The organism is Lichenicoccus roseus, from assembly GCF_005844085.1.
GTDB lineage: Bacteria > Pseudomonadota > Alphaproteobacteria > Acetobacterales > Acetobacteraceae > Lichenicoccus > Lichenicoccus roseus.
Genome location: NZ_VCDI01000003.1, coordinates 334,374 through 392,044, shown reverse-complemented (window position 1 = coordinate 392,044; position 57,671 = coordinate 334,374). Strand labels below are relative to the sequence as shown.

The 57,671-nt window shown below is 69.2% G+C and carries 52 protein-coding genes (1 of these 52 only partly in view); 23 read left to right on the top strand and 29 right to left on the bottom strand.

What is annotated here, in order from left to right; genetic code table 11:
* On the top strand, positions 1–328 hold the 3' portion of the coding sequence (locus tag FE263_RS11090; protein ID WP_138326051.1) for a PAS domain-containing protein. It extends 260 nt beyond the left edge of the window; only the last 328 of its 588 coding nucleotides appear in the window; its start codon lies beyond the left edge, outside the window; its stop codon occupies positions 326–328.
* Between the two features lie 189 nt (positions 329–517).
* Here FE263_RS11090 and FE263_RS11085 read toward each other — a convergent pair whose 3' ends face one another.
* Both FE263_RS11085 and FE263_RS11080 read right to left on the bottom strand, forming a co-directional pair.
* Complete coding sequence (locus tag FE263_RS11085; protein ID WP_138326050.1) at positions 518–964, bottom strand: type II toxin-antitoxin system VapC family toxin; 447 nt, start codon at positions 962–964, stop codon at positions 518–520.
* Between the two features lie 3 nt (positions 965–967).
* Positions 968–1,207 (bottom strand): type II toxin-antitoxin system Phd/YefM family antitoxin, encoded by a 240-nt coding sequence (locus tag FE263_RS11080; protein ID WP_138326049.1) that lies wholly within the window; start codon positions 1,205–1,207, stop codon positions 968–970.
* 158 nt (positions 1,208–1,365) lie between these two features.
* On the opposite strand from FE263_RS11080, the gene hemB reads away from it, so the two are divergent.
* The 3 genes from hemB to FE263_RS11065 all read left to right on the top strand — a co-directional run bounded on the left by hemB (position 1,366) and on the right by FE263_RS11065 (position 5,531).
* Positions 1,366–2,370, top strand: coding sequence for a porphobilinogen synthase (gene hemB / locus FE263_RS11075; RefSeq protein WP_138326048.1), 1,005 nt, complete (start codon positions 1,366–1,368; stop codon positions 2,368–2,370).
* Complete coding sequence (locus tag FE263_RS11070; RefSeq protein WP_138326047.1) at positions 2,363–4,732, top strand: penicillin acylase family protein; 2,370 nt, start codon at positions 2,363–2,365, stop codon at positions 4,730–4,732. The genes hemB and FE263_RS11070 overlap by 8 nt, the downstream gene beginning before the upstream one ends.
* 64 nt (positions 4,733–4,796) lie before the next feature.
* Complete coding sequence (locus tag FE263_RS11065) at positions 4,797–5,531, top strand: arginyltransferase (protein ID WP_138326046.1); 735 nt, start codon at positions 4,797–4,799, stop codon at positions 5,529–5,531.
* Here the strand turns inward: FE263_RS11065 and FE263_RS11060 are convergent.
* Both FE263_RS11060 and parC read right to left on the bottom strand, forming a co-directional pair.
* On the bottom strand, positions 5,528–6,964 hold the full coding sequence (locus FE263_RS11060) for a tetratricopeptide repeat protein (protein WP_138326045.1): 1,437 nt from the start codon (positions 6,962–6,964) through the stop codon (positions 5,528–5,530). The two genes, FE263_RS11065 and FE263_RS11060, sit on opposite strands and share 4 nt — an antisense overlap.
* Positions 6,965–7,097: 133 nt before the next feature.
* Positions 7,098–9,305: a DNA topoisomerase IV subunit A gene (parC, locus tag FE263_RS11055; protein ID WP_138326044.1), complete on the bottom strand. Its 2,208-nt coding sequence runs from the start codon at positions 9,303–9,305 to the stop codon at positions 7,098–7,100.
* 136 nt (positions 9,306–9,441) lie between these two features.
* On the opposite strand from parC, the gene FE263_RS11050 reads away from it, so the two are divergent.
* The 3 genes from FE263_RS11050 to FE263_RS11040 are packed head-to-tail and all read left to right on the top strand — an operon-like array spanning position 9,442 to position 12,057.
* A complete protein-coding gene (locus tag FE263_RS11050) occupies positions 9,442–9,861 on the top strand; it encodes a hypothetical protein (protein ID WP_138326043.1) in 420 nt (139 codons plus the stop codon).
* A gap of 22 nt (positions 9,862–9,883) precedes the next feature.
* Complete coding sequence (locus FE263_RS11045; protein ID WP_138326042.1) at positions 9,884–11,176, top strand: MFS transporter; 1,293 nt, start codon at positions 9,884–9,886, stop codon at positions 11,174–11,176.
* On the top strand, positions 11,173–12,057 hold the full coding sequence (locus tag FE263_RS11040; protein ID WP_138326041.1) for an NAD(P)-dependent oxidoreductase: 885 nt from the start codon (positions 11,173–11,175) through the stop codon (positions 12,055–12,057). The genes FE263_RS11045 and FE263_RS11040 overlap by 4 nt, the downstream gene beginning before the upstream one ends.
* A gap of 20 nt (positions 12,058–12,077) precedes the next feature.
* Here the strand turns inward: FE263_RS11040 and cysK are convergent, their stop codons facing one another.
* From cysK to FE263_RS11015, 5 genes are all read right to left on the bottom strand, one after another.
* On the bottom strand, positions 12,078–12,992 hold the full coding sequence (cysK, locus tag FE263_RS11035; RefSeq protein ID WP_138326040.1) for a cysteine synthase A: 915 nt from the start codon (positions 12,990–12,992) through the stop codon (positions 12,078–12,080).
* Between the two features lie 25 nt (positions 12,993–13,017).
* A complete protein-coding gene (gene pfkB / locus FE263_RS11030) occupies positions 13,018–14,004 on the bottom strand; it encodes a 1-phosphofructokinase (protein ID WP_138326039.1) in 987 nt (328 codons plus the stop codon).
* Between the two features lie 108 nt (positions 14,005–14,112).
* Complete coding sequence (locus FE263_RS11025) at positions 14,113–15,123, bottom strand: ABC transporter permease (protein ID WP_138326038.1); 1,011 nt, start codon at positions 15,121–15,123, stop codon at positions 14,113–14,115.
* 27 nt (positions 15,124–15,150) lie between these two features.
* Positions 15,151–16,638 carry a sugar ABC transporter ATP-binding protein gene (locus FE263_RS11020; protein WP_205880338.1) on the bottom strand — a complete coding sequence of 496 codons (1,488 nt, stop codon included), beginning with the start codon at positions 16,636–16,638 and terminating at the stop codon, positions 15,151–15,153.
* 27 nt (positions 16,639–16,665) lie between these two features.
* Positions 16,666–17,700 (bottom strand): sugar ABC transporter substrate-binding protein, encoded by a 1,035-nt coding sequence (locus tag FE263_RS11015; protein ID WP_138326037.1) that lies wholly within the window; start codon positions 17,698–17,700, stop codon positions 16,666–16,668.
* Positions 17,701–17,851: 151 nt separating this feature from the next.
* Between FE263_RS11015 and FE263_RS11010 the strand changes: the two genes are divergently transcribed.
* Complete coding sequence (locus FE263_RS11010; protein WP_138326036.1) at positions 17,852–19,039, top strand: metallophosphoesterase family protein; 1,188 nt, start codon at positions 17,852–17,854, stop codon at positions 19,037–19,039.
* Positions 19,040–19,052: 13 nt separating this feature from the next.
* The gene (locus FE263_RS11005; protein WP_138326035.1) at positions 19,053–19,994 is read left to right on the top strand and encodes an isopenicillin N synthase family dioxygenase; all 942 of its coding nucleotides are present in this window, start codon (positions 19,053–19,055) and stop codon (positions 19,992–19,994) included.
* Here the strand turns inward: FE263_RS11005 and FE263_RS11000 are convergent.
* Genes FE263_RS11000 through glmU form a run of 7 tightly spaced genes read right to left on the bottom strand, consistent with a single transcriptional unit; the run spans position 19,967 to position 26,617 of the window.
* Positions 19,967–20,617 carry a thiamine phosphate synthase gene (locus FE263_RS11000; RefSeq protein WP_408886184.1) on the bottom strand — a complete coding sequence of 217 codons (651 nt, stop codon included), beginning with the start codon at positions 20,615–20,617 and terminating at the stop codon, positions 19,967–19,969. The genes FE263_RS11005 and FE263_RS11000 overlap by 28 nt on opposite strands.
* A 10-nt stretch (positions 20,618–20,627) precedes the next feature.
* On the bottom strand, positions 20,628–21,398 hold the full coding sequence (locus FE263_RS10995; RefSeq protein WP_138326034.1) for a thiazole synthase: 771 nt from the start codon (positions 21,396–21,398) through the stop codon (positions 20,628–20,630).
* A gap of 3 nt (positions 21,399–21,401) precedes the next feature.
* On the bottom strand, positions 21,402–21,599 hold the full coding sequence (thiS, locus tag FE263_RS10990) for a sulfur carrier protein ThiS (RefSeq protein ID WP_138326033.1): 198 nt from the start codon (positions 21,597–21,599) through the stop codon (positions 21,402–21,404).
* A gap of 29 nt (positions 21,600–21,628) precedes the next feature.
* Positions 21,629–22,618 (bottom strand): glycine oxidase ThiO, encoded by a 990-nt coding sequence (gene thiO, locus FE263_RS10985; protein ID WP_138326032.1) that lies wholly within the window; start codon positions 22,616–22,618, stop codon positions 21,629–21,631.
* A complete protein-coding gene (gene fdhD, locus FE263_RS10980) occupies positions 22,615–23,430 on the bottom strand; it encodes a formate dehydrogenase accessory sulfurtransferase FdhD (RefSeq protein ID WP_138326031.1) in 816 nt (271 codons plus the stop codon). The genes thiO and fdhD overlap by 4 nt, the downstream gene beginning before the upstream one ends.
* Before the next feature lie 11 nt (positions 23,431–23,441).
* Positions 23,442–25,265: a glutamine--fructose-6-phosphate transaminase (isomerizing) gene (glmS, locus tag FE263_RS10975; protein ID WP_138326030.1), complete on the bottom strand. Its 1,824-nt coding sequence runs from the start codon at positions 25,263–25,265 to the stop codon at positions 23,442–23,444.
* Positions 25,265–26,617, bottom strand: coding sequence for a bifunctional UDP-N-acetylglucosamine diphosphorylase/glucosamine-1-phosphate N-acetyltransferase GlmU (glmU, locus tag FE263_RS10970; RefSeq protein ID WP_138326029.1), 1,353 nt, complete (start codon positions 26,615–26,617; stop codon positions 25,265–25,267). Before glmU ends, glmS begins: the two co-directional genes overlap by 1 nt.
* A gap of 106 nt (positions 26,618–26,723) precedes the next feature.
* On the opposite strand from glmU, the gene FE263_RS10965 reads away from it, so the two are divergent.
* Complete coding sequence (locus FE263_RS10965; protein ID WP_138326028.1) at positions 26,724–27,392, top strand: HAD-IA family hydrolase; 669 nt, start codon at positions 26,724–26,726, stop codon at positions 27,390–27,392.
* Between the two features lie 35 nt (positions 27,393–27,427).
* Here FE263_RS10965 and FE263_RS10960 read toward each other — a convergent pair whose 3' ends face one another.
* Positions 27,428–28,294 (bottom strand): DUF3108 domain-containing protein, encoded by an 867-nt coding sequence (locus FE263_RS10960; protein ID WP_138326027.1) that lies wholly within the window; start codon positions 28,292–28,294, stop codon positions 27,428–27,430.
* A gap of 437 nt (positions 28,295–28,731) precedes the next feature.
* On the opposite strand from FE263_RS10960, the gene FE263_RS10955 reads away from it, so the two are divergent.
* A complete protein-coding gene (locus tag FE263_RS10955; protein WP_171034047.1) occupies positions 28,732–29,994 on the top strand; it encodes a Fic family protein in 1,263 nt (420 codons plus the stop codon).
* Positions 29,995–30,063: 69 nt separating this feature from the next.
* Positions 30,064–30,873 (top strand): AraC family transcriptional regulator, encoded by an 810-nt coding sequence (locus tag FE263_RS10950; protein ID WP_138326025.1) that lies wholly within the window; start codon positions 30,064–30,066, stop codon positions 30,871–30,873.
* Positions 30,874–30,897: 24 nt separating this feature from the next.
* On the opposite strand, the gene FE263_RS10945 is transcribed toward FE263_RS10950, so the two are convergent.
* Positions 30,898–31,536: an FMN-binding negative transcriptional regulator gene (locus FE263_RS10945; RefSeq protein WP_138326024.1), complete on the bottom strand. Its 639-nt coding sequence runs from the start codon at positions 31,534–31,536 to the stop codon at positions 30,898–30,900.
* 9 nt (positions 31,537–31,545) lie between these two features.
* Positions 31,546–32,544, bottom strand: coding sequence for an alpha/beta hydrolase fold domain-containing protein (locus FE263_RS10940; protein ID WP_138326023.1), 999 nt, complete (start codon positions 32,542–32,544; stop codon positions 31,546–31,548).
* 318 nt (positions 32,545–32,862) lie between these two features.
* On the opposite strand from FE263_RS10940, the gene FE263_RS10935 reads away from it, so the two are divergent.
* From FE263_RS10935 to FE263_RS10925, 3 genes are read left to right on the top strand one after another with little or no spacing between them, the layout of a single operon-like run.
* Positions 32,863–35,085, top strand: coding sequence for a S9 family peptidase (locus FE263_RS10935; protein WP_138326022.1), 2,223 nt, complete (start codon positions 32,863–32,865; stop codon positions 35,083–35,085).
* Positions 35,086–35,100: 15 nt separating this feature from the next.
* Positions 35,101–36,288: a PepSY-associated TM helix domain-containing protein gene (locus tag FE263_RS10930; RefSeq protein ID WP_138326021.1), complete on the top strand. Its 1,188-nt coding sequence runs from the start codon at positions 35,101–35,103 to the stop codon at positions 36,286–36,288.
* Entirely contained in the window at positions 36,289–38,523 is a 2,235-nt protein-coding gene (locus FE263_RS10925; RefSeq protein WP_138326020.1) for a TonB-dependent siderophore receptor, read from the top strand.
* Between the two features lie 4 nt (positions 38,524–38,527).
* On the opposite strand, the gene FE263_RS10920 is transcribed toward FE263_RS10925, so the two are convergent.
* Positions 38,528–39,730 (bottom strand): pyridoxal phosphate-dependent aminotransferase, encoded by a 1,203-nt coding sequence (locus FE263_RS10920; protein WP_138326019.1) that lies wholly within the window; start codon positions 39,728–39,730, stop codon positions 38,528–38,530.
* Between the two features lie 10 nt (positions 39,731–39,740).
* Positions 39,741–40,943 (bottom strand): pyridoxal phosphate-dependent aminotransferase, encoded by a 1,203-nt coding sequence (locus FE263_RS10915; RefSeq protein ID WP_138326018.1) that lies wholly within the window; start codon positions 40,941–40,943, stop codon positions 39,741–39,743.
* A 150-nt stretch (positions 40,944–41,093) separates the two neighbouring features.
* Here FE263_RS10915 and FE263_RS10910 point away from each other — a divergent pair, with 150 nt between their 5' ends.
* Positions 41,094–41,870, top strand: a complete 777-nt coding sequence (locus FE263_RS10910; protein WP_276611185.1) for a DeoR/GlpR family DNA-binding transcription regulator — start codon at positions 41,094–41,096, stop codon at positions 41,868–41,870.
* Positions 41,867–43,015: an MFS transporter gene (locus FE263_RS10905; RefSeq protein WP_138326016.1), complete on the top strand. Its 1,149-nt coding sequence runs from the start codon at positions 41,867–41,869 to the stop codon at positions 43,013–43,015. The genes FE263_RS10910 and FE263_RS10905 overlap by 4 nt, the downstream gene beginning before the upstream one ends.
* Positions 43,016–43,023: 8 nt before the next feature.
* On the opposite strand, the gene FE263_RS10900 is transcribed toward FE263_RS10905, so the two are convergent.
* Positions 43,024–43,857, bottom strand: coding sequence for an oxidoreductase (locus FE263_RS10900; RefSeq protein WP_138326015.1), 834 nt, complete (start codon positions 43,855–43,857; stop codon positions 43,024–43,026).
* A gap of 51 nt (positions 43,858–43,908) precedes the next feature.
* On the opposite strand from FE263_RS10900, the gene FE263_RS10895 reads away from it, so the two are divergent.
* Positions 43,909–44,562, top strand: a complete 654-nt coding sequence (locus FE263_RS10895; protein ID WP_138326014.1) for a TetR/AcrR family transcriptional regulator — start codon at positions 43,909–43,911, stop codon at positions 44,560–44,562.
* 147 nt (positions 44,563–44,709) lie between these two features.
* Here the strand turns inward: FE263_RS10895 and FE263_RS10890 are convergent, their stop codons facing one another.
* The 4 genes from FE263_RS10890 to gluQRS all read right to left on the bottom strand — a co-directional run bounded on the left by FE263_RS10890 (position 44,710) and on the right by gluQRS (position 50,974).
* The gene (locus FE263_RS10890) at positions 44,710–46,230 is read right to left on the bottom strand and encodes a carbohydrate porin (RefSeq protein WP_205880337.1); all 1,521 of its coding nucleotides are present in this window, start codon (positions 46,228–46,230) and stop codon (positions 44,710–44,712) included.
* A 112-nt stretch (positions 46,231–46,342) separates the two neighbouring features.
* Positions 46,343–48,043 carry a methyl-accepting chemotaxis protein gene (locus FE263_RS10885; RefSeq protein ID WP_138326013.1) on the bottom strand — a complete coding sequence of 567 codons (1,701 nt, stop codon included), beginning with the start codon at positions 48,041–48,043 and terminating at the stop codon, positions 46,343–46,345.
* A 438-nt stretch (positions 48,044–48,481) separates the two neighbouring features.
* A complete protein-coding gene (locus tag FE263_RS10880) occupies positions 48,482–50,002 on the bottom strand; it encodes an alpha-amylase family glycosyl hydrolase (RefSeq protein WP_205880336.1) in 1,521 nt (506 codons plus the stop codon).
* Between the two features lie 69 nt (positions 50,003–50,071).
* Complete coding sequence (gluQRS, locus tag FE263_RS10875) at positions 50,072–50,974, bottom strand: tRNA glutamyl-Q(34) synthetase GluQRS (RefSeq protein ID WP_240759374.1); 903 nt, start codon at positions 50,972–50,974, stop codon at positions 50,072–50,074.
* A 129-nt stretch (positions 50,975–51,103) separates the two neighbouring features.
* On the opposite strand from gluQRS, the gene FE263_RS10870 reads away from it, so the two are divergent.
* Both FE263_RS10870 and FE263_RS10865 read left to right on the top strand, forming a co-directional pair.
* Complete coding sequence (locus FE263_RS10870; protein ID WP_138326012.1) at positions 51,104–51,664, top strand: HNH endonuclease; 561 nt, start codon at positions 51,104–51,106, stop codon at positions 51,662–51,664.
* 70 nt (positions 51,665–51,734) lie between these two features.
* Entirely contained in the window at positions 51,735–52,229 is a 495-nt protein-coding gene (locus tag FE263_RS10865; RefSeq protein ID WP_138326011.1) for a hypothetical protein, read from the top strand.
* 39 nt (positions 52,230–52,268) lie between these two features.
* Here the strand turns inward: FE263_RS10865 and FE263_RS10860 are convergent, their stop codons facing one another.
* Both FE263_RS10860 and FE263_RS10855 read right to left on the bottom strand, forming a co-directional pair.
* Positions 52,269–53,387, bottom strand: coding sequence for an HD domain-containing phosphohydrolase (locus FE263_RS10860; protein ID WP_138326010.1), 1,119 nt, complete (start codon positions 53,385–53,387; stop codon positions 52,269–52,271).
* 73 nt (positions 53,388–53,460) lie between these two features.
* Positions 53,461–54,939, bottom strand: a complete 1,479-nt coding sequence (locus FE263_RS10855) for a mechanosensitive ion channel family protein (protein ID WP_171034045.1) — start codon at positions 54,937–54,939, stop codon at positions 53,461–53,463.
* A 166-nt stretch (positions 54,940–55,105) separates the two neighbouring features.
* On the opposite strand from FE263_RS10855, the gene FE263_RS10850 reads away from it, so the two are divergent.
* Complete coding sequence (locus FE263_RS10850) at positions 55,106–55,387, top strand: DUF427 domain-containing protein (RefSeq protein ID WP_138326008.1); 282 nt, start codon at positions 55,106–55,108, stop codon at positions 55,385–55,387.
* Between the two features lie 3 nt (positions 55,388–55,390).
* Entirely contained in the window at positions 55,391–55,660 is a 270-nt protein-coding gene (locus tag FE263_RS10845) for a hypothetical protein (RefSeq protein ID WP_138326007.1), read from the top strand.
* A 19-nt stretch (positions 55,661–55,679) separates the two neighbouring features.
* On the opposite strand, the gene FE263_RS10840 is transcribed toward FE263_RS10845, so the two are convergent.
* Complete coding sequence (locus FE263_RS10840) at positions 55,680–56,021, bottom strand: hypothetical protein (protein WP_138326006.1); 342 nt, start codon at positions 56,019–56,021, stop codon at positions 55,680–55,682.
* 166 nt (positions 56,022–56,187) lie between these two features.
* On the opposite strand from FE263_RS10840, the gene FE263_RS10835 reads away from it, so the two are divergent.
* Entirely contained in the window at positions 56,188–57,072 is an 885-nt protein-coding gene (locus FE263_RS10835) for a glycosyltransferase family 2 protein (protein ID WP_171034044.1), read from the top strand.
* The last annotated feature ends 599 nt before the right edge of the window (positions 57,073–57,671 follow it).

The following is a 57,671-nucleotide window of genomic DNA, read 5'->3' as shown; positions in this document are numbered from 1 at the left end:
CGTCAACTACCGCCGCGACGGGTCGCATTTCTACAACCTGCTGTTCATCTCGCCGGTGCGCGATCGCCAGGGAAACCTGCTGTTCTTCTTCGGCAACCAGCTCGATATCACGATGGGCTCGCCGACGTGGCTGAACGAGGTCCTGTTCGGCAGCGCCCACGTCGTGCCGGCACTGGAGGACGAGTTCCACGCGCTGCTCGAGGGGGTCAGCGTCGCTGCGCGGACCGAGGGACTCGAGCGGATCGTCGCGGCCGCGCACCGCCTGGCCGAGATCTCGACAAAGCTGGAGCCGGGCACGCTGGACACGCTCAGGTCGGAGCAGCGGTAGGCGGCTGCTCGCGACGGAGAGCATTTCCGCACGGCTCGCACGATTCCCCACGTCCAATCTCGTGGGCCGAAGTCGAGCCGGCGGGGTTGCTCCGGCGGACCATTGCAGAGCCTCAGGCGGTCGGGCGCCGCTTCACCTCGTCGAGCGTGGGGACAGACCGTCCAGGGGCGATAACCGAAGGCTGCGGCCCTACCTGGCTTCCGGCGGCAAACCCTCGTACGGGTCCATGACCGGCACACCCAGTCGCTCGAAATGCCGCAGGTTGCGGGTCAGGATGGCGTAGCCTCGGCTGCGCGCGGTGCCGGCGATGGCGAGATCGGCGAGGCCCGGCGCCTGGCCCTGTGCGCGGGCGACGTCCGACAGCAGGCCCGTGTGCCGCGCGGCTTCGAGATCGACCGGGAGCACCCGGTTGCCATACAGGTGCAGCACCGTCTGCAGCCACTCCGCCAGCCGGTCGGCCTTGCGCCCCGCCCCGAGCCTGCGGCTCTTCTCGATCCCGTCCACGATCTCCGCCACGGTGATGACCGAGAGATAGAGGTCCAGGCTGTGGCCATCCATCCAGGCCAGCAGCCCCGGCGACGCCATCGCCCTGGTCGGCGCCCCGGCCGACAGCACGTTGGTGTCGACCAGATACACGCGCTAGAAGCCGGCGTCCCGCAACCCGCCCTGCCGCTCAGCCACATCGTCGTCCTCGAGAGGCGCCGCCATCAGCAGGCGCCCGAAGCTCGGCACCTGCGACAGGCGCTGCCAATCCTCGAACCCCAGCAGCACCGCCTCCGGCCTGCCGTGGCGGGTGATGATGGATGGCTCGCCCTGGCGCGCCTGGTCGACCACCGCCGACAAGGTGGCCTTGGCATCGCGAAGCTGGATCTGCTGCATGCAACCCTCCTGTGACCACAGTGGTCATATAGCGTTTGCATGCCTTCCTGCAACCGTGATCCGGGTCGTCACGGTGACGCTGTCCGGCCAAGGGTCGCTTTGCGCCGCCCGGTGCTGGATACTCCATCCGGACCAACAGCACGGAGCCGCTCACCCCCATGACCGTCGGCCGCTATCCGAGCACCCGCCTGCGACGCAATCGCCATGACGACTTCACCCGCCGTCTGGTGGCGGAGAACAGCCTGTCGGTGGACGACCTGATCTGGCCGATCTTCGTCACCGAGGGTCACGACACCGAAACCGAGGTGTCCTCCATGCCCGGCGTGAAGCGGGTCACGCTGGACCGCCTGGCCGCCCACGTGGCGCCCGCGGCCAGGCTCGGCATACCGGCGATCGCGCTGTTCCCGATGACGCCACTCGAGAAGCGCGACGACGAGGGCACCGAAAGCGGCAATGCGGACAACCTGATCTGCCGCAGCGCCCGGCTGCTGAAGGCGGAGTTCCCGGATATCGGCCTTATCGGCGACGTGGCGCTCGATCCCTACACCAGCCACGGCCATGACGGCGTGCTGCGCGAGACGCCGTCGCATCCGCATTACGTCGCCAACGACGAGAGCGTCGCCGTGCTGGTGCGGCAGGCGCTCAACCAGGCGCGGAGCGGCATCGATATCCTGGCGCCCTCGGACATGATGGACGGCCGCATCGGCGCCATCCGCGAGGCGCTCGACGCCGAGAACCTGGTCCACACGCGGCTGATGTCGTACGCGGCGAAGTACGCCTCCGCCTTCTACGGTCCGTTCCGCGACGCGCTCGGCTCCGGTGGCCTGCTGCGCGGCGACAAGAAGACCTACCAGATGGATCCCGCCAACAGCGACGAGGCTCTGCGCGAGGTCGAGCTCGACCTGCTCGAAGGCGCCGACATGGTCATGGTCAAGCCAGGCATGCCGTATCTCGACATCGTCCGCCGGGTGCGCGACCGCTTCGCCGTGCCGACCTTCGCCTACCAGGTGTCCGGCGAGTACGCGATGATCATGGCCGCCGCCCGCAACGGCTGGCTCGACCGCGACCGCGCCATGATGGAGAGCCTGCTGGCGTTCAAGCGCGCCGGGGCCAACGGCGTTCTGACCTACTTCGCGCTGGAAGCCGCGGAGCGGCTTGCTTGAGACACGATCCCCACGCAGCCGGGCGACTGACCTGAAACGCCTGGCCCGTCTCGCCGGTGCGACGACGGGCCTCATCCTGCTGGCCATCTTCGGCGTCGCGGTCTCGGTGTGGTGGACGCTGCCGCCTAGCCGCCAGACCCTGCGCGTCGCCGGCCTTGCGCATCCGGTCGCCATCACTCTCGACGGCACCGGCATCCCGCGCATCCGGGCCCGCAGCGCAGAGGATGCCGCCGCGGCGCTGGGGTTCCTGCATGCCCGCGATCGCATGTTCCAGATGGAGCTGATGCGCCGTGTGGGTTCCGGGCGCGTCGCCGAGATCGCCGGGCCCGCCGCCCTGCCGATCGACCGCATGATGCGGGTGCTCGGCCTGCGCCGGCGGGCGGCCGCCGCCTACCCGATCCTGCCACCAGGCGTGCGGGCGCAACTCGACGCCTACAGTCGCGGCGTCAATGCCGAGATTGCCGCGCGCGGGCGCTTCATCGCTCCCGAGTTCCTGCTGTCCGGTGCACCGGAGCCGTGGACCCCGGTCGACAGCCTGCTCTGGGGCAGGCTGATGGCGCTCACCCTCGCCGGCAACTGGCGAACCGAGCTGGCCCGGCTGGCACTCTCGGATCGGGTGCCGCTACCGCGTCAGCTGGCCCTGCAGCCGGAGCAGGCCGACGTGCCGCCGCCACAGGCATCGCTGCGACCGGATGCCGATCCGGAGCTGGTCCGGCTCGCGTCCGACCTCGACCATCTGCTGCCCCGGTATCCCGCCGCCTACACGCTGCCCGGGGAGGCCTCCGACGAGTGGGCGGTCGATGGCGCGCACAGCGTGACCGGCGCGCCGCTGCTGGCCGGCGATCCGCATCTGGCACTCGGCTTCCCCGGCCTGTGGTACCTGGCCCGGATCGACCGCCCGGGCGGCGTGCTGACCGGTGCCACCGCGCCGGGCGTGCCGTTCCTGGTGCTTGGCCAGAACACCCACATCGCCTGGACCTTCACCAGCAACGAGGCCGACACCCAGGACCTGTTCATCGAGCACCCGGGGCCCGGAGGCTACGCGACGCCGGGCGGCCCGCGCCCCTTCGTCGCCCGCACCGAACGGATCCGCGTGCGCGGTGCGCCGGACACGGTGATCACCGTGCGCGAGACCCGGCATGGCCCGGTGATCAGCGACGCGCTGCCGGACCGGCACGGGCGGGTCCTTGCAGTGCAGATGGAGGCGCTGGCGCCGACGACGCCGGAGCACGACGACATCGCCGCCGGCCTCGCCGCTCTCGACGATGCCACCACCGTCGCGCAGGCAGGTCGCGCCGCCGCTGCCAGTGCGGCACCGGTACAGAACCTGCTGGTCGCCGACCGCAACCGGATCGCGTTGTTCACCACCGGCATGGTGCCGGTCCGCCGCGCCGGCGATGGCAGCTTTCCACAGGACGGCGCCGATGGCGCGCATGACTGGACCGGCGCCGCATCCGGCGACGCGCTGCCGCATGTCGTGTCGCCCGCCAGCGGCCACCTGCTCAACGGCAACGAGCGTACCGCCGGTCCGGACTTTCCGGTCTACATGGGCCGCGACTGGACCGGGGACTGGCGCGCCCGGCGCATCCGCGAGCTCCTCGAACGGCGGCCGCAGCACGATGTCGACGACTTCGTGCGCATGCAGGTGGACACCACGAGCGCCTTCGCCGGCGCCGTGCTTCCCGGCCTGCTGGCGCGCCCCCTGCACCCAGCCTCCGGCAGCCGCTCCGCCGTCTCCCTTGCGCTGCTGTCGGGCTGGGACGGCCGCATCACCGGGGACGCTCCGCAGCCGCTGATCTTCAACGCCTGGATGCAGCGCTTCGTGGCAGACCGGCTGCAGGCCCTCGATATCGACCAGGCGATCGTCGGGCCATGGACGGATTTCGCCGCGTTCCTGCTCGGCCCGCGATCGGGCGATGCCTGTATCGACTGCAACCAAGCCCTGCTGCTGGCACTCGACGAAGCCACCGCCGGCCTTGCATCCACACACGGACGGGATCCGCGCGCCTGGCGCTGGTCCGGGCCACACGTGGCGGTATTCGACAACGCCTTCCTGACCGCGCTGCCGCTGGTCCGTACCCTCGCCCGGCGCAGCATCGCGATCCCCGGCGACGACACCACCCTGTTCCGGGCCGGCAGCGGCACCCTGGGGGATTTCGGCGCACGGCATGGCGCGGCTTATCGCGGTGTCTACGACCTCGCCGACCCCGCACGCAGCCGCTACGTCGCAACGCCCGGCCAATCGGGAAACTGGATCTCCGCCCAGGCGTGGAATTTGATGCACCGATGGGCGAGTGGCGATAGCATGATGATCCCTGAGAAGCCCGTCACCATATCCGCATCGGCAACATTGCTTCCGTGACACAAGCCTGGACGAGGTCGTTCAACCCCTATGAGCCGGACCGCCGCATGAACCCGGTTGCCGCATGACCTACACGGCGCCGCGACGGCCGCAGTTCTTCTACACGACCGCGCCGCTGCCCTGTCCGTACGTGGCGGGGCGCACCGAGCGCAAGGTGGTGACCGAGATCACCGGGCCGGATGCGGAGAACCTGCACGACCGGCTGTCGCGGGCGGGTTTCCGGCGTAGCCACAACATCGCCTACGCGCCGGTCTGCCCGGCCTGCAACGCCTGTGTGCCGATACGCATCCCGGTGGCGCTGTTCACGCCGGGCCGCACGCTCAAGCGCATCATCCGGCGCAATTCCGGCGTCGAGGGCTTCGAAGTGCCGGCACGCGCCACCACCGAGCAGTATGCCCTGTTCCAGCGCTACCAGCAGGCACGTCACGGTGACGGCGACATGGCCGGGATGAGCTTCTACGACTACCGGGCGATGATCGAGGACACCCCGATCGAGACCTTCCTGGTCGAGTTCCGCGAGCCGGACGACAGCCTGATCGGCGTCTGCCTCACCGACAGGCTCGGCGACGGGCTGTCCGCGGTCTACAGCTTCTTCGCCGCCGATCGCGCCAGCCGCTCGCTCGGCAGCTTCGCCATCACCTGGCTGATCGATCGCGCCCGCTCGCTCGATCTGCCCTATGTCTATCTGGGCTACTGGGTCGCCGACAGCCGCAAGATGGCATACAAGGCGCGCTTCCGGCCGACCGAGATCCTGTCGGGCGGTGCCTGGCGCCTGCTGGACCAGGCACCCGGCAGCTAGAGTGCCCGGGGCACGGCGGCGAGCAGTCCCATCTCTTCCGCCAGCGTGTCCGCCTCGCCGTCGCGGGCGTCATAGCGCAGCCACGCGATCACCGGCGGATAGTAGTCGATCTCGATCGGGAACAGCGCGATGGCGCGGACGCCCAGGCGGATCGCCTCCGACATGTCGCCGTTCGCACCCAGGTAGCGCGCCGCGGCGAAGCTGAGCGCATGATCGTCCGGCCGCGTGGAGAGCGCGAGGCCCGTCGCGATGACGAGGTCGCGGCGGAAGCGGGTCGGCTGCTCCGGCACCACGAGCCTGGCATCGGCGAATACGTCGAGCGCGAGACGCAGCGTGATGCAGTCGGTCGGATCGGCATACAGCGCCTGCACCAGGATCTCGCCGGCAATGGTTTTATGTCGCTCCCGGAACAGCCGCGCGAATGCCCGCAGCACCGCGGCGCTGTGCGACACCGGCTGCGCCATGGACTGGAACAGCCCGTGCGCCGACGGCGCGTCGCCGAGCAGCAGCAGGCACTCCACGCATTTGAGCCCAAGCGCCACCGAGCCCGGGCGCAGCCGCAGCGCCATGCGCAGCAGGTCGATGCTGCGGCCGAGATCGCCGTCGTTCTGGTGGATCTCGGCGAGCGCCAGCACGTCGTCGTCGCGCGGCGACGGGATGCCCACCACCCGCTCGTAGTAGTCGCGCACCGAGGAGAAATCCGTCCCTGGCCGTGTCACGCGTCCCGCCCACAGGTCGAACACGCTGCCGATATCGATGGCGATGCCGCCGCGTCGCTTGATGACGTCGCAATAGACCTTGCCGCACGGACCGGCGCCGACCAGGAACAACGCGCCGGGAAACGGCACCTCGATCGAGGCGCACAGGAAGTCGAACAGCTCGGGGACATGCCGCGGCAGGTGCGGCTCGTAGCTGAACAGCGCCTGTTCGGGCACCCGGTACCAGACGCTGCGGCGCGGCTCCAGCATGTGGCGCACCACGCCGCGAACGTCGCGCGCGGTCACCAGTCCGAGGAACTCGATGCCGGTCAGCGTCGACTGCAGGAAGCCGTCCAGGATCATCGCCTGCGGGAAGTTCACCAGCACGGTGGCGAGCGGAACCCCATCGGCAAGCGATGCGAGCACGGCGTTGGCGCGCGAGAATTCTTCGGGCCAGTCGTCATCGGGACAGCCGACCACGTCCGCATTGCGGATCGCGTCCGCAACTGCGCCGCGCAGGCGGACGAGCTGGCCCATGCTGAGCCGGTTGTCGCGAAACCAGCGTTCCAGCATGCGGGTGAGCTGGCTCTGCGCGTAGAACTCGGGCGCGCCGACGAGCTTGGCCTCGCCGTCGTTGAAGCGGACGATGGAAGCCGGCCGGCGGCGCGCGATGCGCTCCAGCACGAGCATCTCCAGCTCCGGCACGCTCATCCGGCGACCCACGGAGGCAAGCACGTGCTCGTTCATCCTGCCCCCGGGGTGATGAGGGCAACCTAGCCCAACCCCGCACGGGGGCGGCGCGAATTCGATGCGCGTGCGGAACTGCGCCGAGGATGCCGCCCGGATACTCCGCGGGATGCAGCGGTGTTCAGGCCTTTCGCGTCACCCAGATCGGCGCCGGGCGACCGGCATCGCCACGCCTGCCGACCCATTCGGCAAGATCCGCCATTCCACGCGGCCGCACGCCCTCGTGCCAGGCAAGACCGGCCACGCGATCGAAGGTGCGCGCCTCCTTCAGGCCCTCCTCCTTGAGTTTCAGCAGCGCGACCCCGGTGCCGCGAGATAGTTCCGGCACCTGGTCGAGCGGAAAGATCAGCAGCCGGCGATTGCCGCCGAGCAGTGCCACATGATCGCCGGCCGCTCGCACGCAAAGCGCCGCGCGCTCGCCCGGCCTGAGGTTGAGCACCTGCCGGCCGGTACGCTTCTCGGCCAGCAGGTCCTCCGACTTCACCAGCAGGCCACGCCCACCGGCGGACGCCAGCAGCCAGCGCTCGCCGTCCGCGACGACGAACAGCGCGATCAGCCGCTCCTCGTTGGACAGCTCGACCATGAGCCGGATCGGCTGGCCGTCGCCGCGGCCACGCGGCAGATCGGAGACGCGCAAGGTGAAGGCGCGGCCGTCGGTGGCAAAGCCGCACAGCCGGTCGGTGGTCCAGCATTCCAGCGTGCGCTCGAGCGCGTCGCCCTCCTTGAATTTCTGTGCTGCGGGATCGATCGCATGCCCGCGCACCGCCCGGATCCACCCCTTCTCGGACAGGATCACCGTCACCGGCTCGCGCTCGACGGCGCTGATCTGCGAGATGTCCACCGGCGCCGGCGGCTCGGCGAGCGTGCTGCGACGCGCGCCCAGCGGTCCGCCGCCGAACTTCTTGCGGGTCGCCTCCAGCTCGGTGGCGATCCGGCGCCAGCGCAGCGGCTCGCGCTCCAGCAGGCTGGCCAGCTCGGCACGCTCGCGGGTCAGCGTCGCGTGCTCCTTCTGGATCTCGATCTCCTCCAGGCGGCGCAGCGAGCGCAACCGCATGTTGAGGATCGCGTCGGCCTGGGTCTCGGTCAGCGTGAAGGCGGCGATCAGCGCGGCCTTGGCGTCGTCCTCCTCGCGCACGATGCGGATGACCTCGTCGAGGTTGAGATAGACCGCAAGGAAGCCGTCCAGCACCTCAAGCCGGCGGTCGAGCGCCGCAAGCCGGTGGCGGGAGCGGCGCAGCAGCACCTCGTGGCGATGATCGAGCCAGGCGCGCAGCACCTCGCGCAGGCCCATGACACGCGGCACCCGGTCGGCGCCGAGCACGTTCATGTTGAGCCCGAACCGCGTTTCCAGCTGCGTCGCGCGGAACAGCGTCTCCATCAGCACTTCCGGCTCGACGCCACGCGTCTTCGGCTCCAGCACCAGCCTGACCTCGGTGGTGCTCTCGTCGCGCACGTCGCCCAGCAGCGGCAGCTTCTTCAGTTCCAGCAGCTCGGCGATCTGCTCGATCAGGCGCGACTTCTGCACCTGGTAGGGGATCTCGGTGACCACCACGGTCCAGGTGCCGAACCGCCCCTGCTCGACGCTCCAGCGCGCCCGCAGCCGGAAGCCGCCACGCCCGGTCTCGTAGGCCTGGCGCATCGCGCCCGCATCCTCCACCACCACGCCGCCGGTGGGGAAATCGGGTCCCGGCATCGCCGCCAGCAGCGCATCCAGGCCCACGTCCGGATCGCGCACCATCAGCAGCGCGGCGGCGCACACCTCGCCGGCATTGTGCGGCGGGATGCTGGTCGCCATGCCGACCGCGATCCCGGCGGCGCCGTTCGCCAGCAGGTTCGGGAAGGCGCCGGGCAGCACCACCGGCTCCTGCTCCTCGCCATCGTAGGTCGGGCGCAGGTCGACCGCGTCGTCCTCGATGCCGTCGAGCAGCGCGCGCGCGACCTCGGTCAGGCGGGCCTCGGTGTATCGCATGGCGGCGGCATTATCGCCGTCGATGGAGCCGAAATTGCCCTGCCCCTCGACCAGCGGGTAGCGCTGCGCGAACTCCTGCGCCAGCCTGACCAGCGCCTCGTAGACGGACGCATCGCCGTGCGGATGATACTTGCCGATCACGTCGCCGACGACGCGGGCGCATTTCTTGAAGCCGGCGGTCGGATCGAGCCGGAGCTGCTGCATGGCGTACAGCAGCCGGCGGTGCACCGGCTTGAGCCCGTCGCGCACGTCCGGCAGCGACCGCGACATGATGGTCGACATCGCGTAGGCGAGGTAGCGCTCGCTCAGCGCGTCGGCGAGCCGTGTATCCTCGATGTGCCCTGCCAACGGATCAGCCATCTGCGTCCCTCAACCTACGAGCCGGGGCCTTCGACCCCGACGGAACAAACCATGAAATGCAGCATTCCGGCAACTTCATGACCGGGCGGCGGCGTTGAGCCCGTCCGTGCCAAGAAGCCGACCTGGAGCCTCGCCGATGTCCCCGAGATCGATCCCGGTCCTCGCCGCGTGCCTCGCCGCCGCCATGGCCCTGTCCGCCTGCGCCACGCCGCAGCAGCGTGTCGAGCAGCGCGAGGATCTGCTGAGCGCTGCCGGCTTCACCATCAGGCCCGCCAACACGCCGGCGCGCCAGCAGGCGATGGCGAAGCTGCCGCCGCACCACTTCGTCCAGCGCACGCACGGCGACCAGGTGGTCTACCTCTATGCCGATCCGCTGGTCTGCAACTGCCTCTATATCGGCACCCAGGAGGCCTATGGCCGCTACCGGCAGGAGCGCCTGCAGCAGCGCCTGCTCGACCAGCAGCAGCAGATCGTCGACGAACAGCAGATGACCGCCGACCAGTTCCAGGAGGGCGCCTGGGACTGGGGAATGTGGGGACCCGGCTTCTGGCGGTGACGGTACCGGTAGGGCCCGCCGCATGACGCTGTCGCCGCGCGCAAGGCGGATGCGCCTCGTCGCGCTGGTGCTGCTGGTGATCGCCGGCACGGTCAACTATCTCGACCGCTCGGCACTCTCGATCGGCAACGGCGCGATCCGCGCCGACCTGCATCTCTCCGACATCCAGATGGGCCTGCTGCTGTCCGCCTTCGAGCTGGCATACGGCGTGGCGCAGCTTCCGATCGGCGTGCTGATCGACCGCTTCGGCCCGCGCCGCATCCTCGGCGGCGGCCTGGTGCTGTGGTCGGTGGCGCAGGTGGGGTCGGGCTTCGTCGGCGGCCTCGGGCAGTTCATCGCCGCCCGCGCGGCGCTCGGCATCGGCGAAAGCCCGATGTATCTCGCCGGCACCAAGGTGTTCACCAACTGGTACCCGCCGGCGGAGCGCTCCTGGCCGATCGGCATCTTCAACGCCTCGTCGGCGCTCGGCCCGACCATCGCACCGGCGCTGCTGACCCTGCTGCTGCTCACCTATGGCTGGCGCCCGATGTTCATCGTCATCGGCGTCGGCGGCATCGCCATCGCCCTGCTGTGGGAGTGGCTGTACCGCGATCCCGCGGAGGCCGGGCTGGCGCCGGACGAACTTGCCACCATCAGGGCCTGGGACGACGACAGCTCCCACGCGCACGCCAAGGAGGGCTGGCCGGCGCTGTTCCGCCAGCGCACCACATGGGGCATGGCGATCGGCTTCTTCGGCGTGATCTACCTGACCTGGCTATACGGCACCTGGCTGCCCGACTATCTCGAGCGGGAGCGCCATCTCAGCGTCAAGGCCGCCGGGCTGTGGACCGCGGTGCCGCAGGCCTGCGGCTTCCTCGGCGCCATCCTTGGTGGCCTGGCATCGCGCATCCTGTCGCGTCGCGGGGTCGCGCCGGTGGCCTCCTGCAAGCTGCCGCTGATCGCCGGCATGCTGGTGACCGCCGCCTGCACCGCCGGCGCGGCGCTGGTGCACGACGCCGGCGCCGCCATCGTCCTGATCAGCCTCGCACTCTTCTCGGCCACCCTCGCCTCGTCCTGCGGCTGGGCGATGGCCGCTGTAGCCACCAGTCCGGACAAGGTCGCCACGCTGGAGGCGATCCAGAATATCGGCGGCTCGCTCGGCGGCGCCTGTGCGCCCGCGATCACCGGTGGCGTCGTGTGGGCGACCGGCTCGTTCACTCCGGCCCTGCTGTTCGCGTCGGCGATCGCGGTGCTGTCCGCCATCGTGTACGGCCTGATGGTCGGCGAGCCGGCCGGCAAGCGCTCGAACCACTCTGCTGAAGGGATCACCCCATGAAGATCGGATGGATCGGCCTCGGCCCGATGGGAACTCCGATGGCGGGACGGCTGCTCGATGCCGGCCACACGCTCGCGGTGTTCAACCGCACGCAGTCCAGGGCCGACGACCTCGTCTCGCGCGGGGCGCGCCGTGCCGACACGCCGGCCGCCGCCGCGCGCGATGCGGACATCGTGTTCTCGATGCTGGCCAACGACGAGGCGGTCGAGAGCCTCGCGTACGGCGGGAACGGCATCGTCGCCGGCCTCGCGTGCGATGCGGTCCACGTCTCGACCAGCACCATCTCGCCCGATCTTTCCACCCGGCTGCAGCGTGCGCACCAGGAGCATGGCCAGCTCTATGCCGCCGCCACCGTGCTTGGCCGCCCGCCGGCTGCGCAGGCCGGCGAACTCTTCATCGTGCTGGCCGGCGCCGAGGCCGCCCGGCAGCGTATCGCGCAGCCGCTCGCGACACTCGGCCAGCGCGTCTTCGATCTCGGCGAGGACCCGGCGCAGGCGAACCTCGTGAAGCTGTCGCTCAACTTCATGATCTTCTCGACCATCGAGCAGATGTCGGAGATGTTCGCGCTCAACGACAAGGGCGGCATCGCGCCGGCGACCTTGTACGAGATCATGACCAACAGCTTCTTCAGCGCGCCGGTGCACAAGAACTACGGCCGCCTCATCGTCGACGAGAACTTCGACCCGCCGGGTGCCGCGGTGCCGCTCGCCCTGAAGGACAACCGCCTGCTGCTGCAGGCGGCGGAGGCCCTGGCGGTGCCGGTGCCGATGGCGTCGCTGCTGCGCGACCGGTTCCTGGCGATGACCGCCAAGGGCGAGGCCGGGCTCGATTTCGCCGCCCTGTCGCGCCGCTCGCGCGACGATGCGGGGTTGCTGCCCTGACGCATCCCCGCCGGTAGGGATCAGGCCGGCAGGAACTCCGGCACCGACAGGTAGCGCTCGCCGGTATCGTAGTTGAAGCCGAGCACCACGGCGCCCTTGGGAAGTTCGGGCAGCTTCTGGGCGATCGCCGCCAGCGTTGCGCCGGAGGAGATGCCGACCAGCAGGCCCTCCTGGCGCGCCGAGCGCCGCGCATATTCCTTCGCCGCCTCCGCCTCGACCTGGATCACGCCGTCGATCGCCGCCTGATGGAGATTGGCCGGGACGAAACCGGCGCCGATGCCCTGTATCGGGTGCGGCCCGGGCTCGCCGCCCGAAATCACCGGCGAGGCCGTCGGTTCGACCGCGAATACCTGCAGCTGCGGCCAGTGCGGCTTCAGCACCTCGGCGCAGCCGGTGATGTGGCCGCCGGTGCCGACGCCGGTGATCATGACGTCGACGCCGCCCGGGAAGTCGGCCAGGATCTCCAGCGCCGTGGTGCGGGCGTGCACCTCGATGTTGGCCGGGTTCTCGAACTGCTGCGGGATCCAGGATCCCGGATGCTCGGCGGCCAGTTCGTGCGCGCGCGTGATCGCGCCCTTCATGCCCAGGGCCCTCGGCGTCAGGTCGAAGGTCGCGCCGTAGGCCTGCATGAGCCGGCGGCGCTCCACCGACATCGATTCCGGCATTACCAGGATCAGGCGATAGCCCTTGACCGCCGCCACCAGGGCCAGGCCGATGCCGGTATTGCCCGAAGTCGGTTCGATGATGGTGCCACCCGGCTTGAGCGCACCGCTTGCCTCGGCCGCCTCGATCATCGCGAGCGCGATGCGGTCCTTGATCGAGCCGCCCGGATTGGTCCGTTCCGACTTGATCCAGACCTCGGCATCCGGGAACAGCCGTGACAGCCGGATATGCGGCGTGCCGCCGATGGTGGCGAGAACGCTTTCTGTCTTCACGAGGACCTCCGTTGGCGGGCTTGCATCAGGCCGTCATGTCCAGGGCGCGCAGCCGCTCGACATGCATGCTGTCCATTCGCGACAGCACCGCGGCGCGGTCGGGCAGGCTCTGGTTGCGATGCGCGAGCGTGGCGGCGGCAAAGGCCAGGCCCATCCGCGCCACGATCTCGGGCTCGGCATTCTCGCGGCAGGCGGTCACCACCCCGGCCACCAGCGCATCGCCGGCGCCGACTGTGCTGCTCACCTTCAGCAGCGGCGGCTGGCCGAGCAGCGCGTGCCGCTCGCTGACGAACAGCGCGCCCTCGGCGCCGCGCGAGACGATCACCAGGCCGATTCCGCGCCGGCACAGCATCATCGCCGCCTGCACCATCTCGTCGAGGTTGGCGAACCGGTGGCCGAGCAGCTCCTCGAGTTCCTCCTGGTTCGGCTTGATCGCCCAGGGTAGCGCCTCGGCGGGGGCTGCCAGGGCCTCGCGAAACGGCAGGCCGCTGGTGTCGAGCAGCACCCGGGCGCCGCGCGACCTGAGCCGGCCCACCAGATCGCGGTAGGTGCACACCGGCAGGCTTGGCGGCAGGCTGCCGGACAGCACCACGATCGCCCCAGGCTGCGCCTCGGTATCGAGCACGCCGCGCAGCTCGTCGAGGCGGTCGGCATCGGGCGCCAGACCGGGCAGGTTGATGTCGGTGGTATCACCGGAGGTCTCGTCGACCAGCTTGATGTTGCGCCGGGTATGACCCGGCAGCCGCACGAAGCGGTCGATGATCTGCTTGCTGTCGAAGAAGGACTGGAAGGTCGGGGCGTTGATCTGCCCGAGGAAGCCGGTGGCGACGATCGGCGGCTCGCTGGCGTGGCGCCAATCCGAGAGATAGCCCGCGACGTTGACACCCTTGCCACCGGCCTGCTGTTCGGCCTGCGTCGCCCGATGCACCGTGCCCGGCACCAGTTCCGTCAGGTGCACGGTCTGGTCGATCGCCGGGTTGAGGGTCACCGTCAGGAAGGGGGGCGCTGTCACAAAAACTCTCCGGCTCGTCGGTCCGGCCCGGCGACCAGCGTCGCGAGACCAACCATACTACTGATACAGCCTAGCGCGGTTGCCGCTGGCGGAGAAGGTCGGGCCTCCTCACACCCGCCCGCGCCGCTTCTGGTTCAGGCTGTCGACCAGCACGGCGCCGAAGATCACCGCGCCCTGGATGAACTGCACCCAGAACGGCTGCACGTTCTTCAGCGTCAGACCGTTGTTGATCAGGCCGATGATCAGCACGCCGAGCAGGGTGCCCAGCACGCTGCCCTTGCCGCCGAACAGCGAGGCGCCGCCGATCACCACCGCGGCGATGGCGTTCAGCTCCAGCCCGACCGCGGCGATCGGCTGCGCGCTGTCCAGCCGTCCCGCCAGCACCACGCCGCCGAGGCCCGCCAGCGCGCCGCTTATGATGTAGACGACGCTGAGCGTGCGGGTGACCGGGATGCCGGCCAGCCGCGCCGCCTCGCGATTGCCGCCGACGGCATAGATCTCCGCCCCCAGCACGGTGCGCGACAGCAGCACCCAGGCAGCGAGGAACACCACCGCCGCGATCAGGGCCGCGATCGGCAGCGGTCCCAGGTTGCCGCCGCCGATATTGTCGAAGCTGTCGGGGAAGTCGAAGATCGTGTTGCCGTTGGTGACGATGAACGCAAGCCCGCGTGCCATCGCCAGCACCGCCAGCGTGACGATGAACGGGCTCATGTTGAGCACGGTGATGGCGAACGCGTTGAAGGCGCCGCAGAAGGCGCCGATGCCGATGCCGGTCAGCACCGCGAGCGGCACCGGGAAGTGCGCGTGGATGGCGAGCCCGGTCATCACTCCGGTGAACGCCACCACCGATCCCACCGACAGGTCGATGCCGCTGGTGACGATGACGAAGGTCTCGCCGACCGCGACGATGCCGATCAGCGAGCTGGCCAGCAGGATCGACAGGATGTTGGCGGTGCTGAGGAACGCCGGCGTGGTGACCGCGAGATAGAGCGAGATCGCGACGAAGCCGACCACGATGGTGAGCTCGTTGAGGGCGCGCCCGAGGCCGCCGCCCAGCTTCAGGCGGGCAAGGGTGAAGCGGCCGCCGCTGCCGGTGTCGCCGCTCTCAGATGCTGACATGATCGACGCCAATCTTTGGAATGAGGTTCAACCCAAGGCCGCCAGCGCCATGATCCGCTCCTGGCTGAACGCCTCTCGCTCGATCCCGCCGGCGAGCCGGCCGCCACGCATCACCAGGATGCGGTCGCACAGCCCGAGCAGCTCCAGCATGTCCGACGACACCACCAGCACCGCACCACCCTGTGCCGCCAGCTCGCCGATCAACCGGTAGACCTCGACCTTGGCGCCGACATCGATGCCGCGCGTCGGCTCGTCCAGCAGGAACACCCTCGGATGGGTCGTCAGCGCCCGCGCCAGCACCACCTTCTGCTGGTTGCCGCCCGACAGGCTGCCGACCTTGGTGCCGATGCCGGGGGTCCGGATGCGCAACTCGCCGACGGCATCGGTGGCGAGGCGGTCGGTGCGGCCGGCGGCGCTGAACATGCGCAGCCAGGCGAGCCGGTCGAGAGTGGACAGCGCGACGTTGTCGCGGACCGCGAACGGCAGCACCAGTCCCTCGCCCTTGCGGTCCTCCGGCACGAAGGCGATGCCCGCCGCGATCGCCTCGCGCGGATTGCGGGTGCGCACCGGCCTGCCGTCGATGCGCAGGGTGCCGGTGGTGTCCGGCATCGCGCCGTAGATCGCCTTCAGCACCTCGGTGCGCCCGGCGCCCATCAACCCGCCGAGGCCCACGACCTCGCCGGCGCGCACCGTCAAGGACACGTCGGAGAAGCGGCCCGTCGAGGAAAGCCCTTCGACCTCGAGCATCGGGGCGCCGATGCTGGAGGTCCGCGGCGGGAACAGCGCCGAGATCGGCCGGTTGACCATGGCCTGGATCAACCCGGCCTCGTCCCACTCCGCCACCGGGCGGGTCGCCACCGTGACGCCGTCGCGCATCACCGTCACGCGGTCGCAGATCTCGAAGATCTCCTCGAGATGATGGCTGATGAACACGATGCCGATGCCGGCCCGGCGCAGGTCGGCGACGGTGGCGAACAGGATGCGCTGCTCGGCGATGGTGAGCGTCGCGGTCGGCTCGTCCATCACGATGACCCGCGCCTCGCGTGACAGGGCGCGTGCGATCTCGACCAGCTGCTGCTGGGCGATGCCAAGCCGGCGCACCGGCATGCCGGGCGCGATATCGAGCCCGACCCGGGCCAGCAGCGCACGGCTGTTGCGGTGGAGCACCGCGCGCCTGACCATGCCGAGCGGATTGCGCGGCAGGTTGCCGAGATAGATGTTCTCGGCGACCGTCTGGTCCGGTACCAGGCTGAGCTCCTGGTGGATCACCACGATGCCGGCGTCAAGCGCATCGCGCGGCCCGCGCGGCGCGAATTCCGCACCGTCGAGCAGCACGCGACCTTCGTCGGCGCGATAGGCTCCGGCCAGCACCTTCATCAGCGTCGACTTGCCGGCGCCGTTCTCGCCGACGATGCCGAGCACCTCGCCGCGCTCCAGCGTGATCGACACGTCGGCCAGCGCGCGCACGCCGGGGAACGACTTGCTGATGCCGTGCATTTCCAGCAACGTCGCCACCCTGCTGCCTCCCGCGGGCGCCCTGCCCTACTGCGCCGCCACCTGGTCGCCCCAGAGGCCGTACTGCTTCACCTCGGGCGTATCCAGATTGTCCTTGGTCAACAGCACGTGCGGCCAGAACTGGTGCGCCGGTATTCCGGCCTTGTCGCCGTGCAGGTACTGCTCGATGTAGTTGACCGTCTGCGCCGCCATCGTCAGCGGGTTCTGCGACAGCGTCGCGTCCATCTGGCCCTTGCGTATGGCGCTGAGCCCCTGCTCGGTGCCGTCGATGCCGATCACCACGATATGCTTCGGATCGCCGATCGGCACGAACCGGTTGGCCTGCCGGATCGCGCGCACCGCGCCGATCGCGTTGTCGTCGTTGCCGTTGAAGATCGCATCGATGTCGTTGTGGGCGGCCAGCAGCTGGGTGGTGATGTTGAAGCCCTTGTCGGCGTCGAAATCGGCAGCCTGGCGCGCCACCAGCTTGAGGCCGGGATTGGCCGAGGACAGCTTGGCGAACTCGGTGGCGAAGCCGCGCTCGCGATCGTCGCCGGCGGTGGTGCCGAGCAGGCCTTCCAGATCGACCACGTTGCCCTTGATGGTGCCGTAGCGCGCCTTCAGCCGGCCGGCGATGAAGTCGGCGCCCTCCTTGCCGAGGGCGACGTTGTCGGTCTCCAGGAAGTTCACCTGGCACTTGCCGCAGGCGGCGCCGCGATCGAGCGTGAAGACCGGGATGTGCGCCTTGTTGGCGCGCCGCACCACCGGGACGATGGCGTTGGCGTTGATCGGGTTCAGGATCAGCGCCGCCACATGCTGGTTGATCAGGTCGAGCACCTGCGTCGCCTGGGTGTTGGCGTCGCCGTTGGCGCTGGTGTTGATCAGGGTGAGGCCGGGATGGGCCTTGATGCCGGTGACGACGCCCTTAGTCATGCCCTGGAAGAACGGGTTGGCCAGGGTGGAGACGCTGTAGCCGACCACGGCCGGCTGCTGGGCGGCCGCCGGCGCGGCGGCGCTGGCTATCAGACCAAGACAGGCGAGCGCAGTCGCAGCAACGCCCGCGCGCAGCGGTGAACAATACATGACGGCCTCCGGTTCAGGCTTGCTGCGCCCGTCTGGCGCTCGCTACCTAGTTGAGGACAGCGTATGGAGCGGCTGATAGCGCTGTCAATGCCGGGACAGCCTGGCATGACGGTCGGGCCGATACCGCCGGCAGCTGCAAGGAGTTTCGCCCATGGCGCGCCATCCCCACCCGAAGCACGGCTTCGGCCAGCTCCGGCCTTCGCAGAACCCGCCGCATCCGCAGCAATCGCCGCTGTTCGAGGGCAGCGCGTTCCAGCCGCTGCCGGCGCCGACCGGGGCGTCGCCATTCCGGCTCGACCTCGACGCGATCGTGCCCGACGCCGTGGCCGCCGCCAGGAAAGCCGGCGGCATGGCGTTCCACATGGTCGGTGACACCGGCGGCGTGAAGGATCCCAACCCGCAGCTGCTGGTGGCGGCGGGGCTGGAGCATGATGCAGGCGTCGCCGGCAAGTTCGGTGCGCCGGCGTTCTTCTACCATCTCGGCGACGTCGTGTATTTCGACGGCCAGGCGCAGGAATACGTGCCGCAATTCTATGATCCGTACGCGCATTATCCGCTGCCCATCATGGGCATCCCGGGCAACCACGACGGCGACGTGTTCGACGACGGCACCCGCACCAACCCGCTGCCGTCGCTCGCGACCTTCGTGCGCAATTTCTGCGCCGCCACCCCCGGCACGCATTCGCCGGATGCCGGCGAGGCGTCGCGCACGGCGATGATCCAGCCGAACGTCTACTGGACGCTGAACACGCCGTTCGCGACCATCATCGGCCTCTACACCAACGTTCCAGAGGGCGGCGTGGTGGAGGACGACCAGGTGGCGTGGTTCGTGGGCGAGCTGAAGGCGGCGCCAAAGGATCGCGCGCTGATCGTGGCGCTGCATCATCCGATCTATTCGCTCGACACCTACCATTCCGGCAGCAAGCCGATGGGCACGCTGCTGGCGAACTCGTTCGCCAGCGCCGGGCGCAGCGCCGACATGGTGTTCACCGCGCATGTGCATAACTACCAGCGCTTCACGATCGCCGATGCGGATGGCAACGGCGTGACGCCGTATTTCGTGGCGGGGCAAGGCGGCTACCACAACCTGCACAAGGTCGCGAAGGTCAACGGCCAGCCGCTGATCACGCCGTACGCCGTCCCCGGGCAGGCCGGCGTCACGCTCAACAGCTACTACGACGACCGCTTCGGCTTCCTGCGCCTGGAAGTCTCGCCGGAGGAGATCGCGGTCTCGACCTATACCGTTCCGCGACCACAGGAGCCCTGGGACCAGGTGCCGACGCTGTTCGACACGGTGCGGTTCGACTGGAAGCGGCGGCGCATCGTCACCGGAGCATGAAGGGAAAGACCGCATGACGCGGGACCTGCCGGTCATCGACGTCGCACCGCTGCGCTCTCCGGACCGGGCCGCGCGCAGGCAGGTCGCGGCGGCCCTCGGCAAGGCCTGCCGGGAAACCGGCTTCTTCTACGTCGCTGGCCACGGCATCGCCGACGCCACCCTGCAGGCGATGTTCGACGCCGCGCGCCGCTTCTTCGCGCAGCCGCTCGACGCCAAGCGGCAGCTGGCGCGCAACCTGGTCGGCAACAACCGTGGCTATGTCGAACTCGGGCACGAGCGGCTCGATCTCGACGCCGCTCCGGATCGCAAGGAGGCGTTCAATATCGGGCTGGAACTACCGACCGGGCATCCGGCCCATGCGCAGCCGTTCCGCGGCGCCAATGCATGGCCAGACCTGCCCGGCTTTCGTGCGCTGATGCTGTCGTACTACGATGCCTGCCTGGCACTCGGCACCCTGATCCATCGCGGCTTCGCGCTCGACCTCGGCCTCGACGAGCATGTCTTCGACAGCGCGCTCGACCTGCCGATGGCGACGCTGCGGCTGCTGCATTATCCGCCCGCAGCCGCCGGCGTCGCCGGGCCGGGCGCCGGCACCCATACCGACTACGGCAACCTGACCCTGCTCGCCGTCGATGGCGTTGCCGGCCTGCAGGTGCAGGGACGCGACGGGCGCTGGATCCTCGCGCCGCACATCCCGGGCTGTTTCGTCTGCAACATCGGTGACTGCCTGATGCGCTGGAGCAACGACATCTACGTCTCCACGCCGCACCGGGTCAGCCCGCCCGAGCGCGACCGCACCTCGATCGCCTTCTTCCTCGACCCCAACCCGGACGCCATCGTGACGCCGGTGACGACCGATCCGAGCCGTCCGTCACGCTATCCGCCGGTCACCGGCGCTGAATTCCTGCAGTCGCGACTGGACGCGACCTATCGCCACGTCCCGGCCGCATTCTGAGACTGGTCGTCGAGGATACGCACCCAGGCCGACATGCGTGCCTCCGGGTCGGCATGACCGACGATGTCCGACACCACCGCAACGCAGTCCGCGCCCGCTTCGAGGCAGCCGGCGGCGCGCTCGAGCGTGATGCCGCCGATCGCGACCAGCGGCAGCCTGCCGATCCGCCGGCGCCACTCGCCGATCCGGTCCAGGCCCTGCGGCGCCCAGGGCATCACCTTCAACGTGGTCGGATAGACCGGCCCGAGCGCCACGTAGTCCGGCGCCAGCACCAGAGCGCGCTCGAGTTCCTCGTCCGAGTGGGTGCTGATGCCGAGCCGTGCGCCGCTTCGCCGGATCGCCTCGCGGTCCGCCTCGTCCAGATCCTCCTGGCCGAGATGGATGACCGATGCACCCTCCTCGATGGCGAGCTGCCAGTGGTCATTCACAACCAGGGTCGCGCCGGCCGCCACGCAGGCGAGCCTGGCGCTGCGTATCTGCTGCCGCAGGCGGGCGGTGTCGGTGGACTTTACCCGCAGCTGGATCAGCCGGGCGCCATGCTCGACCAGCCGCTGCACCCAGGCAGCGCTATCGACCACCGGGTAGATCCGGGACGGCAGGCCCACCGGCAGTTGGCTGCTCAACCCGACATCCTCAAGCGAGCACCGCACGGCCGAACACCGGCGTCGAGGGCGAGGCCATGTCGCGGCCCTCCATCGGGTCCGACAGGAAGGCGGTGCGGCCGGCCTCGATCGCCTGCGCGAAGGCCCGCGCCATCGCCGCCGGATCACCTGCCTTGGCGACAGCGGTGTTCAGCAGGATGGCGTCGTAGCCGAGTTCCATCGCCGCCGCCGCATGCGAGGGCAGGCCGATGCCGGCATCCACCACCAGCGGCACTTCCGGAAAATGCGCCCGCAGCGCCCGCAGTCCGAACAGGTTGTTGAGCCCGCGTCCCGAGCCGATCGGCGCGCCCCACGGCATCAGCACCTCGCACCCGGCCTCCAGCAGGCGCTCCGCCACCACCAGGTCCTCGGTGGTGTACGGCAGCACCTTGAAGCCCTCGCCGCTCAGGATGCGGGCCGCCTCGACCAGGCCGAACACGTCGGGCTGCAGGGTGTCGCTCTCGCCGATCACCTCCAGCTTGATCCAGTCGGTGTCGAACACCTCGCGAGCCATCTGCGCGGTGGTGACCGCCTCGCGCGCGGTGTGACAGCCGGCGGTGTTGGGCAGCACCGGAACGCCGAGATCGCGGACCAGCGACCAGAATCCCTCGCCGGCGCGCAACCCGGCACCCTCCCGGCGCAGCGAGACCGTCACCAGCGCCGGCGACGCCGCCCGCACGCAGGCGGCCAGGATGTCGGGGGACGGATACAGCGCGGTGCCGAGCAGCAGGCGCGAGGCGAACTCCCGGCCATAGAGACGCATGCTTCAGCCCCCCTGCATGGGCGAGACGATCTCAAGCCGCATGCCGTCACGCAACGCCTGCGCCGGCCGTCGCGTAGCCGGCACGAACTGCCCATCGAGCGCGGTCGCCAGGCGCGGCTGGGTGTAGCCGAGCTCGACCAGAACGGTATCAAGGGTTGACGACGCGACCTCGTGCGGCGCGCCATTGACCAGGATGCGCATGCACGGTCTCCAGACACAGCGTGTGGTGTTCAGGTATGCAGTTCGGGGCCACCCTGCAAGTTCAGCAGCGACGCGACCTCGGCCGCCAGCACCGGCGCCAGCAGGTAGCCGTGCCGGTGCATGCCGTTCACGCTGAGGGTGCGGGCGTCCAGCACCTGCACCCGCGGCATGTTGTCGGGGTAGGACGGCCGCAGGCCCGCGCCGGTCTCGAGGATCTCGGCCTCGGCCAGCGCCGGATGCAGCGCATAGGCGGCGCCCAGCAGCTCCATCGCGGCGCGCGCGGTGATACCGCCCTGCTGCTCGCTCTCCACCATGGTGGCGCCCAGCATGAACACGTGATCCGGCCGCGGCACCAGATACACCGGATGGCGCGGATGCAGCAGCCGCACCGGGCGACGCAGCGAGAAGTCCGCACAGCGCAGCAGCAGCATCTCGCCGCGCACGCCGCGCAACGTGGACACCGTCTGCCGCGCCGCGAAGCCGCGGCAGTCGATGATGTGGTCGAACACCGAGCGGTCGGGCTCGTCGGCGCCAAGCAGCACCCTGCCGCCGAGACCCCGCAGCCGGGCCTCCAGCGCCGGCAGCGCCGAACGCGGATCGAGATGCGCCTCGCGCGGATACAGCAGCGCGCGGGTGAAGCGGCCGGCCAGTGACGGCTCGGCGACGGCGATCGCCTCGGCATCGAGCCATTCATGACCCTCGGTGCGACGTGCGAACCGCACCAGCTCGCCCTGGTCGCGGGCCGGCGCCAGCACCAGGCTGCCTTCCCTGGCGGCATCCGGCACGTGCGCCAGCCACCAGTCTATGGACGCCTCGCCATGCAGCAGGATCTCCGGCGGCGCGGTCTCCGCCTCGCACCACGGTGCCAGCATGCCACCGGCCTGCCAGGACGCGCCGGAGCCGATGCGCGGCCCCCGCTCGGCCAGCGTCACCGCGGCGCCACGCTCGGCCAGGGTGAGCGCGCTCACCAGACCGGCGACGCCGGCACCCAGCACCAGGACCCGCAGCGGCTCGCTCAAGGCTGCGCGGCGCCGAGCACCCGGTGCGGATGGGTGCAGAGCTCGAAGCCGTCCTCGCGCCCGACGGCGATCAGGGTCAGGCCGGCCGCCCGCGCGGTGCGGATCGCGAGCGCGGTCGGCGCCGAGACGGCCGCCAGGATGGTCGCTCCCATGCGCTGCGCCTTCTGCACCAGCTCGACCGAGACGCGGCTGCTCATCACCAGGATGCCGTCCGAAGCGTCGTGGCCCGCCAGGCTCATCGAGCCGGCCAGCTTGTCGAGGGCGTTGTGCCGGCCGACATCCTCGCGAAGCGCCAGCAGGCCCTCGCCGGGCCGGAAGAACCCCGCCGCGTGCACCGCGCGGGTGTCGCGGTTCAGCAACTGCGCCGGACGCATCGCCGCCATCGCCGCCATGATGTCGGCGGCGCCGACCGCACGCCCCGCCGGCACCGGATCGCCCGGCACGGCGATGGCCTCCTGCAGGCTCTCGATGCCGCACAGTCCGCAACCGGTCGGCCCGGCGATACGCCGCCGCCTGGTTTCAAGCCCTGCCATGCGCCCGGGCGCGATCCACATCCGCATCTCGATGCCGATGCCATCAGGCAGGTCGACGCGCTCGATCTCCTCGATCTCGCCGGCATGCTGCACGATGCGCTCGTTGAGCGAGAAGCCGCGGGCGAAATCCTCGAGATCGTCCGGCGTCGCCATCATCACCGCGTGCGACAGCCGGTTGTAGGAGAACGCAACCGGCATCTCCTCGGGGATGCAGCGGGTGCCGGAGGTGAAGCCGCCGTCGCGCCAGGCCAGGCGGTCGATCGTGACCGACGCCGTCACCGGATGGGCCACTACTCCACCGTCACCGACTTCGCGAGATTGCGCGGCTGGTCCACATCGGTGCCCTTCAGCAGCGCCACCTCGTAGGCCAGCATCTGCACCGCGATGCTGTGCAGGATCGGCGCGGTGAACGGGTCCGCCTCCGGCAGCACCACCAATGCTTCCGCGATGCCGCGCAGCCCGGCCGCCCCCTCGGCGTCGGTGAAGGCGATCAGCCGGCCGCCGCGCGCGCGGGCTTCCTGCAGGTTGGAAGCGGTCTTGCCGAACAGCCGGCCCGAGGGCGCGATCGCCACCACCGGCACGCTGCGGTCGATCAGCGCGATCGGGCCGTGCTTCATCTCGCCGGCGGCATAGGCCTCGGCGTGGATGTAGGAGATCTCCTTGAGCTTCAGCGCGCCTTCCAGGGCTACCGGAAAATAGGCGCCGCGGCCGAGATACAGCACGTCGCGCGCATCGGCGACGATGGCCGCCACATGCTGGATATCGGCGCGCAGGTCGAACAGCTCGGCGGCCTTGCCAGGCAGGTCGAGCAGCGCCTGCACCAGCACCTGCTCGCGCTCGGCGCTCAGCGTGCCGCGCGCCCGCCCGGTGGCGATCGCGAGACACGCCAGCACGGACAGTTGGGCAGTGAAGGCCTTCGTGCTGGCGACGCAGATCTCCGGTCCCGCCACCGTCTCCAGCACCATGTCGCTGTCGCGCGCCATGCTGCTCTCCGGCACGTTCAGCACCGACAGGACATGCTGGCCGCCCGCACGCAGCGCACGCAGTGCCGCGAGCGTATCCGCGGTCTCGCCGGACTGGCTGATCAGCAGCGCGAGGCCGCCCGCGCTCAGCGGCGCGTCGCGATAGCGCAGCTCGCTCGCCACATCGACATCCACCGGCAGCCGCGCCTCGCTCTCCAGCCAGTGCCGCCCGAGCAGCCCGGCATAGAACGCCGAGCCGCAGGCGGTGATGGTGGCGCGCGGGATGGCGGCGAGGTCGAACGGCAGCGGCGGCATCACCACCCGGCGGGTCGCGGGATCGATCATCCGGCGCAGGGTCTGCCCGATCACCAGCGGGTGCTCGTGCAGCTCCTTGTCCATGTAGTGCCGGTAGCCATCCTTGCCGATCGATCCGCCGGCGAGCGCGGTCTGCCGGATCTCGAACGGCACCGGATTGCCCTCGGGATCGAACATCTCGGCGCCGGTGCGACTCACCACCACCCAGTCGCCGTCGCGCAGGTAGGCGATGCGCCTGGTCAGCGGCGACAGGGCGAGGCTGTCGGAACCAAGGAACATCTCGTCCTCGCCGAACCCCACCACCAGCGGTGCGCCGTGCCGGGCGCCGATCATCAGCTCGGCGTGGCCTGCGAAGATCATCGCGATCGCATATGCGCCGTGCAGCCGTCCGAGTGCGGCATGAGCCGCCTCGCGCGGCGCCATGCCGGCGCGCAGGTTGCGATCGACCAGCTGCGCCACCGTCTCAGTATCGGTCTCGGTGCTGAACACCGAGCCCTCCGCCTCAAGCTCGGCGCGCAGCTCGGCGTGGTTCTCGATGATGCCGTTGTGTACGATGGACACCAGCGAGGTGCCGTGTGGATGCGCGTTGCCCTCGGTCGGTGCGCCATGCGTCGCCCAGCGCGTGTGGCCGATGCCGGTGGTGCCGGACAACGGCGCGCGTTCGAGTGCCGCACCGAGGTTGACCAGCTTGCCCTCGGCGCGTCGGCGCTCGATATGGCCGTTCACCAGCGTCGCGATACCGGCCGAGTCGTAGCCGCGATATTCCAGCCGGCGCAACGCCTCGTACAGGATCGGAGCCGCGACATTCGTCCCGATGACGCCGACGATGCCGCACATCAGCCTGTCTCCCCATGCTTCTTCTGGTCGCGGACCTTCGTCTCGCGCGCGAGCTTCTCCCGAAGCATCGACGCCTGGCCGGGCTTGTTGACCTGACGCGCACGGCCGAGCGCCAGTGCGTCGGCCTCCACATCGTTGGTGATGACGCTGCCGGCGGCGGTCAGCGCACCGTCGCCGATGCGCACCGGCGCCACCAGGATGGAGTTGGAGCCGATGAAGGCGCGCGCGCCGATCTCGGTGCGATGCTTGAACACGCCGTCATAGTTGCAGGTGATGGTGCCGGCGCCGATGTTGCTGCCCGCACCGATGCTGGCATCGCCGATATAGCTCAGGTGGTTGGCCTTCGCGCCGGCGCCCAGATCGGCCGCCTTCAGCTCGACGAAGTTGCCGACATGCGCCGCGTCGCCGACATGCGTGCCGGGCCGCAGCCTCGCATACGGGCCGATCTGCGCGCCTTCGCCGACGATGCAGCCCTCCAGGTGGCTGAAGGCGCGGATCTCGCTGCCGGCGCCCACGCTCACGCCCGGGCCGAACACCACGTGCGGCTGCACCACGACGTCCGGCGCCAGCACCGTGTCGGCGCTGAGGAACACCGTTTCCGGGGCGACCAGCGTGGCGCCCGCATCCATCGCGGCACGCCGCAGCCGCTGCTGGATGGCGGCCTCTCCCTCGGCGAGCTCCGCACGGCTGTTGATGCCGCGCAGCTCGGCCTCCGACGCCTCGACCGCGCGCACGATCCCGCCGCTCGCGGCGGCCAGTGCCACGACGTCGGTAAGATAATATTCGCCCCGCGCGTTGTCGTTGCGCACCGCGCGCAGCCAGGGCTCGAAGTCGGCGGCGGCGGCGCACAGCACGCCGGCATTGCAGAGCGGGATGGCACGTTCCGCCTCGCTCGCATCGGCCCACTCGACGATGCGCTCGACCTCGCCGTCCTGCTGCACGACGCGGCCGTAGCGGCCCGGATCGGCCGGGCGCATCGCCAGCAGCGCCAGCCGGGTGGCGCCGTCGCGACGCGTCTCCACCAGCCGGCGCAGGGTGTCGGGCGTGATGAGCGGGTTGTCGGCATAGAGCACCGCGACATCGCCATCGCCAAACAGTCCGGCCGCCTGCAGGGCGGCATGCGCGGTGCCGAGCCGCTCCTGCTGCACCACCACCGCATGCGGCGACGCGATCGCCTCCAGCTCCTGCATGTCCGGCCCGACCACCACCACGATTTGGTCGAATACCACGCCGCAGCTCTCGATCAGGTGGCGCAGCATCGGCCGCCCGGCCAGCTTATGCGCCGCCTTCGGGTGCCTCGACTTCATACGGGTGCCGAGGCCGGCGGCGAGCAGGATGGCGGTGGCATGCATGAGACGATGCGGGTAGCTGTCGCCGGCCTGAAGTGTCAAACACAGGCTGCATCGCGCCTCTCACGATGCGTTACCGGATACTGCACCGATGCCGGATACTGCGCCGATGACTGCACCACGCCTTGTCGTGTTCGACCTCGACGGCACCCTGGTCGACACGCTCGACGACCTGACCGCCTGTGCCAACCGGCTGCTCGGCCGCCTCGGCGCGGATCGCAGGCTGGTGGCGGGCGAGGTGCGGCCGATGGTCGGGGACGGCGTGCCGGCGCTGGTGCGACGCGTGTTGCGCCGGGCGGGGCTCGCGGAGGTCGACGAGACCGCCGCCATCGCAGGCTTCGCCACCGACTACGAGCAGCGCGCGGCGGAAGCGTCGCGTGCCTATCCGGGTGCCACGGAGACACTTGACGCGCTTCGCCGGGATGGCTGGCGCCTGGCGGTCTGCACCAACAAGCCGGAGGCGGCGGCGCGGCACCTGCTGACGGCGCTCGGCATGGCGGACTATCTGGACGCCATCGGCGGCGGCGACAGCTTTCCCGCCCGCAAGCCGGACCCTGCGCATCTGCTCGGCACCATCGAACAGGCGGGCGGCGTCCCGGCGCGCTCGGTCATGGTCGGCGACCATCGCAACGACATCGAGGCGGCGCGCGGCGCCGGAGTGGCCTCGATCTTCGCCGGCTGGGGCTTCGGGTCCGAGGCGATGGCGCAAGGCAGCCGGGCACGCGCCGGAGCGCTGCCGGAGATCCCGGCGCTCGCCGCTGCGATGATCCGGGAGTGAAGACTGGACTACTGGGGTAGTACGGCTCCCCGGGCCTAGCCGCCAGGTGACGCCGCACCCGCCACCACCCGCGTCAGTATCATCGTCGCGGTGCCGAGCTTGGGATGCTCGAACACGATCCGGACCGGCAACGGCGGCGCACCCGCCACGATGCGGTTGACCCAGGCGCTGCCGTGTTGCGGCCGGTGCAGCGGCGCCTCGTCGTCGTTATGCAGGAAGCCCGCGACCTGCTGGGTGACGAAGTCGCAGCGCAGCGCAGTGCCGCCGTAGGTCGCGTCATGGTCCATCGGCACCGGCTGCTGGCCGGCCGTCCGGGCGTGGGCGCGGGTCAGGCGCAGCCCGTCGAAGATCAGGGCGTCGCCGTCGCAGCGGCCGGATCGCTGGACCCGCCGCACCAGGTCGGCGATGGCGCTGAGCGTGTCCACGCTGCCGTGGGCCGCGGCGATCGGCACCGGGTCGCGCCGGGTCTCCGGCGGGCTGAGCAGCGTCACGCTCGGATTGCCGTCCGGATAGTCGAGCTGCGTGCTGCGCTGCGCGCCGCGGGAGTAGCCGGCACTCTTGAAGCGGATGGGCTGCACGCCGTCACCGACGAAACGCCCGATCGCCGAACTGGTGACGTTGGTATTCAGCATGAAGCCGATCAGGCCGGCAGTGTGATCGTTCAACTGGACGCTGTAGGCGTCGGGCGTCAGCTGCATCTCGACGGTGACGTCCATGACGTGGAAGCCGTGTCCGTAGAGGGCATAGCTGAGGCGGATGGGAGAGGCGTGCACGCCCGCAACGGGGGCCGGGCCCGATGCGGTGTCGCGGGCAGGCGCGCAGGCCGGTGCGAGCACGACACCGGCCACGAGCAGGACGCCGGCCGCGAGCATCGCAGCCGGCCGGAGGAAGCAGCGTCTCATGGCGCGATGGTGGAGGGTCGGCCGGTCAAGTTCAAGCAATCGCAGGATCAGGCTGCCGACGGAGGCATCTTCGCCGCAGCGGCAGCCGGATCGTTCCGGATGAGGTATCACGGAATTGTTACAACTCAGACGCTGTCAGACTTCCCCACCGGTGCGGATGCAGTCGACCCAGTAATCAAGCATGACCCCATATTGTTGAACGAACCCTACCAGTAGCGCGGGCTAGCGGCCGCCAATGCAGGCATTAACGCAAGTATAACGTCGCCGTTTGGCGACCACCCCACAAGTGTCGGAGCCATCTGCGCGTTCAATTTCACGGAACACAGGTCTAGTGTGCGAACGACGATATCATCAGCGGCTGGCCACAGATCGGGAAGACCGAGATGCCACTGCAGCAAAGACCTGCACAGACAAGCCGGATCACACTAGAGGACAGGTTGCGCGAAGATCGCGCGGCCGAACGCCTCGCTCTGGACGCGAGGGCAACCGAAGCGGCCCGCGTCCCGGGCTTCGATGAACACGGCACCGAATCGCCGAACGAAGCCCTGAGGGTCGACCTGCCGTTCGACGATCGCCGGCTGGACGACCGCCGCTTCATGCGCACGGCGGGGGTGGCCGACAACATGGTGACCCTGCTGCCGGGGCCACTGCCGCGAGTTCTGCCGACGGGATCCTGGCTGCCGGAACTTGAACAGGCGGCATGGGCGCTCGGACAGTTGAAGTCCAAGGCCGACACCCTGCCCTCGGCACTTCGGCTGCACCAGCTGCACGCCCGGCGCGACGCCATCGCCGCAAGCCAGCTGGTCGGGACCAGCGCCACGCTCGCGATGCTGCTGGCCCGCGAGGCCGACCAGAGCCCCTCCCCGTCGCGCGACCTGCGACAGGCGGAAAATCACGTCGCCTACTATTTCAGCCTGCTGCAATCTCGCGACACCCAGGGCCGGTCGCTCGAGCCGACCATCGAGACGCTCTGCGGAATGCATCGCCGGCTGAACGAGCGCATCACCGCGCATGCCGGCATGTTGCGCAGCAAGCCGATCACGCTCGGCGGCTACCGGCTTGGGCCCTGGCGCGTGGTGCCGCCACCGCCGCAGGAGATCGCGGGCGCGCTGCAAGATCTTGAAAGCTTCCTGACCGGTGCGAAGTCCTTGCCGATGCTGGTGCGCGCGGCGCTGGCCTGCGCACAGGTCGAGGCGATCGCGCCGTTCGACGATGGCAACGACTTCATCACCTTCCTGCTGCCATCGGTGATCAGCCTGCACGCGGGATACCCGCCGCTGTTCCTGTCGGACATCTTCCTGGCAAACCGGGTGCGGTTCCGGGAGTGCCTGTCCTCGGCCCTTCTCGGCGGCGACTGGGACGCCTGGCTGACCTTCTTCCTGCAGGCGGTGGTCGAAAGCTGCGCCGCCGCCGAGCGCAGGATCGGCCATCTGACGCAGACCGCCGCCGCCTGGCATGCCCGACTCGCCCAGGTGCGCTCCGACAGCCAGGCGCATCGACTGGCGGAACTCGTGCTCGACCAGCCGGTGGTCACCGTCGGCCAGGCGCAGAGGATGCTGGGCGTATCGTTCCAGACCGCGAACACGGCGGTTCAGACCCTGGTGCGCCACGAGATCCTGGCGCAATACCAGCGTCACGACCGCAACCGGATCTTCCTGGCGCCGCGGATCGTGGCGATGTTCGAGGCCGCCGAGGCATAGGGCAGGCGCCGCATCCTGGTGCGGATGTTGCATCGCCGTGACGGACGCAACCAGAGCCGAAGTCCGACGATGCGCTGCAGCCTTCCCTGCCTGTCCACGCCACGGCCGGTCGCCGCCCTGTCCGACGAGTATCCGCAGGGACATCTCGATCCTCGCCACCGGCACGGCCGTGCCCAGCTGCTGTTCGCCGCCGCCGGGGTGATGATCGTCACCACCGATGCCGGCTCGTACGTGGTGCCGCCGCAGAAGGCACTTTGGCTGCCGGCCGGGGTCGAGCACGAGGTGCTGTGCCGCAGCGCCGTCTCGTTGCGCACGCTCTATGTCGAGGCCGATGCGGTGGCCGGCCTGCCGGTCTGTCCGCAGGTCATCGAGGTGTCCGGCCTGCTGCGCGCCCTCATCCTCGAAGCCATGACGCTCGATGCCGACTATGCGGTGGATGGCCGCGACGGGCGCATCATGCGCCTGATCCTCGACGAGATCGCCGAGGGACCGCGTGTCGGCCTGTTCCTGCCGATGCCGTCCGACGAGCGTCTGCTGCGGCTCTGCCGGCATGTGCTGACCCACCTGACCGCGCCCGGCGATCTCGATGCCTGGGCGGAGATCGCGCGCATGGGACGGCGCACGATGACGCGGCTGTTCCGGCTGCAGACCGGCATGAGCTTCGTCGCTTGGCGCCAACGGGCGCGGCTGGTGACGGCGTCGGCACGGCTTTCCGAGGGCTGCTCGGTGCTGCAGGCGGCGTGCGAGGTCGGCTATGACAGCCCCAGCGCCTTCACCGCCCTGTTCCAGCGCGAGCTCGGCACCACGCCCAGCGTCTACATCCGGCAGGCCAGGCGGCCGGCGCCGGGCGGCACCCCCGAGGGCGGCCTGCATTGCTGACCCGCCGGCGCGACCCGGCCAGGCTCAACCGGCCGGGAGCGGCATCAGGCGTCGGATCAGCGCCGCCACCTGGCGCGCGCCGGGGCCGCCTTCCGACAATCCGGCGAGCACGCGCCGCCTGTCCTCCGGCGAGTTTGCCTGCCCGAGCCTGACCTGGGTCTCGATCCGCTCGATGGCGATGGTGAAGCCGGCGATGTACTGCATCAGCCGCTCGGTGTACGGCACGATCTGGCCCGGCTCCCAGCCCGATCCGGCCGGCTCCAGCTCCCGCGACAGCCGCTCGACCATCGCGCGCAGGGCCTGCGGATCCTCGACCAGGGTCGCGGTGCCGTGCACATGCACGGCAACGTAGAGCCAGGTCGGCGCGCGCGGCCTGGTGCCGTACCAGCTCGGCGACACATGCGCCTGCGGCCCGAGGAAGGTGACCAGGCAGCGCGGATCGGTCGCCAAGCCGCGCCACTGCGGGTTGCGCCGGTCCACATGCCCGGTCAGGGTGCCCCCGGCACCGGCCGCCACGCCGGGCGGGTCGGCCAGGAACGGCAGGTGGCTCACCTCCGGCAGGCCGCCCGGCGTCACCGTCACCAGGCTGCCGGTGCGGATCTCCCCGATCAGCGCATAGGCGGTGGCGGCATCGTCGAGACGGTATTCGTCGGGAATGAACACCGCGCCGGCTCAGCCCCGCGCGAGGCCGCGTGGGTGCCGGACGATGCCGGCAAGCCAGTCGCCGCTTTCGCGAAAGGCGCGCGCGGCGGTCGGCGAGATCGACACCGCTTCGAGGAACGAGTGCAGCATGCCGTCATACTGTTCCGCGCGGACCGCGACGCCCGCTTCGCGCAGCGCCGCGGCAAGCGCCAGGTTCTCGTCGCGCAGCACGTCGCATTCGGCGATCGCCAGGAAGCAGGGCGGCAGGCCGTGCAGCCCGCCACGCAGCAAGGCCGCGCGCGGGTCCGCCCGGTCGGTCGCGTCCGGCAGGTAGCCGGCCCAGAAGTTGCGCATCTCCTCGCGGGTCAGGTTGAAGTCGGGGCCGTCATAGAGCCGGGTGGACGCGCCGGCGGCGTCCGGATCGACTGCGGCGTAGTTCAGCAGAAGCGCCTGCAGCGCGTCGGGCAGGCCGGTATCCCTGAGTGTAAGGGCGGCGGCCATGGCGAGGTTGGCTCCCGCCGAGTCGCCGCCGATCGCCAGCGGCAGGCCGGCTGTCGAGAAGCCGAACGCCGCTTCTCCGCCGCCGCCATGCAACAGCCGGAGCAGCGCGGCGACCTCGTCCAGCTGCCGGGGAAACACCGCCTCCGGGACCAGCGTATAGTCGATGCCGATCACCGTGAGACCGGTGCCGGCCGCGTATTCCCGCATCACCCGGTCGTGGGTGTCGAGCGAGAACAGCGTCCAGCCGCCGCCATGGACATAGACCAGGACACCGTCGTTGGCCGGGCGCGGCCGATGGACGCGCAGGCGCAGCGCCATGCCGTCATGTTCGAGGCTCAGGTCGCGGCTCTCGTGCATCGACGGTCCGCCGCTCGCCCACGGCGCACGGACCGCCTCGGCGACCGCGCGCGCCTCCGCGACCGGCAGGCTGTGCAGGGCCGGATGCCGCCCATAGGCAACGGCCAGCCCGTCGCGGAAGCGGATCATGTCGGGGGCAGGCTGCGCTGCGTGACGCACGGGGTCGGGCATGGTCTTCCGGTCGGGCTGTTTCGACAGGCTTAGCGCCCCCTCGTGCCGGCGTCGTGCGCGGTCGGGCCGTTCATCGTCTGGTCCGGGCCGAACCGCCGCCCTCGCGACGAAGCCACTTGCGAATGAGAACTGTTCTCAATTACACTGGGGCATGAGCAGCCTGTCTCCGGCGTTTCGCGCACTGCCCGGACGCCGCCCGCCGCATCCGGGCGGACCGGCGCGATTGGCCCGGTTGCTGCGATTTCCGGCCCGACCGCGCGCGACGTCCCGCGACCGCGCCAAACATAATCGTCGCCAGATGACCGTGAAGCGCATCCGATGAGCCGCCGTCCGACAGAAACCCTTTCGATGGGGATGGGTCGCCGCACCCTGCTGCTGGCCACGACCTGCCTGCTCGGCGTCCCGGCGGCTCGCGCAGCCGCCGACGCGGCCCTGTTGCAGGCGACCCGGGCCGCGCCGCCGCCGCCGCCGCCGGTGACGCCAAAACGTCCGGTGCGCCTCGAACGCTGGGGCCATGTGCGGGTCGACGAGTATGGCTGGCTGCGCGATCCCGACTGGTTCGCCCGGCTGCAGCATCCCGAGACCCTGCAACCCGGCATACGCGCGCATCTCGATGCCGAGAATGCCTACGCGGATGCGGTGCTGCAGCCGACCCTGGCGCTGCAGGCGGAGCTGCTGCGCGAAATGCAGGCGCGAACCGCCACCGGCGACAGCGAGCCGCCGGAGCCCGACGGGGACTGGCTGTACTGGTCGCAGACACGGCCCGGAGCCCAGCAGCCGGTCTACCTGCGACGCCGGCGTGGCGGCACCGGTCCCGGCCAGGTGCTGCTCGATGCCGACGCGGACGCGCATGGCCGCGCCTACTACCGGCTCTCGTCGCTGAAGCGCCCGGCGCACAGTCCGGACGGACGCTATTTCGCCTGGGCGGTGGATGTACGCGGCGACGAGCATTTCGAGCTGCATGTCATCGAGACCGCCACCGGTCGCGCGGCCTGCGTGCCGATCGCCGACTGCTACGGCGACTTCGTGTTCTCCACCGACAGCCGCTCGATCTTCTGGCTGCTGCGCGACGCGCACAGCCGCCCGACCAGGGTATTCCGTCGCCCGCTATCGGGTGGCCCGGACCGGCTGGTGTACGAGGAGCACGATCCGGCGTTCTTCGTGACGCTGTCACGCACCGCGTCGAACGGCTACGTGCTGATCACCGCGCTGAACGCGACCGCCTCCGAGATCAGGGTCATCGCCGCAGCCGACCAGGCCGCCCTGCCCCGCCTGATCGAGCCGCGCAGCCCCGGACTGGTCTATGCCCTCGACCATTGGGGCGACCGCTTCGTCATCCGCACCAATGCCGACGGCGCGGTCGACAACAAGCTGATGCTCGCCGGCATCGACCGGCCGGGCCGGGCGTACTGGCGGGAGCTGGTGCCGTACCGGCCCGGCCGCGCGATCACCGACATGCGCGCCTTTGGCGGCCACCTCGCCTGGATCGAATGGATCGACGCCAACCCGGTGCTGCTGACCATGGACCGCACCGGAGGCGCGCGCCGGCAGGCCGGTTGCGACGACGCCGCCTACGCGCTCGGCCTCGATCCGGATGCCGCCTACGACAGCACGCTGGTGCGCTTCTCGTGCCAGTCGCCACGCCGTCCGGTGCAGTGGGAAACCCTCGACATGGCGAGCGGCGCGCGTGGAGTGGTCTGGCGGCAGGCGGTCGCCGGCGTCGATCCGCGCAACTACGTGGTCGAGCGCATCGACGTCGCGGCCGCGGACGGCGTGCGGGTGCCGGTGTCGCTGCTGCGGCATCGCGACACCGCCCGGGACGGCCATGCGCCACTGATGCTGTACGGCTATGGCGCGTACGGCTTCAACCTGCCGGCCGACTTCTCGGTGCCGGACCTGTCGCTCGCCGACCGCGGCTGGATGGTCGCGATCGCGCATGTGCGTGGCGGCGCCGAACGCGGCATGGCCTGGAACACGCAGACGCTGACCACCGGCAAGCATCGCACGATCTCCGACTTCGTCGATTGTGCCGCATATCTCGCCGAGGCCGGCTATACCGCCGCCGGACGCATCGTCGGGCACAGCTTCTCCGCCGGCGGCATCATGATCGGCGGCGCGATCAACCTGCGGCCGGAGCTTTTCGCCGGCGCCATCGGCCAGGTGCCGTTCGTCGACGTCCTCAACACCATGCAGGACAGCAGCAACCCGCTGGTCGCCTCTGCGCGGCCGATATGGGGCGATCCCGACGATCGCACGATGTTCGAGAGCATGGCGGAGTTTTCCCCCTACGAGACCGTCCGCCGGGCTCCGTATCCGGCGGTGCTGGCGACCGCCGGCCTGCTCGACGACCGCGTCGGCTACTGGGAAGCCGCCAAATGGGTGGCACGCCTGCGCGATCGCTCCACCGGCCACCGCCCGGTCATGCTGCTGACCAACATGCATGCCGGCCATCAGGGCGATGCCGGCGCCGACGACCTGCTGCGGCAGCGCGCATTGTTCGCCGCCTTCGCCATCCGCGCGGCATCCGATGCCTGGCGTTGAGCAAGGTGCGGCGGCATGACGATGCGCCGGCTGCTGTTCGTGTCGCACCGCTATCTCGGCCTGGCCGCCGCGATCTTCCTGCTGATCGCCGCAACCACCGGCTGCCTGCTGGTGTTCCGCGCCGGGCTCGACGCGGCCCTCAACCCGGAGCTGTTCCGCGTCCCGTCACGCCCGGTGCAGCCGCCGCTGGCGCTGGTGCGCTTCGAGCAGCGGGCGCATCCCGACTGGCACGTCGCCGGCTTTCCGCTGCGCACCGCGCCCGGCGAGGCCTTCTGCATCCACCTGGCACCGGCCGGCCCGGATGCGCACGACCAGATCTTCGTCGATCCGGCGGACGGCGCCGTGGTCGGCGCCCGTACCAGCGCGGCAGGACTGGGCCGGCGCAACCTGTTCCAGGCCATCTACCTGCTGCACTACACGCTGCTCGCGGGCACCCCCGGCCGCTGGCTCATGGGTGTGGCGGCGCTTGCCTGGCTGCTGCTGGCGCTGCTCGGCATCTGCATCACCTGGCCACGGCGGCCTCCCTGGTGGCGCACCTGGGCGCCGGCATGGCGCAGTACCGGTCCAGCACTGGCGCGCCGGCCGCTGCCGGAACTGCATCGCGTCGGCGGCCTGTGGCTGCTCGGGCCGCTGGCGATCCTGGCCTACACGTCGGTGGCGATGAATTTCTACGACGAGGCGTTCCGCCCGATCGTCGAGACGCTGTCGCCGCCGCGACCATCGCCGTTCGATCGCCCCGCCGCCTCGTTGCCGGCGGCCGGCCCCGCGATCGGCTTCGCGCGTGCCGAGCAGGCGGCGGTGGCGGCAGCGTCGCGGCGTACGCCCGGTCTGGCGCCGGTCGAGATCGCCGATGATCCCGCACGCGGCTTCTACGAAGTCGGCTTCGCTCCCGGCGGCAGCACGCTCTACGAGGGCTTCGGCCGCGTCACCTACTCGATCGACCGTCGCGATGGCGACGTCGCCTGGATCGACCAGCCGCGCCTGGATGGCGCGGGGCGGCTGGTGCTTCGCTCGCTCTACCCGCTGCATAGCGGCCAGGTCTTCGGCCTGCCGACACGCCTGCTGGTCCTGCTGCTCGGCCTGGCGACCACCGGCCTCGCGGTGACCGGCTTCCTGCCCTGGTGGCGCCGGCTCCGCGGCCGCCGGCCGGCTGCCGCCGCGCGCGCGAACGAGCGCCCGACCCCAACCCAAGGAGATTGCTGAATGCGCCCAAGGCTGCGGTGGCCGCTGCGTCACACCCTCATGCTCTCGTCGGCGGCCTGCCTGACCAGCGGCCTGCTCGCGCCGCAGCCGGCCTGCGCGCAGGCAACGCAGGCGGCCGCACCGGTCGCCGTCCAGCCGGCGTCGGGGCAGGTTGGCGCCGAAGGCAGCGAGAAGCCGCCCGAGATCGTCTCGGTGATCGGTCATCGCAACCGGCGCAACGGCTTCGTGCCGAAGGATTCCAACGCCGCCACCAAGACCGACACGCCGCTGATCGACACGCCGCAGGCGGTCTCGGTGGTGACCCGCGCGCAGCTCGACCAGCAGAACGCGCGCACGCTCGGCGAAGCGCTGCGCTACACCTCGGGCATCGCCAGCGAGAACCGCGGCTTCTCGACGCGCTATGACCAGATCAGCATACGCGGCTTCAACGCGGTCGACGGCATCGACGAGTTCCTCGACGAGCTCAAGCTGTTCAACGGCGCATTCTACGCCACCCAGCAGATCGACCCCTACCTGCTCGAGCGCGTCGACGTGCTGAAGGGGCCGCCCTCGGTGCTGTACGGCCAGGCGAGCCCGGGCGGCGTCGTCGACCTCACTTCGAAGCTGCCGGTGGCGGATCCCATCCACATGCTGTCGTTCGAAAGCGGCACCTTCGGCTACGTGCGCGGCACCGGCGATTTCGGCGGCGCGCTGGACCAGTCCGGCCAGTTCCTGTACCGTCTGGCCGCGACCGGCTTCACCTCCGGCTCGCAGGACCGGCACACCACTTCGGACCGCTATGCGGTGACGCCGTCGATCTCCTGGCTGCCGGACGACCGAACCACGCTCACCATCAATGCGTTCTACCAGCACGATCCGCAGGGTGGCGGCTACGGCACCGTACCGCTGCAGGGCACTATTTTGCCCAATCCGAACGGCCCGATCCCGAACGATGTCTATATCGGCGACACCGGCTTCGAGAAGTTCGACCGCAGCCAGACATCGATCGGCTACCAGTTCACCCATCATTTCGACGACCAGTGGAGCGTGCGTTCGGTCGCGCGCTACGCCAATGTCGGCAGCGCCTACGAGCAGGTCTATGGCGGCGGCAGCCTGGAGGCGGACGACCGGACGCTCGCCCGCAACACCGCCGCCTCGAAAGAGCATTTCGACACCATCACGCTCGAGGAGCAGGTGCTGGGCCATTTCGATACCGGGCCGCTGCATCACAGCCTGCTGGTGGGCGCGAACTGGCAGGACCTGCGCGACAGCTATGATTTCCTGTTCGGCCAGGCGCCGCCGATCGACATCTACGCACCGAACAACAACCAGGTCATTCCGGCGCCGGCGCTGACCACCAACGAAAGCGTCGGCACCAGCCAGGAGGCGACGTTCGCCGAGGACCAGATCGCCCTGGGGCGGCTGCATCTGCAGATCGGCGCACGCGAGGACTGGTCCGACATCTCGACGCGCAACCAGATCACCCCGGCGTCGAGCTTCGACCAGTTCGACCGCGCCTTCACCTGGCGCGGCGGCATCCTGTACGCCTTCCCGGTCGGCCTCTCGCCCTATTTCAACTACGCGCAGTCGTTCCAGCCGGCGAACTCGGTGGATTTCTTCGGCAACCCGTTCAAGCCGACCAAGGGCGAGCAGTACGAGGTCGGGCTCAAGTACCAGCCGCGCAACATCGACGCGTTCCTGACCGCGGCGCTGTTCCACCTCACCGAGACGCATGTGCTGGTGGCCGATCCCAACCCGGCACACCTGTTCGCCAGCGTGCAGACCGGCGCCATACGCTCGCAGGGCATCGAGCTCGAGGCGCACGCCAACCTGACCAGGCGCCTCAACGTCATCGCCTCCTGGACCTACCAGGATGTCGCCTACGAGGGCGATAGCGGCGTGCTTTCCGGCAAGCGGCCGACGCAGATCCCGGCGCAATATGCATCGGTGTGGGCGCACTACGATATCGGCGACGGACGCCTGCGCGGCTTAGGGCTCGGCGCCGGCGTGCGCTACAACGGCAACACCCTGGCCGACCAGACGGTCGAGACGGTCACGCCGAACACCACGCTGGTGGATGCGCAGATCCAGTACGCGCTGGCCGGCCTGCTGCCGTCGCTGAAGGGCGCGGTCGCGCAGATCACCGCGCAGAACCTGCTCGACAAGCGCTACATCTCGAGCTGCTACTCGGCCTCGTTCGGCTGCTTCTTCGGCGCCGGGCGCAACGTGATCGGACGCCTCACCTACAAGTGGTGAGGCGTCAGCGCAGCCCGTCGCAGAACACGCTCATGCGCGCGCAGGCTTCCAGCAGCGTGTCGTCGTCGGCGGCGACACTGAGGCGCAGGTACGGGCTCATGCCGAAGGCGCCGCCCTGCACCACGGCCACATGCTGCTCCTCGATCAGCGCAAGCGCGAAATCCTCGTCGGTCTCGATAAGACGGCCGCCGGCGCTGGTGCGGCCGATGCAGGCCGCAATCCCCGGATAGGCATAGAACGCGCCGTGCGGCATCGCGCAGGTTATGCCGCGCATGGCGCGCAGCGCGGAGACAACCAGGTTGCGCCGGCGCCGGTAGGTCACCCGCATCACCTGGACCAGCTCGGCGCCGCCCTCCAGCGCCGCCACCGCGGCAGCCTGGCTGATCGTGCTCGCACCGGACGTGGCGTTGCTCTGGATGGTGGTCATGGCGCGTATCAGCGGCGCCGGGCCGCCGCCATAGCCGATGCGCCAGCCGGTCATGGCGTAGCTCTTCGACACCCCACCGATGGTGAGGATGCGGTCGCGCAGGTGCGGCGCCACCGCGGCCAGCGAGGCGTGCGCCGGGCCGTCATAGATCAGGTGCTCGTAGATCTCGTCGCACAGCACCCATATCTCGGGATGGCGCTCCAGCACGGAAGCGTAGGCCCTCAGCTGCTCGTGCGAGCAGGTCGCGCCGGTCGGGTTGTTCGGAAAATTCAGGATCACCCACTTTGTTCGCGGCGTGATCGCAGCTTCCAGCGCCTCGGGGGTCAGGCTGAAATCCAGTGCCTCAGGGCATTCCGGGTGCACCGGAACGCCACCGAGCAGCTGCGTGATGACCGGGTAGCTGGCCCAGTACGGCGCCGGGATCACCACCTCGTCGCCCGGCTCGAGCGTCGCCATCAGGGCATTGAACAGGATCTGCTTGCCGCCGTTGCCGACCATGACCTCGCTGTCGGTGAATTCGAGGCCGTTCTCGCGCGCGAACTTGCCGCGCACCGCCGCCTTCAGCGCCGCGGTGCCGTCGATCGGCGGATACTTGGTATGGCCCGCCAGCGCCGCGTCGTGGGCGGCGTCGATGGCGTCCGGCGGCGTCGCGAAATCCGGCTCGCCGAGCGCCAGCGAGATCACCCGGTAGCCGTTCGCCCGCAACGCCCGCGCGCGGATCGACATGCCGATCGTCGCCGGCATCTGCAGGGTGGCGAGCCGCGAGGCGAGTGCCGGCATGCCGGGTTGCCTACTCCAGTCCGGAACAGAAGCGCTGGATGCGCGTGCATGCCTCGCGCAGGCTGTCGGTGTCGGTGGCGTAGCTGACCCGGAAATGGCCCGGGAACATGAAGGCGGCGCCGTGCACGGTGGCAACGCCCTCCTCCTCCAGCAGCGCGGTGACGAAGTCCGCGTCGTTGCCGATCGTGGCACCCGCACGGCTGGTCTTGCCGATGCAGCCCTGCATCGAGGGATACACGTAGAACGCACCCTCCGGCTTGTGGCAGGTGATCCCGGCCGCCCGGTTCAGCATGTCGACCACGAGGTCGCGCCGCTCCTGGTAGGTCGCGACCATGCCGCCGATGAAATCCTGCGGCCCGCTCAGCGCCTCCAGCGCCGCCGCCTGGCTGATCGAGCTGGTGTTCGACGTCGACTGGCTCTGCAGCTTGTCCATCGCGCGGATCAGCGTCACCGGCGCGCCGGCATAGCCGATGCGCCAGCCTGTCATCGCATACGCCTTCGAGCAGCCGTTCATGGTCACCGTGCGGTCGCGCAGCCGCGGCTCGACCTGCACGATGGTGGCCGGCCTGAAATCGCCATAGACCAGCTTGTCGTAGATGTCGTCGGTGAAGATCCAGACGTCCGGATGGCGCAGCAGCACGTCGCAGATCGGCCGCAGCTCCTCGGCGGAATAGGCCGCGCCGGTCGGGTTGTTCGGGCTGTTCAGGAAGAACCACTTGGTGCGTGGCGTGATCGCCGCTTCCAGATCCTCGGCGCGCAGCTTGAAGCCGGAGTTCGGACCGCACGGGACGATCACCGGGGTGCCGTCAGCCAGCGCCACGATATCGGGGTACGACACCCAGCAGGGCGACGGGATGATCGCCTCGTCGCCGGCATCCAGCGTCGCCACCATGGCGTTGTAGATGACCTGCTTGCCGCCGGTGGAGACGATGATCTCCTCGGGCCTGTAGTCGAGCCCGGAGTCGATGCGGAAGCGCTCGGCGATCGCCCGCTTCAGCGCCGGCGTGCCGGAGACATCGGTATACTTGGTCTGGCCCTGCTCGATCGCACGGATAGCCGCCTGCTTGACGTTCTCGGGGGTATCGAAGTCCGGCTCGCCGGCGGACAGGCTGATGATGTCGCGGCCGGCTGCCTTCAGCGCCCGCGCCTTGCTGGAGATCGCGATGGTCTGGCTCGGGCTGATCTTGTTGAGGCGGGCGGCGATGAGATCCATGGATCCGGTCCGGTGCTGCGGCTGGAGCACCCTACGCTAGATCATAACAGCCGGCGGCGAAACCGGATCGGCCCTTGCATGGAGTTGCACGGTTCTGCATGATGATGCCGGTTTGCCGGGGGATTTGTGGTGGTCGAGACGACATGGTCGATGCCGGACGAGCGTCAGCGGCACATTCTGGAACACCTATCCCGCTCGGGGCGGGTCATGGCGATCGATCTGGCCCGCAGGTTCGGAGTTTCCGAGGACACCGCACGGCGAGACCTGCGCGACCTCGCCGCCGCCGGGCTGTGCCGCCGCGTCTACGGCGGCGCGTTGCCGCTCTCCCCCGCCACCGGCACGCTGCGCCAGCGTGAAACTGAGCAGGTCTCGCGCAAGGCGGCACTCGGCCAGGCGGCTGCCGACCTGCTGGCAAAGGTGATCCAGCCGCATCAGGTGCTGTTCCTCGATGCCGGATCCACCAATGTCGCGGTGGCGCGGGCGCTGTCGCAGGAACTCCGGATCACCGTGGTGGCGCACGCGCCGCGGGTGGCCGCCGCCCTGGCCGACGCTGCCGGCATCGAGCTGGTCATGATCGGCGGACGCGTGGATCCCCGATCCGGCGCGGCGCTCGGCATCCGGGCGCTGCGGGACCTCGCGGCGATCCGCATCGACGTCGCGCTGCTCGGCGCCTGTGCGATCGATGCGGCCGCCGGTCTGGCCGCCTTCCACCTCGAGGATGCCGAATTCAAGCGCGCCGCGGCGCAGGATGCGGCGATGGTGCTGAGCACGGCGACCAGCGGGAAACTCGGCACCGGTGCGCCGTTCGCCGTCCTGCCGGCCAGCCGTCTCGCGCATCTCGTCGTCGAGGCGGATGCTCCCGCAACGCTGCTCGAGCCGTTCGTGGCGCTCGGCATCGCGATCCATCGCGCCGGCGCCGCCACATGACCCGCATCGCCGACGCGGCCCTGCGCCGTCATCCCGCCGGTGCCGAGCAGCGCGCCACCAGGCTGGTCTTCTTCGTCACCGGCTTCGCGAGCGCAGCCTGGGCGGCGCTGGTGCCGTTCGCCAAGGCGCGTGCCGGGCTCACCGACGGCACCCTCGGCCTGCTGCTGCTCTGCCTGGGCATCGGCTCGATCGTCACCATGCCACTGTCCGGCGCCGCCACCGCGCGGTTCGGCTGCCGCCGGGTGATCGTCGCCACCGGTATCGCCGCCCTGCTCGCCCTGCCGCTGCTTGCCACGATCTCGTCGCTCTGGGTTCTGGTGCCGGCCCTGATGCTGTTCGGCGCCGGCATCGGCGGCCTGGACGTCGCGATGAACATCCAGGCCATCATCGTCGAGCGCGCCAGCGGACGGTCGATGATGTCCGGCTTCCACGGCCTGTTCAGTCTCGGCGGCATGGCCGGCGCCGGCGGCATGGCGCTGCTGCTGACCGTCGGCCTGGCGCCGCTGCAGGCGACGTTGGCGGTATCGCTGGTCATGGCCGCGGCCCTGGCGCTGTCCGCCTCCAGCCTGCTGCCGTACGGCGCCCGTAGCGACGGTCCGGCCTTCGCCCTGCCGCACGGCATCGTGCTGTTCATCGGGCTGCTCTGCTTCGTGCTGTTCCTGGCGGAGGGCGCGGTGCTCGACTGGAGTGCCGTGTTCCTCACCGCGATCGACCATATCGCCCGCGCCCGTGCCGGGCTCGGCTACGCCGCCTTCGCAGCGACGATGACCATCGGACGGCTCTCGGGCGATCGCATCGTGGATGCGCTGGGACCCCGGCGGGTGGTGCTGGTCGGCGGCCTGTGCGCGGCGAGCGGCTTCCTGCTCGCCGTCCTGGCATCGTCCTGGCCGGTCGGCCTGCTCGGTTTCGCGCTGATCGGGGTAGGCTGCGCCAACATCGTGCCGGTGCTGTTCAGCGCGGTCGGCCGGCAGACCGTCATGCCGGAACCGGTCGCGGTGCCGGCGATCACCACCCTTGGCTATGCCGGGATCCTCGTCGGGCCCGCCGGGATCGGCCTGGTCGCGCATGTGGGCAGCCTGCCGGTGGCGTTCCTGGTCCTGGCCCTGATGCTGGTCGCCGTCTCGCTCTGCGGCCGCCTGCTCTGACGACGGGCTCAGGCGCCGAAGTCGGTCGAGCGGGACAGCGTCTCCCATTGCCGGATCTCGGCTGCCATCTGCTCCAGCTTCTGCGCCACGACCTGCAACGCATCCGCGCCGAGGAACAACCTGGTCGGCGGGTTCGCGCATTGCACCAGCTGCAGCAGGACCTGCGCCGCCCTGTCGGGATCGCCCGGCTGGTTGCCGCTCTTGGCCTGCCGCGCCGCCCGGATCGGGTCCATCACCGCGTCGTAGGCGGCAATGCTGCGCCCGGTGCGATCCATCGAGCGACCGGCCCAGTCGGTGCGGAACTGCCCGGGTGCGAGTGCCGTGACATGGATGCCGAAGCTGGCGACTTCCTTGCCGAGCGCCTCCGAGATGCCCTCGAGCGCGAACTTGCTGCCGCAGTAGAAACTGATCCCCGGCATGGTGATGAAGCCGCCCATCGAGGTGACGTTGAAGATATGGCCGCGACGACGCTCGCGCATGCCGGGCAGCACGGCCTGCATCATCGCGACCGGGCCGAACACGTTGGCGGCGAATTGTCGTTGCAGGTCGTCGATCGACGACTCCTCCAGGATCCCTTCGTGCCCGTAGCCGGCATTGTTGACCAGGACATCGATCGGGCCCGCCTCACCTTCGGCTTGGCGGACGGCTTCCGCGACCGATGCGTAGTGGGTGACGTCGAGCAGGAGCGGGAACGCGCGCGCCGTCGCACCGAAGGCGAGCGCATCCTCGGGGCGGCGTACCGTGCCGATGACGCGATGGCCTGCCGCCAGTGCGCCGTCGGCAAAGGCTCGGCCGAGGCCGGAGCTGACGCCGGTTATGAGGAAGGTCCTGGTATCCGTCATCGCGCTGTCCTAAGCATGTTGTCCTTATTCTATATCATGATATAAAGTCTGATGACCAGGGGCGAGGTCCACCAACTTCCGAAAACCCACACGCGCGAACGGATCCTGGACGCGGCCGAGCGCCTGCTCGCCCAGGGCGACGCCGCATTCTCGATGCGGGCGCTCGCGGACGAAGCCGGGCTCAGTTTCGCAACCCCTTTCAACCAATACGGTAGCAAGGGTGCGATCATGCTGGCGTTGTCGGCGCGTCGCATCGAGCTCATGCATGCGCGCCTCGGCGGGACTGCGCTGCCGGTGGATGCAGTCGACCGCATCCTGATGGCGGCCGATGTCGCGGCATCGGTCATGTGCGCGGACCCGACCGTGAACCGGGCCGTCATGGCAGCGATCGGCGCCCCGATCGACACTCCGGGCAATGTCTCGTCGCGCTCGAGCGCATTCTGGGCCGAGGCACTCGGCGCCGGGACCGGGCTTTCCGATACCGCGCTGGCGCTGGCGGTACTGCCCGATCAGCTCGCCGTCATGTTCCGCGGCGTGCTGTCGTTCTGGACCGCCGGAGAGATTGCCGACCGCATGCTGGTCCCGCGCGCCCGCGACGCGGCCGCGATCGCACTGCTGGGCTTCACCCGACACGCCGATCGGACGGCGCTCATGCAGATCCTGAGCACCGGCGGGCACCCTATGGGGTCTGACCTCGGACGGTAACGTAACAGGAGACAGGTTCGGAAACATCGACCCGGCTTCCGGGCATTAATCATCCTTTGACGGTCGATCTCTGCAAACCCTCGACCGGATGCATGCGCGCGAAGTTCGACGATGGCTCCGAGAGCTATACCGGCATTCGAGATCGATTCAGAACGTGACGATCGTCCGAGCTCCCACGACCAGCTCATTGCTGATCCGCCGTCCTGGTCGCAGCGGATCGGCGATGCCGCCGCCGGGTGTGAATACGTATTGCAGGTCAGGCTGCATGCTCCACCACGCAACGATCTGTGCCTGGTAGGTGAGCTCGATGAAGCTTTCGCTTGAGCGTATGGGAAGTGCCAGCCCGGAAGCGGCAATCCTGTCCTGGTCGAGAGCCGAGACGGCGTGGCTGATACGCACCAACCCATAGCCTAGTCCGACCGTGTCGTTGTCGCGGCCGTGCAGCGGGGACTTGAGCGTGATCCCGGTATTGAGGGTGAAGTCTGCGAGGTTGCGGTCGCCCGGGCCACCCATGAGCCGGGCAAAGATGCCCACCGCGCGTGCACCTTGCGGATCGGGCCGCCAGATCGTCTGGTCCATGACGCCGTATATGCCGAAGTTGCCGCTTCGGCGGTGCGGTCGCCCGACGCTGGCCGGATCGCCGAGCGACAGACCGTCTTCGTCGAAGCGCTGATCGAGGTAATCGCCGGTATCGACGTAGGCACCGAGCTTGTAGACGCCAGGCAGCCCGGGTGGCGGCAGTTGCGTGACCGGCTCGGCCGGTGGTGGCGCGCCGGTTTGCGGCACTCCCGCCGATGGCAGGTTGAAGGCGTACTGGACCTCGGCGATGAGCAGGGCACCGGTGCCGGTATTGAACCTGGTTCCGGACTGCGCTGCACCTCGCAGCTGGCTGTCGTCGTCTATCGGGCCGCCGGGAGCATTGTCGTCGAATACGCCCAGGAGCAGCGCAACGTTGTCGGCCGGCTGGGCGCGCAGCCGGATGCCGAGCGAGGAGAGTGGATAGGCCGGACCGCCCGCATAGAGGTCGAGGGAGGGAAGTGCCGGCCAGCCCATCACCGTGTTGGTGAAGAGGCTTGAGCCCTGGCTGGTGATGAATTCCAGGTCGACGCTCTGCTGGCCGAGCTTCAGGTCGAGTTTCCCGCCCATGAATGTCTGCTGGAACCAGGCTTCCCACAATCGTGTCGACCGGTAGGCCTCGATGCCGGTGGCGGACTGGAGCGTGTAGAGGTTGTCGCTGCTCAGGTTGCGGCCGTGGATCTGCAGCGCGCTGAGGTTGAAGCTGCCGCCAGCCCAGCCGAACGCACTCGATGTGTCGAGACCGACGCTCAAGACCGTCAGTCCGTCATAGTCGGTTCCGCGACGTGTGCCACCGGTGGCGTTGCCGAACACCTCGTCGGTCTCGTTCAGTCCGAGGGCGATCCCGTAGCGGCCAAGAACCGAACGCAGGCCACCCATGTTTCCCAGCAGGTTCGGCCGCTGCCAGATCCCGGTCGGTGCCTCGGCGGACGGGGCGGGTGGCGGGGTCGCGACACCTGTCTGGCCAGGGACGCGACTGCCTGTCACGGCGGGCGTGGTCGGGATCGGCTGCCCGTCTATCGGCGCCGGAGCCTGTGCCATGGCGCCCCGGGACAGCAGGTCGATCGAGCCGATGGCAAAGGCAATCGCCACGAGTGTCCATTGCCGGCGCGACGACCGGTGGCAATGATGCCGTGCTGGCTGGCGATGTCGCACATGCGGTCTCCTGGATGGGGGGCTCGCGGGACTTGCAAGCAGGCGGCGCTCAGGCAGCCCGGACCGAGGTCAGGAAGCTCTTCACCTCCGAAGACAGCGTCTCCGCCTGACGCGACAGTCCGCCGGCGGCGTCGAGCACCTGTCCGGCCGAGGTGCCGGTCTCGTTGGCTGCACGGCTGACCCCGGCAATGTTGTCGGTCACCGTGCGTGTGCTGACGGCAGTATCCTGCACGTTGCGTGCGATCTCACTCGTCGCAGCGCCCTGCTGCTCGACGGCGGCCGCGATCGAGGTGGTGATCGAGCCTACCTCCTCGATCAGGCTCGCCACCTCCTTGATCGCGACCACCGCGCTCTGCGTCGCGTGCTGGATCCCGGCAATCTGTCCACCGATGTCGCCGGTTGCCTTGCTGGTCTGTTGCGCCAGGCTCTTGACCTCGGATGCGACTACCGCAAAGCCCTTGCCGGCATCTCCTGCCCGGGCGGCTTCGATGGTGGCGTTCAGCGCCAGCAGATTGGTCTGGCTGGCGATGTTGTTGATCAGTTCCACGACCTGACCGATCTGGGTTGCAGATCGTGCGAGTGCTTGCACGGTGGCGTCGGTCTGCCGGATGCTGTGGACGACCTTCGCCGTCAGCGCGGCTGATGACGAAACTTGGCGGTTGATCTCGGTGATCGAGGAGGCGAGTTCTTCCGATGCTGCCGCCACGGTCTGCACTCCGGTGTTCGAGTGCTGCGCCGCCCGGGCTACCGCGGTCGCCTGCTGATCGGTCAGGTCGGCATTGCCGGTCATCGAGCGCGCAGTCGCCTCCATCTCTGTCGAAGCCGTTGCGAGGGATGCCACGGTGCTGCCGATCTGCCGCTCGAACACGCCGATCAGGCTCTCGATGCGCACAGTCCGCTGCGCCATGATCTGGCGCATGAGTTCCTGCTCCGATGCGGCAGCTTCAGCCTTGATGATGCCGTCCTTGAAGGACTGGACGGCTTCGGCCATCTGGCCGACTTCGTCGGTACGACCGCGTGCCGGGACGTCCACCGCCGTGTCGTGCAACGCCAGCTTGCGCATCGTGATTGTCATCGACCTGATGGGCGATGCGATGGAACGGATGAGGAAGATGCCGACCAAGACCGCGACCAGCACGCCAAGAGCGCAGAATGCGATTACGAATCTCTTGGCGGCTGCATCCGCAGTTGCTCCCTTGGCAGCGGCTGCGGATGCCTGGCCTATGTTGAGTTCGACGTCCTGCTTCATCAGGACATCGATCCTGCCTGCTATCGGATCCAGACTGTCAGTCAGGTAGGCCTTCGCATCGCTGCTTTTTCCAGACAGCAGGAACTTGTGCAGCTCACCGACGCCGGTCGTATATTCCTTGTATCTTGCAACGATCCCGTCATGGATTTCCATTTCCCTGCCGGGATCGATCGAGGCTCCGTATTGCGCATCATTGTCGGCGAAATCCTTGAATGCGCCGGCATAGGCTGCTTCGTTGGCTTGCAGAGCCGCCTGGTTGTCGATTGCCAGTATGATACGGCTCACGCTGCCCTGCTGGGCCGTAAAAGCCTGGCGCATGTTTCCCAGGTCGACGAGACTGGGCGTCAAGTTGGACGCGAAATAAACAACCGAGCTGTTGAGCGTGTTGAGTTGTTGCAGCGCAGTCGCACACAACAGAAACATCACACCAAGAATGATCATGAACGAAGCTATGATCTTGGTGCGGATGAGTAGGTTCGCAACACGCGCTCTGACAGACATGATGATCCTACGCGTGCGTATGGACGCCCTCGGCGACAGGAGTCCTTGTCACCTACACGTACGGCAGAACTCTTAAGGATCCTTTAAGGGGCTGACCCGCATCGACCTGGCAGGGACACCTGCCTGAGCGGGCATCCTGTCCTCGCCGGACGACGTGACAGCAGAGCCGGGCACACCATCACGATCCCTCACGTCCGCCGGACGCGCGATCATCGCGTTCGGCAAGTCGATCGTGTCCGTGAGATACGCCGCTGGCGGCCTCTGCGGGCGCCTGGTCCCAGTGCAGGTCAAGCCCTGCTTCCCGGTGTCCACGCAGGCACGGGAGGATCCCGGTTGCTGGATCACGTTACCACCTGCGAGTGGGCGCCTCGCCTTGCTCTGAGTCTGGGCGAAGGTTGCTGCGCCGGATCTCGGGTGCGCACCGCCCCGACAGGTAGGCTAGCCGATCGCGAAGAGGTTGTACCCCCAACCCGGCAGGTCCAGGTAGAGCCCCTCGCCGGCAAGCGCGCCGCCGTCGCGGGCATAATGTTCCGGGCCGAGCCGATCCGATAGCGACACCAGCTGCCCGGCCAGCCGCGGATGCGACAGCCGGACCCGGCACTGCCCGCGGCTGTCGCCATAGTTCACCACGCAAAGCAGACGCGGCCCGCTTTCGTCCGACCAGATCGCTGCGGTGAAGGCGCGGTGGCTCGGATTGCCGTCCCACGCAGGGTCTGCCGCGACCGGCTGGTAGCTGCCGTTCCGCAGCACCGGATCGCGCAGCACCGACAGCAGGTCGAGGTAGAACTCGTGCACGGCGATGTCGATGTCCTCGACCGGGCCGCGATTGAGATGGATCGGGATATGCACCCGCGCCCCTTCGAGCTGACCCTGGTGCAGCAGGCGCAGCCCCGGAGCGGCGAAGCTCAGCACCGCGGCGGCCTTGTGACGCGGCAGCGGCAGCGTGCTGGCCGCGCGCGGCTCGTCATGATTTTCGAGGAACCGGGCGAGGTGTCCCTGCCAGTCCGGATCGGCGGCGAGCAGGTCACGAACCAGCGGACCGTCGCCTGCCACCAGGGCGTCATACAGCGACTTGTCGTACGCGAAGTCGAAGCCCTGCTCGATCATTTCCCGATCGCGGCCCCAATAGACCTCAGCCATCAGGCAGAAGCCGGGATGCCGCGCCCGCAGGCGCGGGATGATGTCAGGCCAGAAGCCGGCGACCGGCCGGCCCCGCAGGCTGTCGCTCCAGGTCTGTCGGAACACCTCCGGCAGCAGCAGCATGGCCATGTCGCAGCGCAGTCCATCGCAGCGGCCGGCGAGATCGAGCAGCACCTCGCCCATCGCCGACCGGGTCTCCGGGTTGGCATAGTCGAGCTGGACGGTGTCGACCCAACCGGGGAAATACGGATCGCGGCCGTGGGCGAGCACGATCGATCCCGCATCACCCGCCTCGCCGATGCGCAGCCAGTCCTGCGGATGCGAGGCGAGATCCGCCTCGGTGCCATGCATGAACAGCGACGGCCGCGAGGCCACCCATTCATGGTCGGGCGCCAGGTGGTTTGGAACGAAGTCCAGCATCAGGCGCAGGCCGGCTGCGTTCACCCGCCGGCGCAGCCGCTCCAGCGCCTCGTTGCCGCCGAACGCCGCGTCGGCGCGGTAGTCGGAGATCGCGTAGGGGGAGCCGCTGATATCCTCGGGGCGGAGGTCGGCCAGCGCATGCCGGTAGCTGTCCTGCCAGGCCGGGTTGCTGCGCGAGATCGCCCGGCCGGCGGCGCCGGTCTGCCAGACGCCGAGGAACCACACCCAGTCGAAGCCGAGCTCGGCGACGCCGTGCAACGCGGCGTCGGGTATGTCGTCCAGGCTGGCCTGGCGGCCGAAGCGGGCGCTGATGCCGGCCAGCAGGACCCTGGTGTTGATCTGGTATAGCACGGGATGGCGCGGCGCCGCCGGCAGGGCAATGGGGTCTGGACCTGGCAAGACATGCTCCGTTCGCGATCGTGTCCCGACGCCGGTGCGGCCGCATCCACGCGGCCGGCCCCGCCGGCGTCAGGGGAACCCCGCCAGCGCACGCACGTGCGCCGCGGTCATGCCGTCCGCACGCATGGCCCGCAAGGTGGGGGCGCCATCGCGCTTGGCCAGCCGCCTTCCGTCCCGGTCCAGCAGCAGATGATGGTGCGACCAGGCCGGTGGCGTCCACCCCATCAGCGCCTGCAGCAGCCGATGCACGTCGGTGGCCGGCAGCAGGTCCTCGCCGCGCACCACCAGGGTCACCCCCTGCAGCCAGTCGTCGTGGGTGACGCAGAGATGGTAGCTGGCCGGCACGTCGCGCCGGGCCAGCACCACATCGCCGAAGCGCTCGGGATGGCACTGCCGGTCGCGCCCGGTATCGGCATCCCGGGCCAGCAGCGCCCGCTCCGTGCAGGCAAGGCCGGCGAGCGCCGACCGCATGTCCAGCCGCAGCACGAACGGCTCGCCCGCTGCGGAGCGTCGCCGGCGCAACTCCGGATCCAGCCGTCGGCAGGTGCCGGGATAGAGCGGCACATGGTCGGGGGAGACGTGCGGGGCAGCGACCGACAGGGCGGTCTCGCGCGCGATCGCCGCGCGGCTGCAGAAGCACTCGTAGAGCAGGCCGCGCCGATGCAGGTTGCCGAGCACGCAGCGGTAGTCGTCCAGATGCCCGGACTGCACCCGTACCTCACCATCCCAGTCGAGGCCGAGCCAGCCGAGGTCCTCCAGGATGGCCTGCGCATAGCCGGGCCGGCATCGCTGCGGGTCGATATCCTCGAGTCGCAGCAGGAACCGGCCACCGGCGGTGCGAGCCGCGTGCCAGCCGGCGAGCGCGGAGGCGGCATGGCCCAGATGCAGCAATCCGGTCGGACTGGGCGCAAAGCGGGTCACCAATCCGGGCCCGAGGCCGGGAATGTTGCTGTTCGGGGACAAGATGGTCACGGACTATGCAGCCTGCTTGCCTGCTCAATGAGCGTCTGCAATAGATTAGCCAGGTAATCGACGGCGCAGCGTGATCGCCCGTGCGACTGAACGCCATGCTGCCAGCCGCGATCCGGGAAAGGATTCGCTTTGCTTCATGGCGGCCAGCACTATCCGGCTCTGGTCCTGAATGCGGACTTCCGGCCGCTCTCGTATTTCCCGCTGTCGCTCTGGTCCTGGCAGGATGCGGTCAAGGCGGTCTTCCTAGATCGTGTCTCGGTGCTGAACGAATACGACACCGTGGTGCATTCGCCGAGCCAGGCAATCCGGTTGCCCAGCGTGATCGCCCTGAAGGACTACATCCCGACCGCCCGGCGACCGGCCTTCACCCGCTTCAACGTGTTCCTGCGCGACAACTTCTCGTGCCAGTACTGTCTCGACCGGCTGCCGACGCACGACCTCACCTTCGACCACGTGATCCCGCGCAGCCGGGGTGGCCGGACCACCTGGGAGAACGTCGTCACCGCCTGCGGCACCTGCAACCTGCTCAAGGGTTCGAGGCTGCCGCGCGAGTGCCGGATGTTTCCGCGCCGCACGCCGGCACAGCCGACAACCTGGGAACTGCAGGATAACGGCCGGGCCTTTCCACCGAACTACCTGCATGAGAGCTGGCGAGACTATCTCTACTGGGACAGCGTGCTGGAAAGCTGAGCCGGGCGACCCGGCACCGGACGCGATCCCGGCCGGGTCGGCCGGCGCCGGGACGGGATCGGATCGTGCAATGTTCGTCGTCTACGGTCTGCTGGGCTACTGCGCGCTCATGCTGCTCGTATGCTGCGTGATCCTGCGCCGGACGGCGTCACGGCGCCCCGCGGCGGCAGCCGGACCGTCGCACCAGGAAGCGCGGCGGCTGCTGCACGGCTGCTCGATCCGAGGCTGGCCGATCAGGTTCTACCGTTCTCCCCTGCCGCCGCCGGACTACCCTTGGGTCGTGCTGCGCGACCTGTTTGCACTGGCAACGGACGGCGCGGGCTACTCGGTCGCGTCGGAATGGATCTACGCGTCGCGGCCGGAGAGTGCGCAGGCCATCCGGACCGAACGCGGCGTCGAGATGCTGCTCTGCTTCGAAGCGGCCAGCGCGCTGCTCGCTACCCTGGGGGCGCAGGCGCATCTGCTCGCCTTCCAGGAGGCCATGGCGGAGGCCTACGTGCTGCAGTCCGACGGCTTGAGCCGCGAGCAGTTCCTCGCTCTCTGCAAGGCAGCGTCCGCGCGATGACAGCGATTCAGGCAAGGGTGCCGGTCGCCGGGCCTGGCTTCAGGCGCTCCGCGGCATCGGCCGCGCGAACAGCCGGCCGAACATGGTCAGCAACTGCATGTCGAGCTTGCCGGTCATGCCGCGCATGATCTGGAACGCCTCGGCATCGGTCATCGGCGACTTGTAGGCCCGGCGTTCGATCAAGGCCGCGAAGATGTCGCAGATCGTCGCGATCCGCACCGGATCCGAGATCCCCCTCCCCGACAGCCCGTCGGGATAGCCACTGCCATCGAGATGTTCGTGATGGTGGCGCACCACGTCCAGGGTCATCTCCCCATGACCGCCCTGGGCGCGCAGCAGGTCGTCCCCAAGACAGGCATGGCTGCGCATCAGCGCCGCCTGTGTCGCATCGAGCGGGCCAGGCTTGTTCAGGATGTCGAGCGGGATGAAGGCCTTGCCGATGTCATGCATCAGCGCGGCCCGGGTCAGGCGGTCGCAATCGCCATGGCTGAAGCCGAGCGACATCGCGAAGGCCGCGACGAAGCCGGCGACCATCATGCAGTGCCGGTAGGTCTGATCGTCGACTTCCGACACCAGGCGCATCCAGGCCGAGATGCCGACCGTGCCGATGCCCTGCAGCATGCTCCCGGACGCCTCAGCGATCGCCGGAGTGCTGATCCGGCCGCCCTGCTTGGCGCTCGACAGCATGTCGGCGACGGCGACCCCGACATCGGTCACGGCAACGGCAAGCTGACGTTCAAGCTCCGGTGGCTGCAGGCCGGGGTGGGTTTCGCCCGGCTGCAGCATGCCGCGCACCGCCGCCACTAGGGCACCCGAGGTACTGCCGGTCGCGAGCACCGCCGAGGCGCCGAGCGCCCAGGCCTGCACCTCGTCGCGCGGCGAGGTTCTGGTGACCAGGCAGAGGATCGGCGTCTTCAGCAGGCGGAACGGGTCCAGCAAGCCTCTCAGGCCGCGCACGATGTCGACGCCGCGCGGGACGACGTCGCTGACGATGACGGACACCCCGTCGCCATGCGCCAGCATGTGACGGATCGCATCGTCCCGGGGGTCGGTCAGGCAGAGCGTCTGCACCGGCTGCAGCAGGGCGAGGCTGCGGCGCACGGGCTGCACGGCCTCGGGATCGCTGGTGACAAGAAGGATGCTCTGCGCCTGCGCCACGTCCGATCGCCCTGATTTCCAGCCCAGGCGCAGTGTGCCGCACAAAACTTAACCAAGTGCTTCGCAGGCCGGCTCAGGTCCCCAGCAGATGCAGGAACCCACGCAGCTTGCCGAGAAACATGTCGGGATGCGCCAGTTGTGCATCGTCTGTGCTCGCGATATTGCGACGCAAGGCTGCCTGGCCGCGCCGCGCCACCGCGTCGAGTGCTGTGGAGAGCCCTGGCTCGGCGAGGATGGCGGCCGCGATCTCGCTCCGATCGAGCCGGTAGACCTTCATGGCGGTGAGCGCCGTCGCCGATGCCGAGAAGGGCGCCCCGGTGATCACGCCGATCGCCCCGAGACTTTCGCCCGGGCTCATCCGGTAGACCACGTGCGGTCCGTTCGGACCCTCGATGGTGATCTCGGCCACGCCGGACGCGATCATGAACATCGCTTCCGGCGGGTCGCCCTGGTGGATGAGACGGTTGCCTTCCGGCAGCCAGAGCGGGGTGAACCGCGCCGCCAGCAGGTCGCGCTGCTTGGGCGACAGGTCACCGAACATGTCGGAGCGCGCCAGCAGCTGATCCAGGGCCGGCACCGTCACCGGTGGCGGCGTGGCGGCGCCGACCAGGGCGAGGGCTATGCCGGCATGATGCAGATGGCGGTGGATCTGGGCGAGCAGCTCGGTGCGTGCGGCGGCCAGGCCCTCGCTGCTGTCGACCGAGAAGCTGATCTCGTAGATGGCGCCGTCCCCCTGGAGCCCCGTGCAGGACACCCCCGGCGGCGGGTTGGCGCGCAGCAGCCGGCAGGCGCGGATTGCCGAAAGCAGGGCGGTCTGGCATTGCTCCGGCACGGCATTGGCGTCCAGCCGGACCTCGACGCTGTCGCCGCGCATCGGGGTCGGCGCACTGCGGTTCACCAGCCGGGCCTTGGCGATGATGCTGTTCGGGATGACGGCGATGTTGCTCTGGCCGGTGGCGATCTGCGTCGAGCGCCAGTTGACCTGAACCACGTGGCCCTCGATCCCGCCCTCGACCCAGAGCAGGTCGCCGGCCTTGTACGGCCTCTCCAGCCCGACCGCGATGCCGGAGAACACGTCGGACAGGGTGCTCTGCAAGGCGAGGCCGAGCACGATGGCGATCACGCCGGAGGTTGCCAAGAGGCCGCGGATCGGCACCTCGAAGGCGAAGTTCACGATCGCCAGGATGATCGCGACGGTGATCGCGCCGGCCAGCAGGTCGGAGACGATGCGGGTCTCGCGCGGCCGGCCCTCGAGCACCACCAGCAGGCGGGCCAGGCCGACCGCGATGCGCGCCACGATCAGCCACCACCCGGCTTCGACGATCTGCTGCCAGAACCGCCCGGCCGAATGCGCCTCGCGGTAGTGCGGCTGCAGCGGCGAGCCGAGCACCCTCCCGATCAGCACGGTGAGCACGGTGAAGGCGGTGAGCTGCCAGCCGACACGCAGCCAAAGCGGCCAGCGCAGCCCGGCGAGGTGAGCGAGGCGCGGCACCAGCGCCGTCAGCAGCAGGACCACGGTCGAGAGCAGCAGGGGCAACAGGGCCTCAGTCACGTCGGTGTCGTCCCTACCCTCGCCGGCGACCGAGCATTCCATGAAGCCGGGACGGAGGCCAGACCGGCGACGGCGGTACCGCGGCATGGCGCAACGGGGTTTCCCGGCCGGCGTTGTGGCATGCCGGGGTTGTGGCATGATCGTCAGGAACAGGGAGGACAGTGTCATGCAGGCGGTCTGGAACGGGCAGGTCATCGCGGAGAGCGAGGACATCGTCAGTGTCGAGGGCAACGCGTATTTCCCGCGCAGCGCGGTCCGGGCGGACGTGCTGGCGCCGAGTTCGCATACCAGCGTATGCCCATGGAAGGGCACCGCGCGGTACTTCTCGCTCGAGGTGAATGGCAAGCGCAACGAGAACGCCGCCTGGTACTACGACGAGCCGAAGACGGCGGCGGCCGAGATCAAGGACAGGGTGGCGTTCTGGAAGGGCGTGCAGGTCAAGCCGTGAACGATGCTTGACCGCCTGCAGCCCGGCCCGCGCAGCCACGACGCCGTGGCGCGGGCGGCCGCCTTCACCGAAGTCCTCGATGCCGGACAGGATCGCTTCATGGCCGGCGAGCGCCGGCGCTCGAGGCGGATCGCGCTCTATGCGATGATCGGCGCCCTGGTGGTGGTAGGCATCGGGGTATGGGGCTTCGGCGTGGAGACCAACACCCGCCTGGCGCCGATCCACTGGCAGAAGCTGGCCCCCTCCATTCAGGTGACGATCAGTCGGCACTGAGCCTGGGCGCGAAGCCGGCTCAGTGCGCGACGAGGCTTTCCAGCACGTCGTGGGCGGCGGCCTTCACGCCGGCGAAGACCGCATCCTCGGATGGCAGGGCGAGGCCGAGCACGGTGGCGATCTGGTGGAAGGCCAGCACCGAACCCACGATCAGCGGGCTGCCGGTCTCGAGCGCGTCGGCGGTGGCCTGCAGGCGGGTAATGGCTGCGGCCACGTTGGCGTCGGCGGTGACCAGGCTCTTCTGGATGGTGAGCGACACCGGCGTCAGCTTGCCGGCGAAGGCAATGCCGATCAGGCCGGGCAACGAAGTAAGCACCCCGCTCTCGATGATCGAGATGTTGGTCGCCGTTGATGCGGACATGGAAGTCTCCGGGTGCTGTTGACCGGTCCATCGTGCGCTGTCCCAGCGGCCACCCCGTAACAATTCTATAACCGTGCCTTGGATCGACGCCCGAAGCATGGCATTCCAGGATGCGATGCGGAGCGGAGAAACCTACGAGATGACAAGGCAGACGACGGCAACTGCCGTGTCCGTCGTCATCATCAACCACAATTACGGGGCTTTCCTCCGCGCCTCTATCGAGAGCGTTCTCGAGCAGTCGCACGTGGCCTCGGAACTTATCGTCGTCGACGACGGCTCCAGTGACAGCTCGGAAGATGTCCTCGCCTCCTACGGTGACCGCATAACGACGGTTCGCCAGGAGAATCTCGGCCATGTCAAAGCCTTCAACGCAGGCTTCGCGGCCAGCCGGGGCGATGTCGTGCTGTTCGTCGATGCCGACGACATGCTGTATCCCGACTGTCTTGCATCGGTACTGTCGGCCTGGCGCGACGGCCTGTCGAAGCTGCAATTCCGGCTCGATACCATCGATGCGGACGGCCGCGACCTGAACATGCCTTTCCCCGCCTACTCCTCGCTGCTGACCGCGAAGGAGATCCGTCGCCGTTCGGTCGCCAACGGCTATTATCCCTGGCCGGTGTCGACGGGGAATGCCTATGCGCGCGCCTACCTGCTTGCCGTCATGCCGGTGCCGCATCCGCGCATCTGGAAGGCGCCGGACGGCTACGTGAACAAGCTGGCACCGTTGTTCGGCGACGTGGCAACGTTGCCTAGGCAGCTCGGCGCCTACCGCGTGCATGGCGGCAATCTCTGGGCGTCATCGGCGAACAAGGTCAACCTTGCGGGATATACGCGCAACGTCCGCTATGACCGCGATCTGCACGAGGAGTTCGCCGCCGTCGCGGCACGCCAGGGGCTGCGGGTCGGCGCCTATGCGGACCGGCTGGTGCCGCAATGGATCAACGGCGGCCGAGTGCAGCAAGGCCGACAAGATGGTGACCGGGCTGTCGGTCGACATCGTGGCCCTCGGCGCCACCGGCACCACGCGGCGGCTGCTCTCGCAGGGCGGTAGCTGCGGGAGCCGCTGGGTGCCGCTCGCAGGCTCGGCACTGCCAAGGTTCAACCGGCTGCCGCTAGAAGGTCCGCTATTCGTTCAGCCGCCGCTGACCTAGCTGGGGCTCGCCGGGTACGTCGCTTTAGGCTCTTTCCTGGAGCGCAACGCGACAAGCCTGACGCCGTGGGCGGTGGGCGACAACTCGGCGGCTGCGTAGGCCGCCGGTGCGGATGCGCGAGCGCGCGCTGATAAGGCAGCCAACGCTCACAGCTTGATCCCGAAGTGTTATTAGGAACTTAAGGCTGCTACATTTCTGGCCGGTTTTGCGACTGTTTCGAACGTGAACGGCCGCTCTTGAACCGAGCTTGAACATCATCGCAGCTGAACGACGTCAGAGGCAGTTCCTACGCTATGCTGAATTTCCTCCAACCTGCTGAACTATACTTTTGCGGATCTACAAGTCACTGATACAGCAAGCACGTCTAGACCGTGATCGTCGTCTGGTGGATCAAAGCCTGGGAACCAGCAGCGGCAAAAAAACTCATCGTTTGCGTTCCGGCGCTATCCAGGGTCAAGGACCCACCTGTTATCGCCGCGCCGTTGTAACTGCTCGAGGT

Excerpts from the sequence above, each read along its gene's own strand:
- FE263_RS11040 (WP_138326041.1), top strand. The coding sequence starts at position 11,173 with ATGAAGATCGGATGGATCGGCCTCGGCCCGATGGGAACTCCGATGGCG.
- hemB (WP_138326048.1), top strand. The coding sequence starts at position 1,366 with ATGACCGTCGGCCGCTATCCGAGCACCCGCCTGCGACGCAATCGCCAT.
- FE263_RS11015 (WP_138326037.1), bottom strand. The coding sequence starts at position 17,700 with ATGTATTGTTCACCGCTGCGCGCGGGCGTTGCTGCGACTGCGCTCGCC.
- FE263_RS10845 (WP_138326007.1), top strand. The coding sequence starts at position 55,391 with ATGCTTGACCGCCTGCAGCCCGGCCCGCGCAGCCACGACGCCGTGGCG.
- FE263_RS10915 (WP_138326018.1), bottom strand. The coding sequence starts at position 40,943 with ATGGATCTCATCGCCGCCCGCCTCAACAAGATCAGCCCGAGCCAGACC.
- glmU (WP_138326029.1), bottom strand. The coding sequence starts at position 26,617 with ATGCATGCCACCGCCATCCTGCTCGCCGCCGGCCTCGGCACCCGTATG.
- FE263_RS11065 (WP_138326046.1), top strand. The coding sequence starts at position 4,797 with ATGACCTACACGGCGCCGCGACGGCCGCAGTTCTTCTACACGACCGCG.
- FE263_RS10965 (WP_138326028.1), top strand. The coding sequence starts at position 26,724 with ATGACTGCACCACGCCTTGTCGTGTTCGACCTCGACGGCACCCTGGTC.
- FE263_RS11050 (WP_138326043.1), top strand. The coding sequence starts at position 9,442 with ATGTCCCCGAGATCGATCCCGGTCCTCGCCGCGTGCCTCGCCGCCGCC.
- FE263_RS10925 (WP_138326020.1), top strand. The coding sequence starts at position 36,289 with ATGCGCCCAAGGCTGCGGTGGCCGCTGCGTCACACCCTCATGCTCTCG.
- FE263_RS10865 (WP_138326011.1), top strand. The coding sequence starts at position 51,735 with ATGTTCGTCGTCTACGGTCTGCTGGGCTACTGCGCGCTCATGCTGCTC.
- FE263_RS11005 (WP_138326035.1), top strand. The coding sequence starts at position 19,053 with ATGACGCGGGACCTGCCGGTCATCGACGTCGCACCGCTGCGCTCTCCG.
- glmS (WP_138326030.1), bottom strand. The coding sequence starts at position 25,265 with ATGTGCGGCATCGTCGGCGTCATCGGGACGAATGTCGCGGCTCCGATC.
- FE263_RS10960 (WP_138326027.1), bottom strand. The coding sequence starts at position 28,294 with ATGAGACGCTGCTTCCTCCGGCCGGCTGCGATGCTCGCGGCCGGCGTC.
- FE263_RS10840 (WP_138326006.1), bottom strand. The coding sequence starts at position 56,021 with ATGTCCGCATCAACGGCGACCAACATCTCGATCATCGAGAGCGGGGTG.
- FE263_RS10850 (WP_138326008.1), top strand. The coding sequence starts at position 55,106 with ATGCAGGCGGTCTGGAACGGGCAGGTCATCGCGGAGAGCGAGGACATC.
- thiS (WP_138326033.1), bottom strand. The coding sequence starts at position 21,599 with ATGCGCATCCTGGTCAATGGCGCGCCGCACGAGGTCGCGTCGTCAACC.
- FE263_RS11025 (WP_138326038.1), bottom strand. The coding sequence starts at position 15,123 with ATGTCAGCATCTGAGAGCGGCGACACCGGCAGCGGCGGCCGCTTCACC.
- FE263_RS11010 (WP_138326036.1), top strand. The coding sequence starts at position 17,852 with ATGGCGCGCCATCCCCACCCGAAGCACGGCTTCGGCCAGCTCCGGCCT.
- FE263_RS10905 (WP_138326016.1), top strand. The coding sequence starts at position 41,867 with ATGACCCGCATCGCCGACGCGGCCCTGCGCCGTCATCCCGCCGGTGCC.
- FE263_RS10930 (WP_138326021.1), top strand. The coding sequence starts at position 35,101 with ATGACGATGCGCCGGCTGCTGTTCGTGTCGCACCGCTATCTCGGCCTG.
- FE263_RS10920 (WP_138326019.1), bottom strand. The coding sequence starts at position 39,730 with ATGCCGGCACTCGCCTCGCGGCTCGCCACCCTGCAGATGCCGGCGACG.
- FE263_RS10895 (WP_138326014.1), top strand. The coding sequence starts at position 43,909 with ATGACCAGGGGCGAGGTCCACCAACTTCCGAAAACCCACACGCGCGAA.
- FE263_RS10935 (WP_138326022.1), top strand. The coding sequence starts at position 32,863 with ATGAGCCGCCGTCCGACAGAAACCCTTTCGATGGGGATGGGTCGCCGC.
- FE263_RS10900 (WP_138326015.1), bottom strand. The coding sequence starts at position 43,857 with ATGACGGATACCAGGACCTTCCTCATAACCGGCGTCAGCTCCGGCCTC.
- FE263_RS10885 (WP_138326013.1), bottom strand. The coding sequence starts at position 48,043 with ATGTCTGTCAGAGCGCGTGTTGCGAACCTACTCATCCGCACCAAGATC.
- parC (WP_138326044.1), bottom strand. The coding sequence starts at position 9,305 with ATGGCTGATCCGTTGGCAGGGCACATCGAGGATACACGGCTCGCCGAC.
- FE263_RS11045 (WP_138326042.1), top strand. The coding sequence starts at position 9,884 with ATGACGCTGTCGCCGCGCGCAAGGCGGATGCGCCTCGTCGCGCTGGTG.
- FE263_RS10950 (WP_138326025.1), top strand. The coding sequence starts at position 30,064 with ATGCGCTGCAGCCTTCCCTGCCTGTCCACGCCACGGCCGGTCGCCGCC.
- FE263_RS11080 (WP_138326049.1), bottom strand. The coding sequence starts at position 1,207 with ATGCAGCAGATCCAGCTTCGCGATGCCAAGGCCACCTTGTCGGCGGTG.
- FE263_RS10940 (WP_138326023.1), bottom strand. The coding sequence starts at position 32,544 with ATGCCCGACCCCGTGCGTCACGCAGCGCAGCCTGCCCCCGACATGATC.
- FE263_RS10910 (WP_276611185.1), top strand. The coding sequence starts at position 41,094 with ATGCCGGACGAGCGTCAGCGGCACATTCTGGAACACCTATCCCGCTCG.
- FE263_RS10995 (WP_138326034.1), bottom strand. The coding sequence starts at position 21,398 with ATGCGTCTCTATGGCCGGGAGTTCGCCTCGCGCCTGCTGCTCGGCACC.